The sequence below is a fragment of the Caulobacter endophyticus genome (assembly GCF_029543245.1).
GTDB lineage: Bacteria > Pseudomonadota > Alphaproteobacteria > Caulobacterales > Caulobacteraceae > Caulobacter > Caulobacter endophyticus_A.
This window is the reverse complement of the sequence record NZ_JARQWV010000005.1, coordinates 112903-165803: the sequence shown is the minus strand read 5'-3', so window position 1 is coordinate 165803 and position 52901 is coordinate 112903. Positions and strand designations below refer to the sequence as shown.

At 69.4% G+C, this 52901-nt stretch carries 62 protein-coding genes and 1 pseudogene (2 of these 63 only partly in view); 33 read left to right on the top strand and 30 right to left on the bottom strand.

Going from position 1 to position 52901, the window contains the following annotated elements:
- The 7 genes from P7A99_RS06725 to P7A99_RS06695 form a co-directional block, all read right to left on the bottom strand.
- Window positions 1-394, bottom strand: partial view of a flavin reductase family protein gene (locus P7A99_RS06725; protein ID WP_277793139.1) — the 5' portion only. The gene continues 101 nt to the left of window position 1, outside the view; the window shows 394 of its 495 coding nt (coding positions 1-394); the start codon lies at window positions 392-394; its stop codon lies beyond the left edge, outside the window.
- Window positions 394-1779: a peptidase M20 gene (locus P7A99_RS06720; protein WP_277793138.1), complete on the bottom strand. Its 1386-nt coding sequence runs from the start codon at window positions 1777-1779 to the stop codon at window positions 394-396. Before P7A99_RS06720 ends, P7A99_RS06725 begins: the two co-directional genes overlap by 1 nt.
- On the bottom strand, window positions 1779-2411 hold the full coding sequence (locus P7A99_RS06715) for a cysteine hydrolase family protein (protein WP_277793137.1): 633 nt from the start codon (window positions 2409-2411) through the stop codon (window positions 1779-1781). Before P7A99_RS06715 ends, P7A99_RS06720 begins: the two co-directional genes overlap by 1 nt.
- Window positions 2408-3472 (bottom strand): LLM class flavin-dependent oxidoreductase, encoded by a 1065-nt coding sequence (locus P7A99_RS06710; protein ID WP_277793136.1) that lies wholly within the window; start codon window positions 3470-3472, stop codon window positions 2408-2410. Before P7A99_RS06710 ends, P7A99_RS06715 begins: the two co-directional genes overlap by 4 nt.
- A gap of 15 nt (window positions 3473-3487) precedes the next feature.
- The gene (locus P7A99_RS06705) at window positions 3488-4882 is read right to left on the bottom strand and encodes an MFS transporter (RefSeq protein ID WP_347276685.1); all 1395 of its coding nucleotides are present in this window, start codon (window positions 4880-4882) and stop codon (window positions 3488-3490) included.
- Complete coding sequence (locus P7A99_RS06700; protein WP_277793134.1) at window positions 4852-7260, bottom strand: TonB-dependent siderophore receptor; 2409 nt, start codon at window positions 7258-7260, stop codon at window positions 4852-4854. Before P7A99_RS06700 ends, P7A99_RS06705 begins: the two co-directional genes overlap by 31 nt.
- 219 nt (window positions 7261-7479) lie before the next feature.
- Window positions 7480-7875, bottom strand: a complete 396-nt coding sequence (locus P7A99_RS06695) for a hypothetical protein (protein ID WP_277793133.1) — start codon at window positions 7873-7875, stop codon at window positions 7480-7482.
- A gap of 123 nt (window positions 7876-7998) precedes the next feature.
- On the opposite strand from P7A99_RS06695, the gene P7A99_RS06690 reads away from it, so the two are divergent.
- The 5 genes from P7A99_RS06690 to P7A99_RS06670 all read left to right on the top strand — a co-directional run bounded on the left by P7A99_RS06690 (window position 7999) and on the right by P7A99_RS06670 (window position 12486).
- Window positions 7999-8784, top strand: a complete 786-nt coding sequence (locus P7A99_RS06690) for a helix-turn-helix transcriptional regulator (RefSeq protein WP_277793132.1) — start codon at window positions 7999-8001, stop codon at window positions 8782-8784.
- Between the two features lie 103 nt (window positions 8785-8887).
- Complete coding sequence (locus tag P7A99_RS06685; protein WP_277793131.1) at window positions 8888-9373, top strand: hypothetical protein; 486 nt, start codon at window positions 8888-8890, stop codon at window positions 9371-9373.
- Between the two features lie 11 nt (window positions 9374-9384).
- The gene (locus P7A99_RS06680) at window positions 9385-9963 is read left to right on the top strand and encodes a PspA/IM30 family protein (RefSeq protein ID WP_277793130.1); all 579 of its coding nucleotides are present in this window, start codon (window positions 9385-9387) and stop codon (window positions 9961-9963) included.
- 4 nt (window positions 9964-9967) lie between these two features.
- The gene (locus tag P7A99_RS06675) at window positions 9968-10567 is read left to right on the top strand and encodes a YqiJ family protein (protein WP_277793129.1); all 600 of its coding nucleotides are present in this window, start codon (window positions 9968-9970) and stop codon (window positions 10565-10567) included.
- A 65-nt stretch (window positions 10568-10632) separates the two neighbouring features.
- Window positions 10633-12486 (top strand): flotillin family protein, encoded by a 1854-nt coding sequence (locus tag P7A99_RS06670; RefSeq protein ID WP_277793128.1) that lies wholly within the window; start codon window positions 10633-10635, stop codon window positions 12484-12486.
- 243 nt (window positions 12487-12729) lie between these two features.
- Here the strand turns inward: P7A99_RS06670 and P7A99_RS06665 are convergent, their stop codons facing one another.
- Window positions 12730-12930 (bottom strand): KTSC domain-containing protein, encoded by a 201-nt coding sequence (locus tag P7A99_RS06665; RefSeq protein WP_058347756.1) that lies wholly within the window; start codon window positions 12928-12930, stop codon window positions 12730-12732.
- A gap of 183 nt (window positions 12931-13113) precedes the next feature.
- Here P7A99_RS06665 and P7A99_RS06660 point away from each other — a divergent pair, with 183 nt between their 5' ends.
- A complete protein-coding gene (locus tag P7A99_RS06660; protein ID WP_277793127.1) occupies window positions 13114-13518 on the top strand; it encodes an MAPEG family protein in 405 nt (134 codons plus the stop codon).
- 60 nt (window positions 13519-13578) lie between these two features.
- On the opposite strand, the gene P7A99_RS25190 is transcribed toward P7A99_RS06660, so the two are convergent.
- Window positions 13579-13737, bottom strand: coding sequence for a hypothetical protein (locus tag P7A99_RS25190; RefSeq protein WP_431307648.1), 159 nt, complete (start codon window positions 13735-13737; stop codon window positions 13579-13581).
- A 17-nt stretch (window positions 13738-13754) separates the two neighbouring features.
- Here P7A99_RS25190 and P7A99_RS06655 point away from each other — a divergent pair, with 17 nt between their 5' ends.
- On the top strand, window positions 13755-14396 hold the full coding sequence (locus tag P7A99_RS06655) for a LysE family translocator (RefSeq protein ID WP_277793126.1): 642 nt from the start codon (window positions 13755-13757) through the stop codon (window positions 14394-14396).
- 129 nt (window positions 14397-14525) lie between these two features.
- Window positions 14526-15122 (top strand): CC0125/CC1285 family lipoprotein, encoded by a 597-nt coding sequence (locus P7A99_RS06650; protein WP_165260612.1) that lies wholly within the window; start codon window positions 14526-14528, stop codon window positions 15120-15122.
- 185 nt (window positions 15123-15307) lie between these two features.
- Here P7A99_RS06650 and P7A99_RS06645 read toward each other — a convergent pair whose 3' ends face one another.
- From P7A99_RS06645 to P7A99_RS06635, 3 genes are all read right to left on the bottom strand, one after another.
- Entirely contained in the window at window positions 15308-16414 is a 1107-nt protein-coding gene (locus P7A99_RS06645) for a CobW family GTP-binding protein (protein WP_277793125.1), read from the bottom strand.
- A gap of 87 nt (window positions 16415-16501) precedes the next feature.
- Window positions 16502-16762 (bottom strand): hypothetical protein, encoded by a 261-nt coding sequence (locus tag P7A99_RS06640; RefSeq protein ID WP_277793124.1) that lies wholly within the window; start codon window positions 16760-16762, stop codon window positions 16502-16504.
- A gap of 5 nt (window positions 16763-16767) precedes the next feature.
- Window positions 16768-17397: a hypothetical protein gene (locus P7A99_RS06635; protein ID WP_277793123.1), complete on the bottom strand. Its 630-nt coding sequence runs from the start codon at window positions 17395-17397 to the stop codon at window positions 16768-16770.
- A 215-nt stretch (window positions 17398-17612) separates the two neighbouring features.
- Here P7A99_RS06635 and rplU point away from each other — a divergent pair, with 215 nt between their 5' ends.
- From rplU to P7A99_RS06615, 4 genes are all read left to right on the top strand, one after another.
- Window positions 17613-18122, top strand: a complete 510-nt coding sequence (rplU, locus tag P7A99_RS06630) for a 50S ribosomal protein L21 (protein ID WP_101712765.1) — start codon at window positions 17613-17615, stop codon at window positions 18120-18122.
- 78 nt (window positions 18123-18200) lie between these two features.
- Window positions 18201-18470, top strand: a complete 270-nt coding sequence (gene rpmA, locus P7A99_RS06625; protein ID WP_165260602.1) for a 50S ribosomal protein L27 — start codon at window positions 18201-18203, stop codon at window positions 18468-18470.
- A 224-nt stretch (window positions 18471-18694) separates the two neighbouring features.
- Window positions 18695-19228: a GNAT family N-acetyltransferase gene (locus tag P7A99_RS06620; RefSeq protein WP_277793122.1), complete on the top strand. Its 534-nt coding sequence runs from the start codon at window positions 18695-18697 to the stop codon at window positions 19226-19228.
- Between the two features lie 246 nt (window positions 19229-19474).
- A complete protein-coding gene (locus tag P7A99_RS06615; protein ID WP_277793121.1) occupies window positions 19475-20488 on the top strand; it encodes a glycoside hydrolase family 43 in 1014 nt (337 codons plus the stop codon).
- A 194-nt stretch (window positions 20489-20682) separates the two neighbouring features.
- Here the strand turns inward: P7A99_RS06615 and P7A99_RS06610 are convergent, their stop codons facing one another.
- The gene (locus P7A99_RS06610) at window positions 20683-21642 is read right to left on the bottom strand and encodes a hypothetical protein (protein ID WP_277793120.1); all 960 of its coding nucleotides are present in this window, start codon (window positions 21640-21642) and stop codon (window positions 20683-20685) included.
- A 215-nt stretch (window positions 21643-21857) separates the two neighbouring features.
- On the opposite strand from P7A99_RS06610, the gene obgE reads away from it, so the two are divergent.
- Both obgE and proB read left to right on the top strand, forming a co-directional pair.
- Window positions 21858-22922: a GTPase ObgE gene (obgE, locus tag P7A99_RS06605; RefSeq protein ID WP_277793119.1), complete on the top strand. Its 1065-nt coding sequence runs from the start codon at window positions 21858-21860 to the stop codon at window positions 22920-22922.
- A complete protein-coding gene (gene proB / locus P7A99_RS06600; protein WP_277793118.1) occupies window positions 22919-24052 on the top strand; it encodes a glutamate 5-kinase in 1134 nt (377 codons plus the stop codon). Before obgE ends, proB begins: the two co-directional genes overlap by 4 nt.
- A gap of 52 nt (window positions 24053-24104) precedes the next feature.
- Here the strand turns inward: proB and P7A99_RS06595 are convergent, their stop codons facing one another.
- From P7A99_RS06595 to P7A99_RS06585, 3 genes are read right to left on the bottom strand one after another with little or no spacing between them, the layout of a single operon-like run.
- Window positions 24105-25016: an alpha/beta fold hydrolase gene (locus tag P7A99_RS06595; protein ID WP_277793117.1), complete on the bottom strand. Its 912-nt coding sequence runs from the start codon at window positions 25014-25016 to the stop codon at window positions 24105-24107.
- 34 nt (window positions 25017-25050) lie between these two features.
- On the bottom strand, window positions 25051-25251 hold the full coding sequence (locus P7A99_RS06590) for a helix-turn-helix transcriptional regulator (RefSeq protein WP_058347741.1): 201 nt from the start codon (window positions 25249-25251) through the stop codon (window positions 25051-25053).
- Window positions 25248-25652 (bottom strand): hypothetical protein, encoded by a 405-nt coding sequence (locus P7A99_RS06585; protein WP_277793116.1) that lies wholly within the window; start codon window positions 25650-25652, stop codon window positions 25248-25250. Before P7A99_RS06585 ends, P7A99_RS06590 begins: the two co-directional genes overlap by 4 nt.
- Before the next feature lie 189 nt (window positions 25653-25841).
- Here P7A99_RS06585 and P7A99_RS06580 point away from each other — a divergent pair, with 189 nt between their 5' ends.
- Window positions 25842-27116, top strand: coding sequence for a glutamate-5-semialdehyde dehydrogenase (locus P7A99_RS06580; RefSeq protein ID WP_277793115.1), 1275 nt, complete (start codon window positions 25842-25844; stop codon window positions 27114-27116).
- On the top strand, window positions 27082-27735 hold the full coding sequence (locus P7A99_RS06575; protein WP_277793114.1) for a nicotinate-nucleotide adenylyltransferase: 654 nt from the start codon (window positions 27082-27084) through the stop codon (window positions 27733-27735). The genes P7A99_RS06580 and P7A99_RS06575 overlap by 35 nt, the downstream gene beginning before the upstream one ends.
- Here P7A99_RS06575 and P7A99_RS06570 read toward each other — a convergent pair.
- Window positions 27732-28436, bottom strand: coding sequence for a hypothetical protein (locus tag P7A99_RS06570; RefSeq protein ID WP_277793113.1), 705 nt, complete (start codon window positions 28434-28436; stop codon window positions 27732-27734). The two genes, P7A99_RS06575 and P7A99_RS06570, sit on opposite strands and share 4 nt — an antisense overlap.
- Before the next feature lie 155 nt (window positions 28437-28591).
- On the opposite strand from P7A99_RS06570, the gene rsfS reads away from it, so the two are divergent.
- The 5 genes and pseudogenes from rsfS to P7A99_RS06545 all read left to right on the top strand — a co-directional run bounded on the left by rsfS (window position 28592) and on the right by P7A99_RS06545 (window position 32406).
- Window positions 28592-29032, top strand: coding sequence for a ribosome silencing factor (gene rsfS / locus P7A99_RS06565; RefSeq protein ID WP_277793214.1), 441 nt, complete (start codon window positions 28592-28594; stop codon window positions 29030-29032).
- A 115-nt stretch (window positions 29033-29147) separates the two neighbouring features.
- Window positions 29148-29612: a 23S rRNA (pseudouridine(1915)-N(3))-methyltransferase RlmH gene (rlmH, locus tag P7A99_RS06560; protein ID WP_277793112.1), complete on the top strand. Its 465-nt coding sequence runs from the start codon at window positions 29148-29150 to the stop codon at window positions 29610-29612.
- A pseudogene (locus tag P7A99_RS06555) lies at window positions 29599-29769 on the top strand (hypothetical protein); the annotation flags it as partial. The gene rlmH and the pseudogene P7A99_RS06555, both read left to right, overlap by 14 nt.
- Window positions 29770-29823: 54 nt before the next feature.
- Entirely contained in the window at window positions 29824-30870 is a 1047-nt protein-coding gene (locus tag P7A99_RS06550) for a murein hydrolase activator EnvC family protein (protein WP_277793213.1), read from the top strand.
- Between the two features lie 141 nt (window positions 30871-31011).
- Complete coding sequence (locus tag P7A99_RS06545) at window positions 31012-32406, top strand: S41 family peptidase (RefSeq protein ID WP_277793111.1); 1395 nt, start codon at window positions 31012-31014, stop codon at window positions 32404-32406.
- Window positions 32407-32511: 105 nt separating this feature from the next.
- On the opposite strand, the gene P7A99_RS06540 is transcribed toward P7A99_RS06545, so the two are convergent.
- Window positions 32512-32655, bottom strand: coding sequence for a hypothetical protein (locus tag P7A99_RS06540; RefSeq protein WP_277793110.1), 144 nt, complete (start codon window positions 32653-32655; stop codon window positions 32512-32514).
- A 199-nt stretch (window positions 32656-32854) separates the two neighbouring features.
- On the opposite strand from P7A99_RS06540, the gene P7A99_RS06535 reads away from it, so the two are divergent.
- The 4 genes from P7A99_RS06535 to P7A99_RS06520 are packed head-to-tail and all read left to right on the top strand — an operon-like array spanning window position 32855 to window position 36764.
- Entirely contained in the window at window positions 32855-34033 is a 1179-nt protein-coding gene (locus P7A99_RS06535) for a divergent polysaccharide deacetylase family protein (protein WP_277793109.1), read from the top strand.
- Window positions 34030-34521: an RNA pyrophosphohydrolase gene (locus tag P7A99_RS06530; RefSeq protein WP_277793108.1), complete on the top strand. Its 492-nt coding sequence runs from the start codon at window positions 34030-34032 to the stop codon at window positions 34519-34521. The genes P7A99_RS06535 and P7A99_RS06530 overlap by 4 nt, the downstream gene beginning before the upstream one ends.
- Before the next feature lie 50 nt (window positions 34522-34571).
- The gene (locus P7A99_RS06525; RefSeq protein WP_277793107.1) at window positions 34572-35957 is read left to right on the top strand and encodes an alpha/beta hydrolase; all 1386 of its coding nucleotides are present in this window, start codon (window positions 34572-34574) and stop codon (window positions 35955-35957) included.
- A gap of 57 nt (window positions 35958-36014) precedes the next feature.
- Complete coding sequence (locus P7A99_RS06520; RefSeq protein WP_277793106.1) at window positions 36015-36764, top strand: alpha/beta fold hydrolase; 750 nt, start codon at window positions 36015-36017, stop codon at window positions 36762-36764.
- A gap of 214 nt (window positions 36765-36978) precedes the next feature.
- On the opposite strand, the gene P7A99_RS06515 is transcribed toward P7A99_RS06520, so the two are convergent.
- The 10 genes from P7A99_RS06515 to P7A99_RS06470 form a co-directional block, all read right to left on the bottom strand.
- On the bottom strand, window positions 36979-37665 hold the full coding sequence (locus tag P7A99_RS06515; protein ID WP_277793105.1) for a hypothetical protein: 687 nt from the start codon (window positions 37663-37665) through the stop codon (window positions 36979-36981).
- Window positions 37666-37981: 316 nt separating this feature from the next.
- Window positions 37982-38245 (bottom strand): ATP synthase F1 subunit epsilon, encoded by a 264-nt coding sequence (locus tag P7A99_RS06510; protein WP_101712786.1) that lies wholly within the window; start codon window positions 38243-38245, stop codon window positions 37982-37984.
- Window positions 38245-38496: a hypothetical protein gene (locus P7A99_RS06505; RefSeq protein ID WP_277793104.1), complete on the bottom strand. Its 252-nt coding sequence runs from the start codon at window positions 38494-38496 to the stop codon at window positions 38245-38247. Before P7A99_RS06505 ends, P7A99_RS06510 begins: the two co-directional genes overlap by 1 nt.
- Window positions 38496-40118 (bottom strand): F0F1 ATP synthase subunit beta, encoded by a 1623-nt coding sequence (gene atpD / locus P7A99_RS06500; protein ID WP_277793103.1) that lies wholly within the window; start codon window positions 40116-40118, stop codon window positions 38496-38498. Before atpD ends, P7A99_RS06505 begins: the two co-directional genes overlap by 1 nt.
- A gap of 52 nt (window positions 40119-40170) precedes the next feature.
- A complete protein-coding gene (locus tag P7A99_RS06495) occupies window positions 40171-41049 on the bottom strand; it encodes a F0F1 ATP synthase subunit gamma (protein WP_277793102.1) in 879 nt (292 codons plus the stop codon).
- 35 nt (window positions 41050-41084) lie between these two features.
- Window positions 41085-42617: a F0F1 ATP synthase subunit alpha gene (atpA, locus tag P7A99_RS06490; RefSeq protein ID WP_277793101.1), complete on the bottom strand. Its 1533-nt coding sequence runs from the start codon at window positions 42615-42617 to the stop codon at window positions 41085-41087.
- Window positions 42618-42678: 61 nt separating this feature from the next.
- Window positions 42679-43233: a F0F1 ATP synthase subunit delta gene (locus P7A99_RS06485; protein WP_277793100.1), complete on the bottom strand. Its 555-nt coding sequence runs from the start codon at window positions 43231-43233 to the stop codon at window positions 42679-42681.
- A gap of 218 nt (window positions 43234-43451) precedes the next feature.
- On the bottom strand, window positions 43452-43691 hold the full coding sequence (locus P7A99_RS06480; RefSeq protein ID WP_277793099.1) for a hypothetical protein: 240 nt from the start codon (window positions 43689-43691) through the stop codon (window positions 43452-43454).
- Window positions 43692-43842: 151 nt separating this feature from the next.
- Window positions 43843-44163 (bottom strand): CC_3452 family protein, encoded by a 321-nt coding sequence (locus tag P7A99_RS06475; RefSeq protein ID WP_101717012.1) that lies wholly within the window; start codon window positions 44161-44163, stop codon window positions 43843-43845.
- A 228-nt stretch (window positions 44164-44391) separates the two neighbouring features.
- On the bottom strand, window positions 44392-44817 hold the full coding sequence (locus P7A99_RS06470) for a hypothetical protein (RefSeq protein ID WP_277793098.1): 426 nt from the start codon (window positions 44815-44817) through the stop codon (window positions 44392-44394).
- Between the two features lie 144 nt (window positions 44818-44961).
- Here P7A99_RS06470 and P7A99_RS06465 point away from each other — a divergent pair, with 144 nt between their 5' ends.
- The 4 genes from P7A99_RS06465 (at window position 44962) to P7A99_RS06450 (ending at window position 48528) form a co-directional block, all read left to right on the top strand.
- Window positions 44962-45609, top strand: coding sequence for a LemA family protein (locus tag P7A99_RS06465; RefSeq protein ID WP_277793097.1), 648 nt, complete (start codon window positions 44962-44964; stop codon window positions 45607-45609).
- 247 nt (window positions 45610-45856) lie between these two features.
- Window positions 45857-46543, top strand: a complete 687-nt coding sequence (locus P7A99_RS06460; RefSeq protein ID WP_347276684.1) for a TPM domain-containing protein — start codon at window positions 45857-45859, stop codon at window positions 46541-46543.
- On the top strand, window positions 46543-47244 hold the full coding sequence (locus tag P7A99_RS06455) for a TPM domain-containing protein (protein ID WP_277793096.1): 702 nt from the start codon (window positions 46543-46545) through the stop codon (window positions 47242-47244). Before P7A99_RS06460 ends, P7A99_RS06455 begins: the two co-directional genes overlap by 1 nt.
- Window positions 47245-47340: 96 nt before the next feature.
- Window positions 47341-48528, top strand: coding sequence for an acetyl-CoA C-acyltransferase (locus P7A99_RS06450; protein WP_277793095.1), 1188 nt, complete (start codon window positions 47341-47343; stop codon window positions 48526-48528).
- 113 nt (window positions 48529-48641) lie between these two features.
- On the opposite strand, the gene P7A99_RS06445 is transcribed toward P7A99_RS06450, so the two are convergent.
- Together P7A99_RS06445 and P7A99_RS06440 are read right to left on the bottom strand one after the other, a co-directional pair.
- Window positions 48642-49049 (bottom strand): hypothetical protein, encoded by a 408-nt coding sequence (locus tag P7A99_RS06445; protein ID WP_277793094.1) that lies wholly within the window; start codon window positions 49047-49049, stop codon window positions 48642-48644.
- 66 nt (window positions 49050-49115) lie between these two features.
- Entirely contained in the window at window positions 49116-49751 is a 636-nt protein-coding gene (locus P7A99_RS06440) for a hypothetical protein (RefSeq protein WP_277793093.1), read from the bottom strand.
- A gap of 116 nt (window positions 49752-49867) precedes the next feature.
- Here P7A99_RS06440 and tsaE point away from each other — a divergent pair, with 116 nt between their 5' ends.
- The 4 genes in view from tsaE to addB are tightly spaced (each overlapping or abutting the next) and all read left to right on the top strand, a layout consistent with a single transcriptional unit that may run on beyond the window.
- The gene (gene tsaE / locus P7A99_RS06435; protein ID WP_277793092.1) at window positions 49868-50362 is read left to right on the top strand and encodes a tRNA (adenosine(37)-N6)-threonylcarbamoyltransferase complex ATPase subunit type 1 TsaE; all 495 of its coding nucleotides are present in this window, start codon (window positions 49868-49870) and stop codon (window positions 50360-50362) included.
- Window positions 50352-51437 (top strand): N-acetylmuramate/N-acetylglucosamine kinase AmgK, encoded by a 1086-nt coding sequence (gene amgK, locus P7A99_RS06430; RefSeq protein WP_277793091.1) that lies wholly within the window; start codon window positions 50352-50354, stop codon window positions 51435-51437. The genes tsaE and amgK overlap by 11 nt, the downstream gene beginning before the upstream one ends.
- Window positions 51434-52147, top strand: a complete 714-nt coding sequence (gene murU / locus P7A99_RS06425; RefSeq protein WP_277793090.1) for an N-acetylmuramate alpha-1-phosphate uridylyltransferase MurU — start codon at window positions 51434-51436, stop codon at window positions 52145-52147. The genes amgK and murU overlap by 4 nt, the downstream gene beginning before the upstream one ends.
- Window positions 52144-52901: the 5' portion of a double-strand break repair protein AddB gene (addB, locus tag P7A99_RS06420; RefSeq protein ID WP_277793089.1), read on the top strand. It continues 2197 nt past the right edge of the window; only the first 758 of its 2955 coding nucleotides appear in the window; its start codon is at window positions 52144-52146; its stop codon lies off the right edge, out of view. Before murU ends, addB begins: the two co-directional genes overlap by 4 nt.

The following is a 52901-nucleotide window of genomic DNA, read 5'->3' as shown; positions in this document are numbered from 1 at the left end:
CGTCGTGGGCGGCGTGAAGCTCGCACTCGACCACCGCCACGCAGCCGGCCAGCACTGGGGCGGCGGTCGCGCCGGGCTCCAGCGCCGCCAGGGCGAAGCGCTCGTCGCAGCCCGACTTGGCGAAGGCGTAGGCCAGCTCGCCCTGGTCGGCGGCCAGGATGTTGACGCAGAAGACGCCCGCCTCGCTGACGGCGGCCAGGGTGCGGCTGCCGCGCTTGAGGCAGGCCAACACCAGCGGCGGGTCCATCGACAGCGACGAGAAGGCGCTGACCGTCGTGCCCGACAGGCGTCCGTCCAGCGCCGTGGTCACCACCGTAACGCCGGCCGCGAAGCCGCCCATGGCCTTGCGGAACAAGGCGACGTCGGGAAGCTCCAAGGCCTGGGCCGCGCCCATCACTCACCCCCGAACGGGTTGTCGCCATAGACCGGCGGGGCGCGGTTGGTCGTATCCCCGGTCTCGGCCCGGCCGCAGACCGCCAGGGCCGTCAGGGCGTAGACCAGGGCGCTGTCCACGAGGTCCTTCGGCGTCGGCCGCCAGCGGGAAAAGCCCGTGGTGATGGCCGGGATGCGGTGCATGTTGAAGACGTTGTGGTCGCGCCACATGCTGGAATAGACGCTGGCCGCGCGGGCCACCGGATGGCCCAGCGACAGCTGGGTGGCGACGTCCACCGCCCCGACCAACGGCGCCACCTCGGCGGCGTCGGCCTCGAAGCCGTGGCGCACGACTACCGGTTCGATCTCGATCCCCGTCATGCCGGTCTCGCGGACCATGGCTTCGAGCGAATGCTGGATGTCGGCCACGCGCTGGCGGGGGTTGAGGCCCACCTCCAGATAGAGGTTCACCCGCTCGGTGCCGGCCCCGAAGGCGTACGGGATACCGCCGCGCACCGAGGACAGCTGCGACTTGGGCTGGGCCACGCCGCCGGGGCTCTCGTAGAGGCTGGCCTTCTCCCACCGGCCACTCCAGGCGTGGATGGCCTCGGTCAGCTTGCCCAGCTTGTAGATCGGGTTGGGGTGCGCCTCGGCGCTGGCCGGGTGAGACAGCAGCGGGGTGAACACCCCCTCGCCCCAGACGGTGATCCGGAACACCGCATAGCCGCAGCCCACCCAGGTCAGGCCGAAGTCGCAACCCTCGGCGGCGATGGCGTAGTCGGGGGCGACCCCGCCGTGGTGGAACAGGTAATGGGCGCCGATGTCCTTGCCCATGTAGGCGACGCCGCGGTGCTCCTCGATCGGCTCGGGGCCGATCTCGCCGGGGCAGGCGGTCAGGTACATCTTGCCGGCCAGCTCGTAACCGGCCGCCTTCAGCGCCTTGGCGGCGATCAGGAAACAGGCCATCGGCCCGCGGTCGTTGGCGATCGGATAGCCATAGAGCTTGCCGTCCTCCAGCCAGCACTTCTCCCACTCGGGATTGGCCAGGGTGGCGGGGCTGTACTTGTAGGCGTCCAGATCCGGGTTCCAGGTCGGCGCCTCGGTGTCGAGGTGGGCGGTAAAGAGGAGGTTCTTGCCCACACCCTTGCCGCCGTGCGTGCCGATGACATTGGGACGCTCGGGCGTGGCTCCGACCTTGCGCGGCGAGAAACCCTCGCGCGCCATCCAGTCATAGACGTAGTTTGCGGCCTCCAGCTCCTTGCCAGACGGCGCGGGGATGTTGCCCAGGGTCAGGGCCAGCTCGACGATCTCGCTCTCGCTGATCGCGGCGGCGATGGCGGCGCGGTCGGCTTCGGTGACGACATAGGGGGCGGCGACGCCCGCGAGGTTGGCGAACCCGTCGGCCATCACGCGGCCTCCTTCCAGGCTTTGGCGACCTCGACGCTGTCGGTGAGGATCGCGGTGTTGAGCCCCATCGTCTTCAGAGCGACCTCGTGCAGGTCGGGCTCGTAGGCCGCGCAGGCGTCGGCGGCGACGAAGACGTGGTAGTCGAGGTCGAAGGCGTCGGCGGCGGTGGCGGCCACGCAGCACTCGGTGGTCAGGCCGCAGACGACCAGCGTGTCGACGCCCATGGCCTTCAGGCGGGCGTCGAAGTCCGTGCCGACAAAGGCGCTGTAGCGGGTCTTGGCCACCACCAGCTCGCCGTCTGCCGGCTGGGGTCCATAGAAGGCGCTACCCGGCTGGCCGGCGCGGCACAGGGCCGCCTCGCTGTCGGGATCCCCGCCCCGTCGCCGCATGCGCTCGTTCCACGACGGGCTGTCGGTCTCCGGCGCCGTGAACAGGCCGACGAACACGACGGGGACGCCCGCCGCACGCGCCGCCTCGACCAGGCGGCCGGCCGCGTCCACGGCGGGTGCGGCCATGCCCATGTCGACGCCGTACTGGCCCAGCAGGCCGTCGGGCGAGGCGAAGTCGACCTGGATGTCGATCACCGCCAGCGCCGTGCGGCCCGGCGCGATCCAGGCCGGCAGCGCGCTCACGAGAACACCGAGCGCAGGCCCGGCAGGATCTCCGAGCCGAACATGGAGAGGCCTTCCACGTAGTCGGGGAAGATCAGCATCAGCCCGTCCAGCTCGCAGTCGGTGACGAAGGCCTGCACCTGCTCGGCGCAGGTGGCGGGCGAGCCGACCACGGTGTGGGTCATGAAGGCGCCCTGCTGGGCGGCGACGGTCGACAGCTTCTCGGCCGGCACGCCCCAGCTTTCCAGCATGGCCAGGATGGCGCCCATGTCGGCCCCGCCCTTGTAGCGTTCGACCAGCGCCTCGGCTCCGGCGTCGCTCTCGGCGTGGACGACGGTGCACATGGCGTAGGTCTTGATGGTCTTGCCCATGCCCTCGGCGGCGATCTTGGCCCGGCGGCTGGCGTCGCGGCGCTCTTCGGGCGTGCGGCCGCCGATGAAGCAGACATCGGCCTCGCGCACCGAAAACTGGAAGCCGCGATCGCTCATGCCCGCGCAGATCAGTTCCGGACGCGGCTTGCTGAGCGGCTTGGGCTTGGACTGGCAGTCCTTCATCGTGAAGAACTTGCCGTCGAAATCGACGCTGTCCTCGCTCCACAGGCGCTTGACGATCTTCGTCCACTCCTCGGTCAGGACGTAGCGGTCGTCGTGGGTCAGGGCGTCGTCCCAGGCCCCCATCTGGGCGAACTCGCCGCGATAGGCGCCGGCCACGATGTTGAGGCCGGCGCGGCCGCCGCTGATGTGGTCGAGCGTGGCGATCATCTTGGCCGCCACGGCCGGGTTCTGCAGCAGCGGGTGGATGGTGGCCCAGATGCGGACGTTCTTGGTGGCCTCGGCGATGCCGGCCATCATGGTGACGGACTCCAGGGCCGTGCCCCAATGGTCGGTCTCGCCGCCGAAGCCGCGGAACTTGCCCATCGACATGACGAAGTCCATGCCGACCTCGTCGGCCTTCACGGCCGCGGCCTTGTTGGTCGCATAGAGGCCGTCGAGGACGGGGGTGGTCTTGGAGATGATCCAGCCGCCGTTGGCCACCGGCAGGAACACCCCGAAGTCCTTGTGCTTGGAAGGGCTGTGATACATGGCGGGCATCCTCGGCTAGGCGGCGTCTTGCAGCAGGTTGGGAACGGGCTCGCCGACAGGCTCGGCCTCGGTGGCCTTGCGCGGCGGGCGCATGAAGAGGGCCGCGACGAAGATCAGGCCGATCACCGCGGCGAAGAGCTGGAAGGTGGGGGCGAAGCCGCCCAGCTGGTCGCGCATCAGCCCGCCGATCACCGGCCCCAGGGCCGAGACGGCGCCGACCAGGCAGACCATCGAGAAGAGCTCGAGGTTGTTCTTCCGGCCATAGTAATTGAGCAGCAGGATGCTGACGGCCAGCACGGTCATGCCAAAGCCGATCCCCACCCCGACGGCGAACACCATCATCACCGGCCAGGTCGTGGCGTGGGTCAGGGCCAGGAGGCCGACGGCCATCACCCCCTGCGCGCCCGCCAGCAGCCAGCGCGGATCGATGCGGTCGCCGACGAGGCCCCCGCCGGCGCGGGCGGCCACCTGCATCAGCGCCTCGAGGCTGATCGCCGAGATGGCGATGGTGGCCGGCACGCCCAGCTCACCGAAGTGGCTCGGCGCCAGGCTGACGGCGGTGACCCCGCCCAGCAGGTGGGCGAAATAAGCCGCCAGGATCACCCAGAACTGCGGGGTGCGGACGGCCTCTTTCACCGTCCAGTCGACAGCGGTGCGGTAGACCTTGCTGGTCGCCGGCGCGTTCTCGATCTCTTCCGCCACGGCCTTGTCGGTCTCGGCGGCGGCGGCGGCCAGCCAGGCCTTGCCGCCCACCAGGGCGGTGCACAGCAGGCCCACGACCAGCGAGGCGGCCGCCTGCATCCACCAGTAGGGCCGCCAGGCGCCGCCGGCGATCTCCATGCCCGACAGCGCCATCCACGGTCCGACGACCCCGCCCAGCGAACCGATGGTGAAATAGATCCCGAACGGCAGGGCGCGCTTCTTGAACAGCATGGAGAGCACGTGGGTGCCGGGGATCAGGGCCATCATCTGGTAGCCGACGCCCAGCAGGGCCGTGCCGACCAGGTAGACGGTCAGCCCCGGCGTCGCGGCCAGGCAGGAAAAGCCCGCCACCATCACCGCCGAGCCGGCGATTATGGTCGGCCGCACCCCGAGCTTGCGGATCAGCAGGGCCGGCAGCCACGACGAGCCGCCGCAGAAGGCGCCCAGCAGGGTGAAGCCCAGGAAGGCCGGACCAAAGCCCCAGCCCTGCTCCTTGATCATCGCCGGCAACACCACGCCCAGCGACGAGAAGGTCGAGGCGGTGATCAGGAACAGCAGCAGGGCGAAGACCGACAGGATCAGCCAGGGACGCCAGGGGGAGGTCGACATGGCAGGACTCCTTGGAGAACAGGACAAGGAGCGGCGCGCCCGTTGCAGCGAGCGCGCCGCAGGGGGAACTAGAACTTCCGGGACAGGGTCACGCGCCACTCGCGGCCCTTGGACGGCAGGGCCGCCAGGTTGGCGTAGGTGTCGCCGACCGGCGTGAAGTAGAGCTTGTCCAGCAGGTTATCGACGTTGAGCGTGGCGGTGTACGGCCCGTACTCGTAGGCGACCGAGCCGCTGGCCACGGCGTAGTCCGGATAGACCACCGCGCCCGGCACGGTGCCCGAGGTCTTGGTCACCCGGGTCACGCCGAGCGTCGCGGCGACCTTGCCCCAGTCGTAGGCGTCGGAGGTGTAGGCCCCGTAGAGGCTGAGCACCGACTTGGGGATCAGGGTGTAGTCGTAGTCGCCCGGCCGGACGCTGTCGAAGCTCCACACCACGTACGAGCCGCCGAAGCCGTTGGCGCCCGTGACGCCGACGGTGTGCACCGGCACGTACTGGAACGAGGTGTCTGGGCCCTTCACCGTGGTGTGCTGGGTGTTGCCCGAGAAGGTGAAGCTGAAGTGCTCGCTGGCCAGCCAGCGGACCTCCAGCTCGACGCCCTTGGCGCGGGTGCCGGTCGGGGTCTGGGTGATGCCGGTCAGCTGGGTGCGGTTCTGGCGATAGCCGGCCAGCGAACCCACAAGCGTGCCCTGCAGCCACTGGAACTTCACGCCCGCCTCGGCCAGGTCGCCGTCCGACAGCCAGGCGTCGCCGGCGTCGGCCACCAGGCCGGGCGCGATGTCGCCGGCCTGGCTCATCTCCAGGGCGCTGGCCTTGGCGTAGGTGATGTAGGGCATCAGGCCCAGCGGCGCCTTGTAGGTGGCGCTGGCGGTGTAGGTCCCCTTGCCCTTCGAGGCCTTCTGCTCACCGGCCACGGTGTACGAAAGGAAGCCCGTGTCGTGCGAGGTGACGTCGTAGTCGTCGTAGCGGCCGCCCAGCATCAGGTTCAGCTTCTCGCCGACCATGATGTCGGTGGTGAAGAAGAGGCCCGCTTGGCTCCATTCCGAGCGGTTGTCGTTCTCCCACTGCACGCCGTCGCCCGGATTGAAGGGGCTGCCGATGAGGTCGGTGGGGGTAGCGCCGAAGGCGATGTCGCGGCGGTCCAGTGCGATCAGCCCGCTGTTGTAGCTCTCGCGCCGGCGGCCGTCGAAGCTGCGGTAGGAGGCGCCGACGAACGACTTGGCCTTCACCAGGCCATCGAAGGCCTCGTTGGCGAAGTTCCAGGTCAGGCGGGCTTCCCAGACGTCGCTGTCGAACCAGGCCGGATAGCCGTAGGAGACGAAGCGCTTGTTCTCCAGGGCGTCGTAGAACAGTTGCAGCTTGATCGAGCTGTCGGGCGACAGCTCCTTGGCGACGTCGAAATAGAGGGTGTTAGTCTGCGTCTTCGAGAAGTCGGCGCCCGAGATGTAGACCGTGCGCGGCGACAGCTTGGTCGTGCCGACGCCGGTGTCCAGCGTGTGCTTGGCGTCGGTGGTCGGGAAGCCGTAATAGGCCAGGTACATGGCGCTGGCGTACGGATAGAAGCCGATCTCGCTGGGGGTCAGGCGGCCATTGCCGTCGGCGTCGACCAGGCTGGTGTCGCGGCCGGTGATGTAGGTCCCGTTGTCGATCAGGTCCTGGGTCAGACGGTTCCAGCCCGGCGTCTGCACGTCGCCCTTCGAGCGATAGACCATGCCGCCCAGCGCCGTGCTCCAGCCGTTGCCGAGGTCGAAGTCGGACGAGGCCTGCAGGGTCTGCCGGCGGGGATAGATCCCCTTGTAATAGCTGTGGCTGTCCTCGACCTCGCCATAGACGTGGACGCCGCCGACCACCTCGCCGAGGTTCACCGGCAGGCCGATCTGGGCGGTGGCGTTCTTGCGGTTGTAGCTGCCGTAGGTGGCCGTGACCTCGCCCACGGGCTCGGACAGGTAGCCGCCCTCGCCCTTCCCCGACTTGGGGATGAAGTTGAGCATGCCGCCGACCTTGCCCGAGCCGTAGATCGGGGTCGGCGGGCCGCGCACGATCTGGATCTGGTCGGCCGCGCCGATCGGGGTGGCGTAGGTGCCGCGGTTCTCGATGCGCTTGAAGCCGCGGAAATAGTTCTCGGCAAGGGTGCCGCGAATGTTGAGCGCGCCGGGCACGCCGTAGAAGCTGGCGGTGTAGGTTCCGGGCGAGACGGCGGTCAGGCCGTCGATGCTCTCGATGCCGTAGCGTTGCAGCGTCAGGCCCGACACGAAACTGGCCGAGCGCGGCGTCTCGATCAGCGGCTTGTCGAGGCCGAAGACGGTGTTGTTGGGTTCCTTCTCGATCAGGCCGGCCTTGTCGCGGGCCCGGACCACGATCTCGTCGACGGCGTCCGGCGCGGTGGCGACGGGGTCCGGCTCGGCCGCGTGGGCGCCGCCGGCCAGGGCGAGCAGAACGGCGGCCGAGCAGCCCGCGAGCAGCATTCCTTGGTTCGACATGACGGTCCTCGTTCAAGGCCGTCGCACTCCCGCCCTCGGCGGTTATCCCCAGAGCGACGCCTCTTGCAGAAACCATCGCCTCGCCCCGTTCCCGGCGTCCGGGGCGGCATCTGTAATTTCACTCAAAATGTTCGAGACGCCCAGGATTTGTCCCGCCATGCGCGGCTTTCGCCCACGGCGGGACCAAGGAACTTGATCCAGAGCGAACGAGACCGCGACTCAAGCGCCGTGCGCCTGCCGACGTCCCCGGTTCAGGCCGGCGTGCTCCAGCGCCGCCAGCACCGCGACGGCGCCGGCCTGGGCCAGGACGAAGGCCGCGCCCAGGACGGTCGGCTTGCAGGTCGCCACCACCGCCAGGCTGCCGACCACCCAACCGGCGTTGCCCGCCACCGCCAGCCACACGAGACCGGGATTCAGCAGGCGGGTGCGGCTCATCCAGGCGAACAGCGCCGCCACCGGAAACAGCGACAGGCCGGCCAGAAACAGCAGCGGCTGCGGCAGGCCCAACGGCCCGGCCAGCGGCGCGGCGGCCAGGGCCATCAGCGCTCCGGCGGCGGCGCAGGTGACGGCGTCGGCGGCGAGAACGCGGCGGACGAAGGAAAGATCGGCGGTCATGGGCTAGGCCCTCCGTTGAAGACGGGGGGAAAGTCGCCGCCGCCGCGCGGCCCGTCGATTACGCGGGAGGTAATGGGCAAGCTGCGCGGCGGCGTTCTAGGGTGCCGGCGAACGAGGAAGCCCATGCCCGAAACCTTCGGAGACCACCTGCGCGCCTGGCGTCAGCGGCGGCGAATGAGCCAGATGGACCTGGCCCTCGAGGCGGAGATCTCGACCCGCCACCTGTCGTTCCTCGAGACGGGTCGCGCCCAACCCAGCCGCGAGATGGTGCTGAACCTGTCCGAACGGCTGGAGACGCCGCTGCGCGAGCGCAACCGCCTGCTGGTCGCCGCCGGCTTCGCCCCCGTCTATCCCGAGCGCGACCTGGGAGACGTCCAGTTGGCGGCCGCCCGCAGGGCGGTGGAACTGATCCTGGCCGCTCACATGCCCTATCCAGCCCTGGCCGCCGACCGGGCCTGGAACTTGGTCGCCGCCAATCCCGCCGCGCTGGCCCTGATGGAGGGCGTTCCTCCCAGCCTGCTCGGCCCGCCGCCCAACGTCATGCGCGTGGGCCTGCATCCGGACGGCCTGATGCGCAGGACGGTCAATCCGGCCGAGTGGCGGCGTCACTTGATCGAACGCCTGCGCCGACAGGTCGCCCACAGCGCCGATCCGGTGCTTGCCGACCTGCTGGACGAGGTCTCGGCCTATCCCACGCCCCCGGCCGGCGACCGGCGCGGCGACGACCTGGGCGGCCTGGCGGTTCCTTTGCGCCTGGTCGACGGCGATCGGGTGTTGTCGTTCATCAGCACGACCACCGTGTTCGGCGACGCTGTCGACGTCACCCTGGCGGAACTGACCCTGGAGACCTTCTTTCCCGCCGATCCGGAGACGGCAACGGCGCTGGCGAACGCAGCGGCGAGCACATGACGAAGATGTAATCTCAGGCTGAAAGGCTCAGCTGTTTACAAACGTATTACAACGCCCCACATTGCCACTCATGGTCGCGCTGAACACGCCTTTGAGTGTCAGGTTGTCCGAAGAGGACGCCCTTTTTCTCGCCGGTCTCGAACTGGAGGGCGCCATCACGGCCAGCGACAAGGTGCGCGGCCTGATCCGCCTCGCCCGCCGCCGGGCCGAGACGCCGGCCGGCTGGGACGCGGCCCTGGCCGCCGCCCACGACATCGCCGCCCCTGCCCTGAAGGCCCTGCGCGCGGCCGAGCTGGCGACCGACCGCCACTCCACCGTCGCCCTGGCCCTGACCTCCGCCGTCGAGGAGATGCTGGCCGTGCTGCTGGCCGCCCCGGCCGAGCTGGCGGGCGCGGATCCACAGGCCCTGGCCCGGCACGAGGCCCGCCTCGTCGACTGCGCAGCGCGCCTGACCGAACAGATGCTGCGCTGGGGCGTGACCCCCAGCGCCCCCGCCTACGATCCGACGATCGTCTCCCGCCGTGTCGCCGCCCTGGGCGAGCTGACCCGCCTGATCACCGCCGCGGGCGACCGCCCGTCGGCCGCCTGACGAGGTTCCTGATGGCAGACACCCTGCGCGCCCGAGTGGGACGCATCGTCAGCGGCGGCGCCCACGCCCTGATCGACGCCCTGGAAGAGGTGATGCCCGACGCGCTGGGCCAACAGGCCCTGCGCGAGGTCGACCAGGCCATCGACGAGGTGCGCGCCGAACTCGGCCGCGCCATCGCCGCCCGCCACCTGGCCGCCAAGCGGCTGACCGAGCAGTCCAGCCGCCACGACGACCTGTCGGCCCAGATCGAGCTGGCCCTCTCCCAGGACCGCGAGGACCTGATCCGCGCCGCGCTGGAGCACCAGCTGGACATCGAGGCCCAGATCCCGGTGCTGGAGACCGCCGTCGCCGACGCCGCCCAGCGCCAGGCCGAGCTGGAAGGCTATCTGGCCGCCCTGCAGGCCACCCGCCGCGAAATGGCCGAGGACCTGACCGACCTGACGGCCGCCCGCGCCAAGGCCCCGCAGCCGCCCACCGACGCCGAGCTGGCGCGCGGCGCCAAGCTGTCGGAACTGGAGCGCCTGGCCCGCGGCCACCGGGTGGACGAGCGCCTCGCCGCGCTCCGCGCCGCCCGCCGCTCGGGAGGTTGAGCCGATGTGGGGGTTCCTGTCGGCCGACGGCAACACGATCTTCCTGGCCGCCCTGCTGCTGATGCTGCTGATCGGCGCGGTCGAGGCCGCCGGCCTGGGCGCGGGCCTGGGCCACGACGGCCTGGACGGAAACGACGCCTCGCTGCTGAACTGGCTGAACGTCGGCCGCCTGCCGCTACTGATGGTGATCGTGGTCTTCCTGTTCGCCTTCGGGGTGACGGGCCTCGTGCTGCAACAGCTGATCGCCGGCGTCTTCCGCCACCCGGCCCCGGCCTGGCTGGCCGGACCGCTGGCGGCCGCGGTCGCCCTGCCCTTCACCCGGGTGCTGAGCCGCGTGCTGGCCCGCATCCTGCCGGGCGACGAGACCACCGCCGTCTCGCGCGAGACCCTGGTCGGCCGCGTCGCCGTGATCGTCACCGGCGAGGCCAGGGTCGGCTCGCCCGCCCAGGCCCGGGTGCGCGACGCCCACGGCCAGACCCACTACGTGATGGTCGAGCCCGACGAGGACGGCGAGACCTTCGCGCAAGGCGCCAGCGTCATCATCGTGCGCAACGCCGGCGCCCGGTTCCTGGCCATCCGCAACGAGAGCGAGGCGCTGCTGTGACGCCCGCCTTCGCCTTCCTGCTGTTCTTCCTTTTCCGCTTTCCCAAACTTCGGGGGTAAATCCGCATGCCTGCCCTGATCGAGATCGCCGTCATCGCCGGGGGGAGCCTCGTCGGCCTCCTCATCCTCGGCCTGATCCTGGCCCGCCTCTACAAGCGCGCTTCCAAGGAGACGTCCTTCGTCCGCACGGGCTTTGGCGGTGAGAAGGTCGTCATGAACGGCGGCGCGCTGATCCTGCCGGTGTTCCACGAGACCATTCCGGTCAACATGAACACCCTGCGCCTGGCCGTCGCCCGCAACAACGAGCAGGCCCTGATCACCAAGGACCGCATGCGCGTCGACGTGCTGGCCGAGTTCTACGTGCGCGTTCAGCCGAGCTCCGAGGCCATCGCCAGCGCCGCCCAGACGCTTGGCCAGCGCACCATGCACCCCGAGCAGTTGAAGGAACTGGTCGAGGGCAAGTTCGTCGACGCCCTGCGCTCGGTGGCCGCCGAGCTGACCATGACCGAGCTGCACGAGCAGCGCACCCACTTCGTCCAGAAGGTGCAGCAGGTCTCGTCCGAGGACCTGCTGAAGAACGGCCTGGAGCTGGAGACCGTGTCGCTGACCGGCCTCGACCAGACCGCCATGGAGTACTTCAACCCCTCGAACGCCTTCGACGCCGAAGGCCTGACGCGGCTGACCGAAGAGATCGAGCTGCGCAAGAAGCTGCGCAACGACATCGAGCAGGACACCCAGGTGCAGATCCGCACCAAGAACCTGGAAGCCCAGCGCCAGACCCTGCAGATCACCCGCGACGAAGAATACGCCAAGCTCGAGCAGGAGCGCGAACTGGCCACCCGTCGCGCCGAGCAATCGGCCGAGGTCGCCCGCCAGCAGGCCGAAAAGACCCAGGAAGCCGAACAGGCCAAGATCGCCAGCGAGCAGCAGATCGAGCAGGCCAAGATCACCGCCGATCGCGCCGTGGCCCAGCAGCGCATCGCCATGGAGCAGGAACTGGGCGAGCGCGAGATCGCCAAGGAACGCGCCGTTGAGACCCAGACGATCGAGAAGGCCAAGGCCATCGAGCTGTCGGAACAGGACCGCGCCATCGCCGTGGCCGAAAAGTCGCGCGCCCAGTCCGAGGCCCAGGCCGACGCCGACAAGGCGCTTGCCCTCGCCGTCGCCGCCGAGGAACAGGTCAAGACCGTCCGCGAACGCGAGGCCGCCGACCGCCAGAAGATCATCGAGCTGATCGAGGCGACCAAGGAGGCCGAGCGCGAGGCCATCGCCGTCAAGGTGGCCGCCGAGGCCGAGAAGACCGCCGCCTCCGACCGGGCCGAGGCCCTGCGCGAGGAAGCCAAGGGCGCGGCCGACAAGACCCGCATCGAGGCCGAAGCCTCGGCGGAGTCCGTCCGCCTGGCCGCCGAGGCCGCCCGCGTGCGCTACGACGTCGACGCCTCGGGTCAGGAAGCCCTCAACAAGGCCGCCAACCTGCTGTCGGCCGACCAGGTGGCCATGGCCATCCGGATCAAGCTGATCGAGAACCTCGACCGGATCATCGCCGAGTCCGTCAAGCCGCTGGAAGCGATCGACTCGATCCGCATCGTCCAGGTCGACGGCCTGAACGGCGCGACCGGCGCTGCTGCGGCCAACGACGCCGGCGGCAGTTCGAACGGCGGCGGCAACCTGGCCGACCAGGTGGTCAGCGGCGCCCTGCGCTACCGGGCTCAGGCCCCGCTGCTCGACCAGCTGATGGCCGAGGTGGGCCTGAACGGCGCGACCCTGCCGGGCCTCACCGCCCCGCTGGCCGAGGTCGCTCCGACCCCCGCCGCCATCGACGGCGTCCCGGCCCCGCGCCGCGTCAAGAAGGCCAAACCCGCCGCGATCGCCGCGCCGGTGGCGGTCGAGGAAGAAGAGGAAGCCGACGAGGAGGCGTAGGCCTTCTCCTCACTGCGGACCATCGGAAGCCGTCGCCCCAAAGGGCGGCGGCTTTCTTCTTGCCAGCGCCGCTCGTCATCCCGGCCGAAGCGTAGCGAAGAGCCGGGACCCAGGGGCCGCCGCACCGCATGGTCAGCTGCGGAATGGGTCGATCAAGCGCCGCGCCCAGTCTCCTGGGTCCCGGGTCTGCGGTCCGCTTCGCGGCCCTCCGCCCGGGATGACGACCGAAGGGGACGTGGGCGCTCAGATCCGGTTGTACGGATACCGATCCCGGATCATCCGCTGGAAGAAGCGTCCCTTCGAGCGCGATCGCGTGAAGGCCGCCGTCACCCGCTCGGGCACGCCGACATAGACGTACTCGTCGCCGTCGATGAAGGTGACGATGAGCTTGCCGTGTTCGGGTTCGTAGTCGATCGCGCGGATCGCGGTGGAGTCGACGAGCATGTGCGAGACCTTTCTTCGGAAAGGGTTCGGACGAGGGCCTACAAGGCTGAAAGCGCGTGGGCCGGGCCGGCGGTTCCGCCCCTTGCCGTCACGGCTTTGAGCATCGGGCGTGAATAAGCTTAAGCTCCCCGCGCGCGGCCGTCCTTGCGCCGCATCAAAGGTTCGGGGAGGACCGCCAAGCTCATGCAAACCCATGCCCTCGTGGCCATCGTCACCCTGGCGGCGCTGATCTGCTACATCTGGATGATCCTGCGCGTGGGCGCCGCCCGCGCCCGCACCAAGATCGACGCCCCGGCCATGACCGGCCACCCCGACCTGGAACGCGCCGTGCGGGTGCAGGCCAACACCCTGGAATGGCTGGTGATCTTCCTGCCGTCGCTGTGGCTGTTCGCGATCTACTGGAACGACCTCTTCGCCGCCGCCGCCGGCGCGGTGTGGATCCTCGGCCGGATCGTCTACGCCCTGTCCTACGCCGCCGACCCGAAGAAGCGGGGCCTGGGCTTCGCCATCCAGGCCTTCACCACCTTCGCCCTGCTGCTGGGCGCGCTGGGCCGGGCGATCTGGGTGGCGGTGACCGTGGGGATGTAGAAAGACCGTCACGACGGCCGTCGAGGAAAAAGGCTCGTCATCCCGGAAAGCCCGCAGGGCTTATCCGGGACCCAGGGGACTAGGCTCAGCGTCCAGGCTCGCCCCCATTGGCGGTGGCCGATACGATGCGGCGGCCCCTGGGTCCCGGCTCTCCGCTCCGCTGCGGCCGGGATGACGGGCTTTGTGTTGGCGCGAAGGAAATTGAGGGAAAGCTCTCAAAAGCCTATAGCCCCGCCATGGTCCTGCCCGTCGATCCCGCCCGCTACAGCGCCTTCCTGGCGGCCATGTTCGTGATGGCCATCACGCCGGGACCCGCCAACCTGTTCGCCATCGCCACCGGCATGGAGAAGGGCAAGGGCGCCGCACTGCTGGGCGTGGTGGGCATGAACACCGCCAGCCTGGTGTGGTTCGTGTTCGCGGCGCTGGGCCTGGGCGCCCTGATCGCCGCCTTCCCGGCCGCCTTCCACGTCCTGGCCCTGGCCGGCGCCGCCTACCTGGTCTGGCTGGGGATCAAGTCGATCCGCGGCGCGCTGAAGCCGGCCAACGCCGAGGGACAGGCCCTGGCCGGCGTGCGCATGTCGTCCAGCCGCTCGGCCTTCCGCGACGGCTTCACCGTGCAGATCGCCAACCCCAAGATCCTGCTGTTCTTCGGCGCGGTGCTGCCGCCGTTCATCGACGTGCAGCGGCCGCTGGTCCCGCAGCTCGTCATGTTCGCCGCCGCCACCATCGGCATGGACCTGATCAGTATGAGCGCCTACGGCCTGGGCGGCGCGGCCCTGGCCTCGCGGATGAACGAGCCGGCCTTCCGCAAGGGCTTCGGCATCCTGGTGGGGGTCCTGCTGATCACCGCCGCCGGCCTGATCGTGGCCCGGGGCTGAAGGCCGGCTTTCTAGAGTCGGCCGGCAATCTCTTTTTACATCGCGGCAACGTGTTCGCCTTGGCGAAACCGCAAAGCTCAGCCATGCATTGTGGTACGGGAGTATAGTGTCGTCCCAGAGGAACGCGTCATGCCCATCAAGAAGGCCAAATGGCTCGCGCTCGCGGCGGTCGCCGCCGCGCTGAGCGCCTGCGCCACCGCCACCCCCTATCAGCCGGCCATTCCGGGCCAGAAGGCCTCGGGCGGCTTCACCGAAATGCGCCTCGAGGGCGACCGCTACCGGGTCGGCTTCGCGGGCAACAGCCTGACCAGCCGCGAGACCGTCGAGCGCTACCTGCTGTACCGGGCCGCCGAGGTGACCGTCGAGCAGGGCTACGACTGGTTCGAGACCGCCGACCGCCGCACCGACCGCACGGCCCGCACGGTGATCGACGAGGATCCGTTCATGCGGCCGGGCTTCGGCTACGGCTATCCGTATGGCTACTGGCGCCCGTCCTGGCGCTATTACGGCCCCCGCTACGGCGGCTGGCGCGCCTGGGACCCCTTCTGGGGCGACCCCTTCTTCGCCAACCGCGCCGAGGTCCGCACGATCGAGAAGTTCGAGGCCAGCACCGAGATCGTCCTGCACAAGGGCGCCAAGCCCTCGGGCGACCCGCGCGCCTACGACGCCCGCGAGATCATCAAGAACCTCGAACCGACCATCCAGCGGCCGGCTCCGGGGCAGTAAGTCGAAACGCGCCCTTCTCCCCTTGCGGGAGAAGGTGTCGGCGAAAGCCGACGGATGAGGGGTCGCACCCACGAAAAACGCCGCGGCAGCTTGTCGGCTGCCGCGGCGTCTTGCGTTTGAGAGACCCCTCACCCGACCTCCCTCCGGGAGGCCACCCTCTCCCACAAGGGGAGAGGGATCAGGCTTTAAGCCACGCAGGCCTCGAAGCCCTTCTTCAGCTCGGCCTCGTCGAGGTCGCGGCCGATGAAGACCATGCGGCTGTAGCGGTTGTCCTTGTCGGTCCAGGGGCGCTGGAAGTCGCCTTCCAGGATCATGTGCACGGCCTGGAACACCAGCCGGCGCTCCTCGCCCTTCACGTCGATGATGCCCTTGGCGCGCAGGATGTCGACGCCCTTGGCGGCCAGCAGCTCGTTCAGCCAGACGGTGACCTTCTGGCCGTCCACCGGCTTGTCGAGGGTCAGGGAAATGCCCTTCACCCCGTCGTCGTGGATGTCGCTCTTGTGGTCGTGGCCATGGTGGTGGTGGTCATGACCGCAGTGCTCGTCGTGCACGTGGTCATGGTCGTGGTGATGGTGCCCGTGGTCGTGGCCGCAGTGCTCGTCATGAACGTGGCCCGGCTCGCCGTGGGCGGGATTGAGGAAATCCGGCTCCAGTTCGGTGATCCGCTCCAGGTCGAAGCTGTGCTTGCCGATGATGGCGGTCAGCGGGACGTTCGAGCGCTCGGCGCGGTGGATCGGCGCCAGCGGGTTGATCTTGCGGATCCGCGCCTCGACGTGGCGCAGGTCGTCCTCGGCCACCAGGTCGGTCTTGTTGAGCACGATCTGGTCGGCGAAGGCGATCTGCTCGACGGCTTCCTTGCTGTCGCTCAGACGCAGCATGATGTGCTTGGCGTCGACCAGGGCGGTGACCGAGTCCAGATAGGTGCGGGCCTTGACGTCCTCGTCGACGAAGAAGGTCTGGGCCACCGGGCCGGGATCGGCCAGGCCCGTGGTCTCGACGACGATGGCGTCGAAGCCGCCCTTGCGCTTCATCAGGCCCGACAGCACCCGGATCAGGTCGCCGCGCACCGTGCAGCAGACGCAGCCGTTGTTCATCTCGAACACTTCTTCATCGGCGCCGACCACCAGGTCGTTGTCGATGCCGACCTCGCCGAACTCGTTGACGATCACGGCGTAGCGCTTGCCGTGCTCCTCGGTGAGGATGCGGTTGAGCAGCGTGGTCTTGCCGGCGCCGAGATAGCCGGTCAGCACGGTGACGGGGATCTTGCCGGGAGCGGGAGCGGTCTGGGTCATGGCGGGTATTTAGGGCGGCGAGCGACGAAGCGAAAGCGGGTGATGGCGCCCTTGCCCCGTCTCACCCGTGGTTTCTGCTCGCCGGGATCAGTCGGCCGGATGCGCCTGCACGCAGATCCGCTTCACGCCGCGCGCGACCGCCCACCGCTCGGCCGCCGCGATCGCGCGGTCCTGGTCATGGTCGTCTTCGGCGAGCGAGACATAGAAGATCGTCTTGCCGTCTTCCGTCTCGCCACGACCCGTTCCGAAGAAACGGCCGTCGTCGCTGGCCTCGATGACGAGCCAGGGCTCTTCGTCGGAAAAATCGGGCGCCTGTTCGCCGGGCTTCAAGCGGATCAGTTCGACCACGCCACTCACGTCTTCAGAAACGCCACCGCCAGGCCGACCAGCACCAGGGCCGCGCCCAGGATCGTCTCCTCGTAGCGCTCCAGCCAGTCGAGGTTCAGGCGGCGCACGCCGGCCAGGGAAAGGCCCGTGAACAGCAGCATCCCCGCCGCCGTCGCCGCCAGCAGCACCACGCTGAGCAGCAGGAACGCGCCCCAGCCGTGCTTCATCCCGGCCAGATAGTAGGGCAGGAAGGCCTCGCACGGCGACAGCGTCAGCAGCACCACCAGGGCGGTGATGGCCGCGCGGTCCGACGCGTAGGTCCGCCGGCCGGCCTCGGGCAGGGCGTGGCTGTGCCTGCCGCGCGCTATATAGAAGAGACCCACCGCCACCATCAGCCCGCCGACGATCCAGTGGAAGAGGTGGCCAAGGCGCGGCTCAAGGGCCAGGCCCGCGATCACCAGAACCAAGCCCAGCAGGATGGTCAGGGCCACGTGGCCCAGGCCGGCCAGCAGAGTCACGCCAAGCGTGCGCCCCGCCGACCATTTCTGCGCGCGGCCGACCAGCACGAACGGCAGCCAATGGGTTGGCAGGGCCGCGTGCAGGAAGGCCACCATGAAGCCGGTGGCCGCGATCGAGGCGAAGAAGGCGGACGTCACGCCCGCGCTATAGCCTGTTACAAAATAACGAGCCAGAGGAGTCATGCGGGCCGCGCGACACAGGCTCCGGCTTGAATCCAGTCAAGGGCTTTAGACGCGTCCTTGGCCGTTGACTCACAGCCTTTCGACGCTATAAGTGCGCCCCTCTCGCCCGCCGGGTTTCCTAGCGGGCGTTCCGTATTTTGCGAACAGCACGTTATTTAAGGCGCTAACCTATGTACGCGGTCATCAAAACCGGCGGCAAGCAGTACCGGGTCCAAGCCGGCGACCTGCTGGTCGTCGAGAAGCTCGACGGTCAACCTGGCGCGGAAGTCGCGTTTGGCGAAGTTCTGCTGCTGGGCGAAGGCGAGGCCGTGACGGTCGGCGCCCCCACCGTTGACGGCGCCGTCGTCAACGCCACCCTGATCGAAACCCGCAAGGGCGAGAAGGTGAAGATCTTCAAGAAGATCCGCCGTCAGGGCTACCGCCGCACCCGCGGTCACCGCCAGACCGAAACGGTCCTGCGCGTGACGTCGGTCGCCGGCGCCGGCAAGGAAAGCAAGTGGGACGGCACGATCGACCTGACCCCGAAGGTCATCCTCGACGCCCGCGCCCGCGGTCTCGGCGACGCCGCCGTGCCCTTCACCATCCCGGAAGCTCCGGCCGCCAAGGCTGAAGCCGCCGCTCCGAAGAAGAAGGCCGCGCCGAAGAAGGCCGCCGCCCCCGCTCCGGAAGCTGAAGCTTAAGATCCGCCAGGATCTTTTTGGATTGATCTGACTCAAGGTCCGCGCGTCGGAAACCGGGTCAAAGATTAGGAGAGCATCATGGCTCACAAGAAATCTGGCGGCTCGTCCAGTAACGGTCGCGACTCAGAATCGAAGCGCCTTGGCGTAAAGAAGTTCGGCGGCGAGAAGGTTCTCGCCGGCAACATCCTCGTTCGTCAGCGCGGCACCAAGTTCTACCCGGGCGCCAACGTCGGCATGGGTAAGGATCACACCCTCTTCGCCCTCGTCGAAGGCGCCGTGGGCTTTGTGACCAAGAAGCAGAACCGTACCTACGTGACCGTGGCCCCGGTGGCCCAGGCCGCCGAATAGTACGATCTGAAGTCTCTCTTCGGATCGTGCTTCCTAAACGAAGACGATCCGGACGCGACGAATACGAAGCGGGGAGTCCGGACGCCGGACTCCCCGCTTTTGTTTGTCCATGCTCCAGAAAAAGCCTCATCCAGGCAATTGGAGCGTCACGGTCCCGCACTATCTGAGGCGCGTCGCAGTATCGGCGCCTCGCGTGAAGAAGGGCCGGGAAAGGGAGACGCGCCATGTGCGTGATCGAAAGAAGTCCCGTCATAGAGACGCGGCGGCTCGCCCTGCGGGCGCCGGACATGTCCGACGCGCCGCGCATCGCCAGCCTGGGCGCCGACTACGCCATCCCCAAGATGACCACCCGCATGCCCTGGCCCTACGGCCAGGCTGACGCCGAAGAGTTCGTGGCCCGCGTCCAGGCCCAGGACTGGAGCCGCAACGCCACCTTCGTCATCGACCTGGAGGACGCCGGGGTCGTCGGCGTGCTGGGCTTCTTCCCCAACGAGGACGGCCGGCTCGAGGTCGGCTACTGGATCGGCCGGCCGTTCTGGGGCCGCGGCCTGGCGACCGAGGCCCTGCAAGGCGCCCTCTCCTGGGCCGCCCACGACTGGCGGCGCAAGCTGGTCGTCGCCGGCCACTTCGCCGACAATCCCGCCTCGGGCCAGGTGCTGGTCAAGGCCGGCTTCCTCTACACCGGCGTCGTCACGGAAAAAGACTCGGTGTCCCGCGGGGCCAGCGTGCCGACGCGGATGATGGTCTGGCTGGCCTAGAGGCCCCCTCTCTCTTTGAGAGAGGGAGGGGCCCATGGCGAAGCCATGGGAGGGTGAGAGGCAACAAACTCACCGGATGAAGCGCGGCGGGTCGGCGGAACATCCGCCCACGCTGAAACCCCTCACCCTCCCACCGCTTCGCGGCGGCCCCCTCCCTCTCCCTATGGAAGAGGGATCAGAAGGCAGCCCTCAGTGGGCAAACCTGCAACATCATGTAAGATGCATCCCCATAATATGGGAGGCATCATGCATCGTCGCGTTCTGGCCGGTCTGGCGCTTGTTCTGACCCTCACGGCGCCCGCCGCCGCGCTCGCGCAGGCGAAAAAGCCGCTCTACCGCGACCCGGTGTTCGACGGCGCGGCCGACGTGGCCATCGCCTGGGACAAATCGGGCAAGCTGTGGCGGATGTTCTACACCAACCGCCGCGCGACGCTGAAACTGGAGGACCCCAAGGACGTCGCCTGGCTGCACGCCACCGCCATCGGCGTGGCCACCTCCAAGGACGGCTTGGCCTGGACCTACGCCGGCACGGCCAACATCCCCTCAGCCTGCACCGGCGAAACCCTGTGGGCGCCCGAGATCTTCACCGAGAACGGCGTCCACCACATGTTCCTGACCGTGGTGCCGGGCATCTTCCACCGCTGGAACCTGCCGGAAGCCGGCGCGAAGATCGTCCACCTGACCTCCACCGATCTTGCGGCCTGGACCTGCGCCGACACCCTCGACCTGGGCTCTGACCGGGTGATCGACGCCGGCGTCATCAAGGCCCCGCAGGGCGGCTACCGGATGTGGTTCAAGGACGAGCGCAAGGACAGCCGCATCTTCTTCGCCGACAGCCCGGACCTGAAGACCTGGACCCGCCAGCCTGGCTTCGTCGCCGACTTCGCCGGCGAGGGCCCCAAGGTGTTCTTCTTCGAAGGCTCCTGGTGGATGATCGCCGACGCCTGGAAGGGCCTGGCGGTGCTGCGCTCCAAGGACGCCGTGACCTGGGAGCGCCAGCCGGGCTTCATCCTCGACAAGCCGGGCGCTGCGCCCACCGATCGGGACCTGGGCCATCACCCCGACGTGGTCGTCAACGACGGCCGGGCGCTGCTCTACTACTTCGTCGGCCAGGGCAAGGAGGACGAAGCCAAGACCGATCCGGTGTGGAACCAGCGCACGGTGATCCAGCTGGGCGAACTGAAGGTCGGCAAGGACGGCTGGCTTACGATCAACCGCGAGGCCGTCGTGAAGAAGGGCCTGAAGGCGGCGCGCAATTGAACACCTCTCCCGTGGGGAGAGGGAGGGGCCCGCGCCGAAGGCGTGGGAGGGTGAGGGCGTACGCCGTCGGCGGTCCCGTCACCCGTTCAACGTGCGAAATCGGAAAGTGTGAAACCCCTCACCCTCCCAGGCTATCGCCTGGGCCCCTCCCTCTCCCTATGGGAGAGGTGGACTTGATCAGGGGGAGTATCTGATCAAGCCGCCCGATGCGTGTGGATCACCTTCTGCGGGCCTTCGCGGAACCGCTTCTCGGCCGTCACGATGCGCTCGCACAGGGCGTCGAGGTCGCTGAGCAGCGAATATGTGGCGTAGATGGGGATCTCCATCATCGCCACCTGCGCGCGCGGCATGAACTCGCAGTATTTCTTCCACGAGATGTGGTTGTCGCGGGCGGTCAGGGCGCGCTGGCCCAGCGGGTTCCACAGGTTCAGGTCGACCAGCTCGTCGCGGCATTCCTTCATCACCGGCAGGGCGATGTAGAGGAACAGGAAGGTCGGGGTGGCCGCGCGGCTGAACTGGGGCTGCACCTGCATGTGCCAGATGCGGAAGGCCTCGAAGAAATTGGCCTTGCGAGCCGGATCCGGCGGCAGCCAGCTAGCCTCGGTGTTGATCACCTCGGCGGCGCTGGCCGCGCGCTTGACCAGCTCGTCGGCGCTGCGGCCGCCGGCCATGGTCTTCGACAGGGCCGCGACCGGAATGTTCAGCTTGCGCGCGACGTCGGTGAAGCTGACCTGCTGGCCGCCCATCGGCGTGAACTGGCCGAAATTGGGCGCGTTGGGCGCCTTGGCCCGGCGAATGGCGGCGGCTTCGTGCTCGAGCTTCTGGGACTCGCGCTTCTTTTCGGCCTGGATGCGATCGAACTCGGCCTCGTGCGCGGCCTGCTCGTCGGGCGTCATCCAGCGGGCCCGCCCGGGGCCGTAGGTGCGCTCGAGCCGATTGATCAGCACCAGGACGTGGTTTTCGGACGGCTTGCGGCCGATGTCGCCCAGGAACGCGCGGAAGTCGCGCCACGTCCCGGTCACGCCGGTGCCACGGCTCATCAGGATGTTACGGTGGATCGACGCCTCGCCCGCATATTTGCGGCATAGCGTCTGCAGCGTCAGGTCCTTGAGGTCCTGATCGAGTTCATCCCTGACGTTCGCTTCCGTCGACAACGGACGCCTCCCCCCTCCACGAGAAATAGAGAATTTTCGCCCCGAGACTGTTTGTCGCACCGCGTGTTTAACATTTCGTCACAACGCCGAACAGCGTTCAAGGCAGCGCTTGTTTGTCGCAATATCGACACGGGCGGCGCTTGGTCGCGCGTTCCACAGGTTGCGCCAGGTCCATTTTGCTCGACGCGAAACCCGTGTTGGGACAAAAGACGCCCATGAAATTCCTGGATCAATGCAAGATCTTCATCCGCTCCGGAAACGGCGGCGGCGGGTCGGTGTCTTTCCGACGCGAGAAGTACATCGAATACGGCGGCCCCGACGGCGGGGACGGCGGTCGCGGCGGCGACATCTGGATCGAGGCCGTCGAGGGCCTCAACACCCTGATCGACTATCGCTACCAGCAGCACTTCAAGGCCGGCACCGGCGTGCACGGCATGGGCCGCCAACGCCACGGCGCGGCCGGCGACGACATCGTCCTGAAGGTCCCGGTCGGCACCGAGGTGCTGGAAGAGGACAAGGAGACCCTGATCGTCGACCTCGACCAGGCGGGCATGCGCGTGCTGCTGGCCAAGGGCGGCAACGGCGGCTGGGGCAACCTGCACTTCAAGGGTCCGGTGAACCAGGCCCCGATGTGGGCCAATCCCGGCCAGGAGGGCGAGGAGCGCTGGCTGTGGCTGCGCCTCAAGCTGATCGCCGACGTCGGCCTGGTGGGCCTGCCCAACGCCGGCAAGTCGACCTTCCTGGCGGCCGCCAGCGCCGCCAAGCCGAAGATCGCCGACTATCCCTTCACCACCCTGACCCCGAACCTGGGCGTCGTGGACCTGTCGACCAGCGAGCGCTTCGTGCTGGCCGACATCCCCGGCCTGATCGAGGGCGCGTCGGAAGGCGCAGGTCTGGGCACCCGGTTCCTGGGCCACGTCGAGCGCTCGGCCACCTTGATCCATCTGGTGGACGCCACCCAGGACGACATCGTCGGCGCCTGGACCACGATCCGCGGCGAGCTCGAAGCCTATGGCGACGAGCTGGGCGACAAGTCCGAGATCCTGGCGCTGAACAAGATCGACGCCCTGGACGACGAGACCCGCGCGGCCAAGCAGGCCGAGCTCGAGGCCGTGGCCGGCGTCAAGCCGCTGCTGATCTCCGGCGTGTCGGGCGAAGGGGTCACCGAGCTCCTGCGCGCGGCCTATCGCCAGGTGCGCGTGCGCCGCGGCGACGCCGTGGCCGAGATCGAGGAAGACGAGGACCACATCGAGGAGACGCCGGGGGGCTGGCAGCCGTGAACCTGGGGGTCGGGGGACCTCTGGGCCAGGCCCGGAGGATCGTGTTCAAGGTCGGCTCGGCCCTGCTGGTCGACGCCGCCACCGGCGCGGCCAACAAGGGCTGGCTGGAGGCGTTCTGCGCCGACGCCGCGGCCCTGCGCGCGGCCGGCAAGCAGGTGGTCGTGGTCTCGTCCGGCGCGGGGGCGCTGGGGCGCCGGCGCCTTGGCCTGTCGGGCCGCAAGATCACCCTGCCGGAGAAGCAGGCCGCGGCCGCCGCCGGCCAGAGCCTCCTGATGCGGGCCTGGGAAGAGGCGTTCGAGCCGCACGGCGTCGGCGTCGCCCAGATCCTGATGACCCGCGACGACACCGAGACCCGCCGCCGCTGGCTGAACGCCCGCGCCACGGTCGAGACCCTGCTGTCGCTGGGCGTGGTTCCCGTCGTCAACGAGAACGACACGGTGGCGACCGAAGAGATCCGCTATGGCGACAACGACCGCCTGGCCGCCCGCGTCGGCCAGCTGGCGGGCGCCGACCTGCTGGTGCTGCTGTCGGACATCGACGGCCTCTACACCGCCGACCCGCGCCGCGACCCGGCCGCCACCCACATTCCGCGCGTCTCGGAGATCACCCCGGCGATCGCCGCCATGGCCGAGGGCGCAAACGCCGCCGCCGGCGTGGGCACCGGCGGCATGGCCACCAAGATCGCCGCCGCCCGCATCGCCCGGGCCGCCGGCTGCGCCACCCTGATCACCCTGGGCTCGCGCCCGCGTCCGCTGGCCGCCATCGAGGAGGGTGCGCCCGCCACCCTGATCGAGGCCGCCGCCTCGCCCGCCGCCGCCTACAAGGCCTGGATCGCCGGTTCGCTGGCCCCGCAGGGCTGGGTGACGGTCGACGCCGGCGCCGCAGCCGCCCTGAAGACCGGCAAGAGCCTGCTGTCCGCCGGCGTGCGCGCCGTCGAGGGCCCGTTCGAAAAGGGCGACGCCGTCCGCGTCCGCGACGAGACCGGCCGCGAGGTCGCCCGCGGCCTGGTGCGCTACGACAGCGCCGACGCCCATAAGATCGCCGGCCTGCGCAGCGACGCCATCGAGGCCGAACTGGGCTTCACCGAAGGCCCGATGATCCACGCCGACGACCTGGCGGTGGGGGGGTAAGGCCCCCTCAGTCGCCGAGCCAAAGATCCTCCCCCTTCAGGGGGAGGATCTTCTACTTCAAAAACCCATCCACGGCCTTGGCGAACGCCTCGGGCTGGTCGGCCATGATGAAGTGGCGGCTGCTGTCGACACGGACCAGCTTCACGCCGGGCAGGGCGTCGTACTCGCGCATCCACAGCGCCCCGACCACGGCCGGCGGCAGGGCGCCCTCGGCGTCGACGGCGTAGAGGGCGGTGACCGGAACCTTCATCGCCGCCAGGCCCGGACGGGCGTCCAGCGTCATCACCTCCGAGATCGCCTTGGCCATAGCCTTGCGGTCGGAGGCCAGCGACCAGGCGACGATGGTCTCCTGCATGGCCGGGGTCTTCGACAGGCCCTTGGCGGCGGCGGCCTGCTGGGCGGCGAAGGCCTCGGGGCTGGCCGACAGGACGCCGGCGGCCATGCGGTCGGCGAACGGCTTGGCGGTGGCGCTCGTCGCGGTCGGTCCGAACATGGCGCTGTAGAATGGCAGGCTGTCGACGGTCATCACCCGGCCCACGAGCCCGGGATGACGCTGGGCCAGCAGCAGGGCCGACAGCCCGCCCATCGAATGGCCGATCACCGCCGGCTGCTTGAGGCCGGCCGAGCGGATGTAGGCCGCCAGGGCCTCGACCGCCGGGTCGACGAACGGCCCGTCGCCGCCGGTCCAGGGCTGGCCGGCGAAGCCCGACAGCTGCACCAGATGCACGCGGTGCGTGGCCTTCAGCCGGTCGGCCAGCGGCCGGAACGCCTCGCGCGAGGAGGCAAGGCCCGGCACCAGGATCACGTCGCCCCCCTGCCCCACGACCTCGACCGTCAGGCGCTCGGAGGTGAAGGCCGGCTGCGCCCGGACGACCGAGACCGTGATCCCCAGAACCAGCAGGGCGGCGAAGAAGACGATGCAGGCGCGCGCGATCGCACGACCGCCGAAGAAGGCGAACGACATGGGTGTTGCTCCTGAACTCGGGTTGGGAACGTCCTCAGCGGACGTGCGGGTTCTCGAAGATCTCTTCGATCGGCCGCTCGAAGACGGCGGCGATGCGGTAGGCGAGATCGAGGGACGGGTCGTGCTTCTCGGTCTCCAGGGCGTTGACCGCCTGGCGCGAGACGTTCAGCTGCTGACCGAGCTGTTCCTGGGTCCAGCCCCGCTCGACGCGCAGCAGCTTCAGGCGGTTCTTCATCGCGTGCTCCGGATGAAGGGCGAGACCACCCCGAACACGGCCCAGAACAGCGGATAGATCAGCCAGCCCGGCAGGTGCGGCGCGTGGGCGTAGCTCTCGCCGAAACCCCAGACCGAGAACAGGGCCATGGCCACGCCCGAGGCGACGATGAACTGCCGGGCGACCAGGGCGCGGACGAACTCGTCGGACTCGGCCATCAGGGCCAGGGTCGCCCAGATCTGCCCGATCACCGGGGCCGAAACCACCAGCGCCAGCGCCCAGGCCGCCACCGGCGTCCTGATGTCGTCGAAAGCGCCGAAGATCGCGCCGGTGTTGACCAGCACGTAGGGGATCATGAACGCCAGGGTGCGGATCACGTAGCGCCTGTGCGCCGAGGTCTGGAACTTTCCGATCGCCAGCATGGCTCGCCTCCCGTTGATGTAAGGCAAACCTGACACGATCAAAATGTCATGTCAACCTGACATGATGTCGGGATCTCCTGACACGCCATTCAGGCTTTCTCGGCCACTCGCCAGCAATTGGCCATTTCCCCGGGGGAGCAAAAAGCCTAGGTAAGCCTCAATCTGAGCATATCCGGGGACGGACGAGCCATGGACGACGCGGCCGGGGGCCTGCAGGCGACGATGAGAGCGATGGGCCAGGCGGCCCGCGAAGGCGCGCGCGCGCTTCGCCTCGCCACGCCAGCCCAGCGCACCGCCGCCCTCGTCGCCATCGCCGCCGCCATCCGCGCCGAGGCCCCGGCCATCCTGGCCGCCAACGCCCGCGACCTGGAGAAGGCCGGCGCCAACGGCCTGACGCCGCCGATGATCGAACGGCTGATGCTGAACGAAGCCCGCCTTGAAGGCGTGGCCGCCGGCGTCGAGGCCGTGGCCGCCATTCCCGATCCCCTGGGCATCGAGACCTCCCGCTGGACCCGGCCCAACGGCCTGGACATCGCCCGCGTGCGCACGCCGATCGGCGTCATCGCCATGATCTACGAGAGCCGGCCCAACGTGACGGCCGACGCCGCGGCCCTGACCCTGCGGTCTGGCAACGCGGTGATCCTGCGCGGCGGCTCGGAGTGCATCGAGTCCAACCTCGCCATCCACGCCGCCGTGCTGAAGGGCCTGGCGGCCGCCGGCCTGCCTGCGAACGTGGTGCAGATGGTTCGCACCACCGACCGCGCCGCCGTCGGCGCCATCCTGTCGGGCCTGGACCGGTCGATCGACCTGATCATCCCGCGTGGCGGCAAGAGCCTAGTCGCCCGCGTGCAGGCCGAGGCCCGCGCTCCGGTGCTGGGCCATCTGGAAGGCCTCAACCACGTCTTCGTGCACGCGGCCGCCGACCTGAAGAAGGCCGCCGACATCGTGCTGAACGCCAAGATGCGCCGCGTGTCGGTGTGCGGCTCGGCCGAGACCCTGCTGATCGACGCCGCCGCGGCCGGCAAGCTGCTGCCGCCGATCGCCGACGCACTGATCAAGGCCGGCTGCGAGATCCGCGGCGACGCGGCCGCCCGCGCCATCGAGCCCGAGCTCAAGGCCGCCACGGTCGAGGACTGGACCACCGAGTACCTGGCCCCGATCATCGCCGTGGCCGTGGTCGACGGCGTCGAGGGCGCGGCGGCTCACATCGCCACCTATGGCTCTGGCCACACCGACGCCATCGTCACCGAGGACGCGGCGACCGCCGAGGCGTTCATCGCCAAGGTCGACAGCGCCATCGTGCTGGTCAACGCCTCCACCCAGTTCGCCGACGGCGGCGAGTTCGGCTTCGGGGCCGAGATCGGCATCGCCACCGACAAGCTTCATGCCCGCGGCCCGGTCGGGGCCGAGCAACTGACGACGTTCAAGTATGTGGTTCGCGGGACCGGCCAGACTCGTCCCTGAAGCCGGCCGCCCCAGCGCCCATCGCCTCGGTTTCCACCTGGAGCCGGGCATGCGCGTCGGGCTGTTCGGCGGCAGCTTCAACCCGGCGCACGAGGGCCACGCCCACGTGGCCGAGACCGCCTTGCATCGCCTGAACCTCGACAAGGTGATCTGGCTGGTCTCGCCGCAGAACCCGCTGAAGTCCTCGCGCGAGACGCGGCCCCTGGCCGAGCGCATGGACGAGGCCCGCCGCTGGGCGCGGGGCTCGAGCATGATCGTCTCCGACGCCGAGACGCGGTTGGGCTCGCAATACACCATCGACACCCTACGGGTGCTGAAGGCCCGCTTCCCGGGCGTGAAATTCGTCTGGGTGATGGGCGCCGACAGCCTGGCCACCTTCCACCGCTGGCGCGGCTGGACCCAGATCATGCGCGAGGTCCCCGTCGCGGTGATCTCGCGGCCGTGGGCGGCGCTGAAGGCCCGCACCTCGCCGGCGGCCCGCCGCTTCGCCTTCGCCCGCCGCCCGGCCAGCGCCGCGGCGACCATCGCCGACGCCGACGTCCCGGCCTGGGTCTACCTCACCGGCCCGCTGAACTTCGCCTCGTCCACGGCCCTGCGGGCGCGCCAGACCAAGGGCTAGTTAGGCGCGATCGGCCCGGTCCACAGGGTGGCGACGTCGTCCTGCGCCGAAATCATGATCATCCAGCCGGTCCGCCCGGCCATCTCGCCGTTGAGGGTCAGTTCGCCGCCGCGCTCGCCCCAAATGCTGCGCAGGTCCTGGATCCGTATCTTCGAAAGGTCGCAGCCGGGCTGAACGCAGCTGAACCGCCAGCGCTCGGGCGCGGCCAGCAACGCCTCCAGTCGGCGGACGCCGTCGCGAGCCACGATGTCGGACGAGGCCTTGAACGGCGGCCAGGCGGCGCCGGCGCAATCCGAACGCCCCGGCGCGACCAGCCGATAGTGCTCGACGACCGTCAGCCGGTCGACGACGGACGGCGGATCGATGACGCGAGCCGTCGTCGTGGCCGACAGGGGCGAGAACCGGAAGGTCAGGACCTGCTGACGGCACACGCGGTCGGCGACCGGGCGCAGCGCCAGAGGGGTCTCGACCGTGCTCAGCGCATAGCTGTCGGGCAGGGTGTCGATGATCGTGGCCCGCGGCTCCGTCTCGAGGGACGAGGCGAAGGCGCGGGCGATGACCTGCTCAGGCGGCAGGGCGCGCAGTTCCTTCAGGGTCAGGGGCGGCTCGGCCGCCAGGGTCGGCGGCGCGGCCAGGACAAGAAGGAACGCGGTGAGAACTGACTGACGCAGGTGCGCGAGCAGACTGGCTTCGTACTTCATCAACGCTCCCTCGAACCCGGCCTCAAGCTCTAGCGCGCCGCGAGCCCCGAGGCCAGGAATCCCCGCCCGACGGCCCTGCGACCACGACCCCCCTCACCTTTCGAGTCTTTCCGTGCTATGAGGGGCTTTGCGCGAAGCCAATAAGGAGCATTCCGCTGCGTAGCGACCCCGCGCCGACGGCGCACGAGGGAACGGCCAATGCCGAATCCTCGACTGAAAATCCGACGCTCAGTACGGACCTGAACATCAAGGCGCTGGAGCGCCTGATCCTGGACCGCCTCGACGACGACAAGGCCCAGGACATCGTCCACATCGACCTGACGGACAAGAGCTCCGTGGCCGACAGCCTGATCGTGGCTTCGGGCCGCTCGCATCGTCACGTCGGCGCTCTCGCCGACCACGTGCTGCGCGCGCTGAAGGACCATGGCCTGGGCAAGGCCCGGGTCGAAGGCCTGCCGCACTGCGACTGGGTGCTGATCGACGCCGGCGACGTCGTCGTTCACCTGTTCCGCCCCGAAGTGCGCAGCTTCTACAACATCGAGAAGATCTGGGCCGTCGACGCCCCGCACCGGATGCCGGCCGCGTCGTCGAACTGACGGCGCCAAGCGACCTCGCCCTTCGACAAGCTCAGGGTGAGGTCTAAGGCCATGCTCTTGAAACCCTCATCCTGAGCCCGTCGAAGGACGAGGGTTTCAACGCACCTTTCCCAGAATGAAGATCACCATCCTCACCGTCGGGAAGCTCGGCCGCATGGTCGAGGCGCAGTTGGCGCTGGACTACGCGTCCCGCGCCACCGCGTCCGGCCGCGCCCTGGCGCTGGGTCCCGTCGAGATCCTCGAGGTCGAGGCCCGCAAGCCCGGCAAGGCCGCCGAGGCCGAGGTGCTGCGCCCGCACCTGGAGGGCGCCTACGTGATCGCCTGCGACGAACACGGCAAGGTCCACACCTCGCGCGCCTTCGCCGGACGGCTGGAGCGGCTGCGCGACGACGGCCAGCGCAGGATCGTGTTCCTGATCGGCGGCGCCGACGGGCTGGATCCGTCGATCCTGGCGCAGGCCAACGAACTGCTGGCCTTCGGCCCCCAGACCTGGCCCCATGCCCTGGCCCGCGCCATGCTGGCCGAACAGATCTACCGCGCCGCCACCATCCTGGGCGGCTCGCCCTATCACCGGGATTGAACGGGCGGGAACGAGGACGCGCTCCCTCTCCCATAGGGAGAGGGCCGGGGTGAGGGGTTACGGCGCCCGACGGAGAGCCGGCACGTCGTCAAACCTCGTAACCCCTCACCCTCCCACCGCTGCGCGGCGGGCCCCTCCCTCTCCCTCTGGGAGAGGGGCTTGCTTGTTGCGCCCTTTGAAACCGCCGCATGCTCAGGCAGATAGGGATTCGATGCTCCGCCGCCCCGCGATCCTCGCCGTCAGCGCCTGCGCCCTGCTTCTGGTTGGAGCCGGGGCCGTCGTCGCGCAGCAGGTCGGCGACCAGCGCACCCGCGACCTGCAACAGGCCGCCGACACCCGCCGCGAGATCGAGGACCTGCGGGCCGAGCTTTCCCGGCTGAACCAGCAGCAGGTCTCGGCCGGGGCCGATGTCGACGTCAAGCGCGCCCGGCTGGAGACCCTGCATCGGCGGGAGTCGGCGCTGGTCGGCGAACTGGGCCGCGACCGGGGCCAGCTGGCCCGGCTGCTCAGCGCCCTGCAGCTTTTCCGCCGCAACCCGCCGCCGGCCCTGCTGGTCAATCCCGGCGACGCGCGCGACGCGGTGCGGGCGGCGATCCTGATCCGGGCCATGACCCCCGACCTGCAGGCCCGCGCCGACGCCTACGCCCGCCAGGCCCGCGCCGTCGGGGCCCTGCGCCGCGAGGCCGCCGCGGCTTCCGAGCAGTTGTTCACCGCCGAGAGCGCCATGGCCGACCGCCGCGGCGAGCTGGAGCGGATGATCGTCGAGAAGACCCAGCTGGAGCGCGCCTACGCCCAGGACGCCATCGCCGCCGACCAGGAACGCCAGACCCTGGGCGCCCTGACCGACGGCCTGGCGACCGGCGGCGCCACCGGCCCGCTGGCGCTGCGGGTTCCGGCGCCCGGCGAGGTGGTCCGCCGCTGGGGCGACGCCCTGCCCGTCGGCGGCAAGGCAGAGGGCCTGTCGATCCGCACCATCAAGGGTCAGAGCGTCGGCAGCCCCGCGGCCGGCGTGGTCGAGTACGCCGGTCCGCTGAACGGCTGGGACATGGTGGTGATCGTCCGCGCCCAGGGCGCCTACCACCTGGTCATGGCCGGCATGGCCGACGTTTCGGTGGCGCCCGGACAATCAGTCGCAGCCGGCGCCAGCCTCGGACGCATGACGGACCGTGGACCTTTGGAGCCGGAGCTCTATCTTGAAGTGCGTGAGAACGGCGTTCCGGCCGATCCGGGGCGCTGGCTGAAGCAGGAGTCGCGGTAGACGACTTTTTCAGCAATGATGGGCGTTCATCATGACGCGGCCCGCGTCGGGGATGGACGGGGCCGGAGTATAGGCGGCGGCGTTCGCGCCGCTTGAGTATCGAACGCGGCGTCCGCGCCGCCAGGGAGCCATTCTGGCCTTATGCGCAAGTACCTGCTCATCGGTGTTTCGGCCTTTGTCCTCGGCGCGGGGACCATGGCCTATGTCAGCCCCATCGCCCAAGCGACCATCCCCTCGCAGAAGGCCAAGACCTACAAGCTGCTCGAACTGTTCGGCGACGTGCTCGCCACGGTGGAAGACCAGTATGTCACCGAGGTCGACGACAAGAAGCTGATCGAGGCCGCCCTCGACGGCATGCTGACCAGCCTCGACCCGCACTCGGGCTATCTGTCGCCCGACAGCTTCGAGGACATGCAGGACACCACCCGCGGCGAATACGGCGGCCTCGGTATCGAGGTCACCAGCGAGGAAGGCGTGGTCAAGGTCATCTCGCCGATGGACGGCACGCCCGCCGCCCGGGCCGGCGTCCAGGCCGGCGACTACATCACCGCCGTCAACGGCCAGTCGGTGCTGGGCCTGACGGTCAACGAGGCCGTCAAGCAGATGCGCGGCCCGGCCGGCGAGACGGTGGCCATCACCATCGCCCGCGAGAAGTCCGACCCGATCGAACTGAAGCTGGTGCGCGAGGTCATCAAGCCCAAGGCCGCCATCGCCCGCATGGAAGGCGACTACGGCTATGTGCGCCTGCCCGGCTTCAACGAGAAGTCCACTGACGCCCTGGCCGCGTCCATCAAGGACCTGCAGGCCAAGAATCCGCAGATGAAGGGCCTGGTCTTCGACCTGCGCAACAATCCGGGCGGCCTGCTCGACCAGGCGCGCGGGGTCGCCGACCTGTTCCTGGAAGGCGGCGAGGTCGTCAGCCAGCGCGGCCGCAATCCGCGCGACATCCAGCGCCTGAACGCCACCCCGGGCGATATCCTGAACGGCCTGCCGATGGTGGTGCTGATCAACCAGGGCTCGGCCTCGGCGGCCGAAATCGTCGCCGGCGCCTTGCAGGACCGTCACCGGGCGGAACTGGTGGGCATCACCAGCTTCGGCAAGGGCTCGGTGCAGACCGTGATCCCGCTGCGCGGCGGCGCCGACGGCGCGCTGAAGCTGACCACGGCCCGCTACTTCACCCCGTCGGGCCGCTCGATCCAGAAGACCGGCATCGAGCCCGACCTGGAAGTGGCCCAGACCAAGGACCAGGCCCAGGACATCGCCAACCGCGTGTGGTTCAGCGAGGCCAGCTTCAAGAACGCGCTCAACGCCGACGAGGGCAAGACCCGCAAGGGCGCCCACGTCCCAGCCGAGGCGCCGCCGGCCGGCTTCGACGAGAAGAAGGACGACTTCCAGCTGTCGCGGGCCCTGGCCGTGCTGAAGGCCGGTTCGGTCGAGGCCGTGCCGAAGCTGCCCAAGCCGCAGCCCAAGATCGCCGAGGTCACCGCCAAGGCCGCGGCCGTCGGCGGTGGAAAGCCCCCGGTCGAGAAGAAGTAGGGCTTTCGAGCTCAGAGGAACGAGCCGCCCGTCGAAAGATGGGCGGCTTTTTCTTTGGGACCTCTCCCGCTTCCCTCAAACCTCTCCCAGCGGGAGAGGGTAGCTTCAGCCCATCCCCAGCGCCGCGATCACCACCACGGCCAGGCCGATGGCGAGCCCCACGCCCGCCCGCAGCACGGCGGCGAGACACACGGCGCGTTCCTGCGCGTCGGCGGGATCGGCGAAACGGGCGAACTCGGTCAGGCTCATGGCGAGGTCTCCTCACGAGAAGTTTGCGCCCGAGGATCGGCCGGCGGGAAGGCCTCGCCACCGCTTTTGCGCGCAACCCCGCCTGTCGGTCATTTCCGCGCCGCGCTTCGCTGAGAAAAGCAGCGGATCGCCATTTCGCCGCAGCCTTCGGCGAACCCTGTTAACCATATCTTGGAAGCTTGCCCGCTAAGCCCATCCCATGGCCGCCGTGTTTTCCCGCAAGCCCGCCTATGCCGCCGCCGCGCCCGAACCCGCCGATGGCGGCGACCTGCGCGCGCGCCTGCTGGCGGCCGCGGCTAATCCCTATATCGGCGCCAGCGCCGCGGCCTTCCTGTTCCTGCTGAGCCTGGCGGTCCTGGTGCTGGTCACGGGCGACCCCAAGGCCGGCGCCCCGACCATCCGCCTGTCGCTGTCGGAGATCGGCGCCACCAAGGGCGCGCCCGACGGCTGGCGCGAAGCCCTGGGCGCCGAAGGCGCCGACGAAGCCCCGCTGCTGCCCGGCCAGATGGACCTGTCCACCCAGCCCTTCGCCCGCCAGGCGTCGACCGAAGAGACCGCCGAAGCCTTCACCGACCTAGCCGCCGCGCCCGTTCCCTCGGGCGGCGCCCTGCCCCAGGCCCCGCTGGCCGGCCTGTCGGCGCCCGGCCCCGGCGGCGGACCGCTGCCGGTGATCGCGCCCGACGGCCGCACGGTCGCCGAGGCCTATGCCCGCCCGTTCACGCCCGACGGCCGCCCGCGCGTGGCCCTGGTGATCGGGGGCCTGGGCCTCAACGCCCAGACTACCCGCGCCGCCATCGAGACCCTGCCGCCCGAGATCACCCTGTCGTTCGCCCCCTATGCCGAAGGGCTGCAGGGCTGGATCGATCTCGCCCGCTCGCACGGCCACGAAGTGCTGCTCGAAACGCCGATGGAGCCCAACGACTATCCGGCCAACGATCCGGGCCCCTACACCCTGATCGCCGCCAACCGCCCCGACGAGACGGTGCGCAAGCTGGAATGGCTGATGTCGCGGGCCACGGGCTATTTCGGCCTGACCAACTATCTGGGCTCGAAGTTCCTCGATTCCGACCCGGCCATGGCCACCTTCACCACGGCCCTGAAAGCCCGGGGCCTGGCCTTCATCGACGACGGCGCGGCCGCCCGCCGTGGCGGCCCGATCCCCCGCGCCTCGGCCGAGCGCGGCATCGACGACGACCTGTCGGCCGAGGCCATCGAAGGCCAGTTGCGGGCCCTGGAATCCGGCGCCAGCGCGCGCGGCCAGTCGCTGGGCGTCGGCTTCGCCTATCCGGTGACCATCAGCCAGGTGCGCAACTGGGCCGGCGGCCTAAATGCGCGGGGCGTGCAACTGGCGCCGGCTTCGGCTATCGCCAAGCGATGACCGCCGAAAACGACCTCTCGCTCTACCGCCCGAACGTGGGCGTCGCCCTCTTCCACCCCACCGACGGCCGCGTCTGGCTGGGCATGCGCCACAAGCAGGAGCCGCCCTACAACTGGCAGCTGCCGCAGGGCGGTGTCGACGAGGGCGAGGACCTGGAAACCGCCGCCCGCCGCGAGCTCTACGAAGAGACCGGCGTGAAGTCGGCAGAGCTTCTGGGCCGCACCGAAGGCTGGCTGACCTACGACTATCCGGCCGACTTCATGGGCTCCAAGCGCGCGCGAGGCTATCTGGGCCAGAAGCAGGTCTGGTTCGCCTTCCGCTTCACCGGCGAGGAAAGCGAGATCGATCTGGCAGCCCACGGCGACATCGAGTTCGACGCCTGGCGCTGGGGCGCTCTCGACGAAACGCCCGAACTGATCGTACCCTTCAAGCGCGGCGTCTACGAACAGATGGTCGCCGCTTTCTCGGGGTTCGCGCGCACCGCCTGACACCGAAGGCTCGGCGCGCCATGCCTCAACGGGGTTTGGGAGGCGCGGGCTTGAGCAGAACCATCCTGATGATCCATGGCTACGGCATGACCGGCGACAGCTGGGAGCCCGTGGCCGAGACCTTCCGCAAGGCGGGCTATGCGGTCGAGACGCCGACCATCCGGCCCGCCCTGCGCACGGCCGGGCCGCCCTCGCCGGACCTGGCGGGCCTGTCGCTGGCCGACTACGTCGCCGAGCTCAGCGCCGCGGCGGCCGTCACGGCGGCCCGCGACGGGGTCAAGCCGATCGTCTTCGGCCATTCCATGGGCGGGCTGATCGCCCAGAAGCTGGCCGAGAGCGGGCTGACCTCGGGCGTCGTGCTGTTCGCGCCGGCCTCGCCGGCCGACGCACGCGGCAAGCCCAAGCTGTCGCCGATCATCACCTTCCTCAACGCCGTGCTCACCCAGGGCGGCGCGCCCAAGGCGGTGAAGATGTGGAAGACCGGCTTCAAGTTCGGCGTCGTCAACGCCGTGCCGGCCGCCCGCCACGACGCGCTCTACGCCAAGGCGGTCTACGACTCCGGCCGGGTGCTTCAGGACCTGGCCTATCCGGACCGCGATCCGTCGCGCACCGTCCACGTCGACGCCGCCAAGGTAAGCGTGCCGGTTCTGGTGCTGGCCGGGGCGAAAGACCGCACCACGCCGGTCGAGGACATGCGCCTGGTCGGCCGCAAGTACGCCGGCGCCGACTATCGCGAGTATCCCGACCACGCCCACTGGCTGATCGACGAGCCGGGCAGCGATGCGTTGCTGGCGACCGTGCAGTCGTGGCTGTCGGAAAAGGGCCTGGGCCCGGCCTCGTCGGCGCCGCCCTCCAAGGCCAAGGCCGAACCCGCACCGGTCGCGCCTCCTGCCGAGCCGCAGGCGCCCGCCGCCGAGCCGAGCGCCGTCGCCACCCCGACGGCGTCCAAGCCCCGCGCCCCGGCCAAGGCCAAGACGCCTAGCCGCGCCAAGGCCGTGGTCGCCGAACCCAGCGTCGAGGCTCCGGCCAAGCCCAAGGCCCCGCCGAAGGCCAAGGCCGCGCCCGCCGCGAAAACGCCCAAGGCGGCCGCGAAGGCGGCTCCGGCCAAGACCGCGCCCAAGCCGAAGGCCCCCTCCAAGGCCCCCTCCAAGGCCAAGGCGGCTCCCGTGACCGTTCCGGCCAAGCCCGCCAAGGCTCCGGCCAAGCCGAAGGCCGCCACAGCGGCCAAACCCGAAGCCGCGAAAGCTGCGCCAAAGGTCAAGGCCGCCCCCCCCAAGCCGGCGGCTGCCAAGATGCGCAACAACGTCAATCCGGAGCTCATGAAGGCGGCCGAGGCCCCTGGCGGCAAGCCTGCCAAGGCCAAGGCGACCGCCAAATCCAAGCCTGCGACAACGGCGCCCGCCAAAACTTCGCCACGCGGCAAGAAGAGCGTGTAGGCTCCATTGAAACGCCCGTATCAGTCACGCGGGCGAAAGTTGACCTAAGAGGCGGGCGTGAAGGCTCCGGTGATTATGGTCCACGGCGCCTTCTGCGGCGGCTGGACGTTCGACAGTTTCCGAGAGCCGTTCGAGGCCGCCGGCCACAAGGTGCTCACCCCTGACCTGCCGGGACGCGGTCCCGGCGGTTCGGTCGTCGGCCTGTCGATGAGCGACTACGCGCGCGAGATCGCCCGCCTGATCCGGTCGTGCGAGCGGCCGCCGATCCTGATCGGCCACTCCATGGGCGGCCTGGTCGCTCAGCTGGCCGCCGGCCGGGCCCCGGTCGAGCGCCTGATCCTGCTGGCCCCTTCGCCGCCCTGGGGCGTGCATGGCGCCAGCCTGGAGGAGGCGGTCTCGGCCGTCAGCCTCTATGCGCTGGGCCCCTACTGGCTGCAGGCCATCGCGCCCGACTACGGCGTGGTGCGCCGCTACAGCCTCGACCGCCTGCCGCGCGACAAGCGCCGCGCCCTCTACGCCCGCATGACCTCGGAAAGCGGCCGGGCGCTGTGGGAGACGCTGAACTGGTGGCTGGACCCGTTCATGACCACCAGCCCCGGCGCGGTGAAGGCGCCCGTGCTGGCCATCGCCGGCGGCCAGGACGTCGTCCACCCGCCCGCCACCGTCCGCCAGACCGCCGCGCGCCTGGGCGGGGTGTTCCACGAGTTCCCCGAGATGAGCCACTGGCTGCCGGGCGAGCCGGGCTGGGAGGCCGTGGCGGCGCTTTGCCTGGACTTCATCGCGGCGGAGGATCGGGCGGCGGCGTAAGGCCCAGACCCTGCCCCTGAAGGGGGAGGTGTCGGCGAAGCCGACGGAGGGGGATGTAACCTGTGAGCCAGCACCGCCTCGACGTCAGCAGAGACTTCCCCCTCCGGCCCTTCGGGCCACCTCCCCCTTCAGGGGGAGGGTCGCGAGACAACGAAAAAGGCGCGGAGGTCACCCTCCGCGCCTTTCGCATTTCAGCTCAGAGAACCTCTGACCATCACTGGGTGGTGTAGAGGATCTGGGCCTGTTCGAAGTTCTTGCCGATCGAGCTGTCGTCCAGCTTCTTGATGCGGACGTAGACGAGGCCGGCCTTGCCGCCGGCGGCGTTGTTGTCCCAGGTCACGGTCAGGCGCTTGACGTCGGTGACCAGCTGGTCGTTGCGGATCAGCTTCAGTTGCGGGCTGTTCTCCCAGGTCGCCCAGTCGTGCAGGGCGGTGGCCAGGTGCTGGGCCTGGTCCGGGCCCTGGGCGTGCTGGACGTTCAGGGTGCAGACGTTCTTGTTCGAACCCGGGTTGTCGAGGACGATCTGGTAGGGCTTGCCCAGATCCAGGGTCCACAGGTCGCGCTTCTTCTTGAAGCCCGCGGCCTTGGCCAGGGCGGGGAAGTCGCCGCCGACGACGGACGGCTTGCAGACGGTGTCGAGGACGCTGAGGATCTTCACCGAGACCGGGTCGGTCGGCGGCGGCGGACGCACCGCTTCCGGAGCGGCCGCGGCGGCGGCGGCTTCCGGGGTGCCGGCGGCGGGCGCCGGGACGACGGGCGTGGCTTGATCGGCAGGCGCGGCCTGATCAACGGGCGCGGCGGCCGGGGCGGGAGCCGGGGCGGCGGCGGGAGCGGGTTGCTCCTGGGCGACGGCGGTCGAAACGACGCCGAGGGCGATCAGGCTGGCGAGCGCAAGGCGCATAGGTCGGATATCCCCTAGAGACTTGGAGGTCGGCATTAAAACCGACGAGCGTTCCCTCGCAACCCTTATGGTGGCCGATTACGGCGGGGATGGGGTCACAAACGTAATTTTTTATCGCTCTCCCTGAAGGGGGAGCTGTCGCGAAGCGACTGAGGGGGAAGCTGAGGACGAAATCGGCAGCCTCGCCGGCAGCTGAAAACGCCCCCCTCCGGCCCTTCGGGCCACCTCCCCCAGAGGGGGAGGATCTTCGGAAACGAAAAACGCCCCCGCTGTTTCCAGCGAGGGCGCTTTCGAAGTCTTCCGGAAGAAGCGGCTCTTACGAGGCCACTTCCACCGCGTGCTCGGCCAGGATCGTGAAGCCATCCGGACCCACGTCGGCGAAACCGCCCTGGATGTCGAACAGCTTGACGGTCGAGCCATCGCGCACCGTCACCCGACCCTCGCGCAGCGTGGTCATGAACGGGGCGTGGTTCGGCAGCACGCCGAAATCGCCTTCCGTGCCCGGCGCGTCGACCTGGTCGACATCGGCCGAGAACAGTTCGCGCTCGGGCGCGACGAGGGAGAAGTGCAGCTTGGCCATCAGTCGTAGGTCTCCACGGCGCCCAGGGCCGCTTCGATGTCTTCGTCGGTCTGGATCTCGGTGCCGCAGAACGGACAGAAGCGGATGGTGGTCAGGACAGCGCCCGTCTCACCATCGACTTCCCGTTGACCCAGGTTCAACAGGATCAGGCCGCTGTCGTGCTCGATGAGGGAGGCCTCGGCGTCCGAAGACACCGCGTCCTCCAGCTCGTCGCAGCAGAAGTGGGCCAGATCGCCGTCTTCTTCGCTCATCAGGCTTCCGCCGCCATCTTTTCGGCCTTGGCCACGGCTTCCTCGATCGGGCCGACCATGTAGAAGGCGCCTTCCGGCAGGTGGTCGTATTCACCGTCCACGATGCCCTTGAACGAGCGGATCGTGTCCTTCAGCTGGACGAAGGCGCCCGGCGTGTTGGTGAACTGCTCGGCCACGTGGAACGGCTGCGACAGGAAGCGGCTGATCTTACGGGCGCGGGCGACCGTCAGCTTGTCCTCTTCCGACAGTTCGTCCATGCCCAGGATGGCGATGATGTCCTTCAGGGCCTTGTACTGCTGGAGCACTTCCTGGACGCGGCGAGCGACCGTGTAGTGCTCTTCGCCGATGACCAGCGGGTCCATGATCCGCGAGGTCGAGTCCAGCGGGTCGACGGCCGGGAAGATGGCCTGGGCGGCGATGTCGCGCGACAGAACGGTGGTGGCGTCCAGGTGGGCGAACGAAGCGGCCGGGGCCGGGTCGGTCAGGTCGTCGGCGGGAACGTAGATGGCCTGGACCGAGGTGATCGAACCCTTGTTGGTCGAGGTGATGCGCTCCTGCAGGTTGCCCATCTCGGTGGCCAGGGTGGGCTGGTAGCCCACGGCCGAGGGGATGCGGCCCAGCAGAGCCGACACTTCGGCGCCGGCTTGGGTGAAGCGGAAGATGTTGTCGACGAACAGCAGCACGTCCTTGCCTTCTTCGTCGCGGAAGTATTCCGCGATCGACAGGCCGGTCAGGGCGACGCGGGCGCGGGCGCCCGGGGGTTCGTTCATCTGGCCGTAGACGAGGGCGCAGCGCGAGCCTTCGGTCGAGCCGTTGTTGGCCTTCGGGTCGACGTTGACGTTCGACTCGATCATCTCGTGATAGAGGTCGTTGCCTTCGCGGGTGCGTTCGCCCACGCCGGCCAGAACCGAGTAACCGCCGTAAGCCTTGGCGATGTTGTTGATCAGTTCCTGCATCGTCACGGTCTTGCCGACGCCGGCGCCGCCGAACAGGCCGATCTTGCCGCCCTTGGTGTAGGGGCACATCAGGTCGATGACCTTGATGCCGGTGACCAGCACTTCAGCGGTGTTGGTCTGCTCGGCGAAGGTCGGGGCGTCGCGGTGGATCGGGCGCGACAGGTCCGACTGGATCGGGCCCTGTTCGTCGATCGGCTCGCCGATGACGTTCATGATGCGGCCCAGGGTGCCCGGACCGACCGGAACGCGGATGGCTTCGCCGGTGTCGCGCACGGCTTGGCCGCGGACCAGACCTTCGGTGGCGTCCATGGCGATGGCGCGGACGGTGTTCTGGCCCAGGTGCTGGGCGACTTCGAACACCAGGCGCTGGCCGGTGGCGATGTTGGTGGTCTCGACGGCGTTCAGGATCGCCGGCAGGGCGCCGGTGAACTCGATGTCGACGACGGCGCCGATGATCTGCACCAGCTTGCCGGTGGCTTCACCGGCGACCGGAGCGGCGGCCTTGGGAGCGGCGGCGGCCTTCGGGGCGGCCGGCTTCTTGGCGGCCGGAGCCTTGGGAGCAGCAGCAGCGGCCGGAGCGGCGGCGGCCTTCGTGGCGGCGGGCTTCTTGGCGGCGGCCGGCTTTTCGGCGGCGGCTTCGGGAGCCTTAGCAGGGGTCTTGGCCATGGCGTGCGGGTCTTTCGTGCGTCTCTGCGTGCGTTTTTGGCGTTAGGCTAGATCAGACGGCTTCGGCGCCGGAGATGATCTCGATCAGCTCCTTGGTGATCTGGGCCTGGCGGGAACGGTTGTACTCGAGGGTGTAGCGCTTGATCATGTCGCCCGCGTTCCGCGTGGCGTTGTCCATCGCCGTCATCTGGCTGGCGTAGAAGCCGGCCATGTTGTCGAGCAGGGCCGACAGGATCTGGACCGTCAGGTTGCGCGGCAGCAGGGTCTCGAGGATGGCCTCTTCCGAGGGCTCGTACTCGTAGACCGCGGCCGGACCCGACGCGACTTCGGCGCCGCCCTCGACAACCGCCGGGATCAGCTGCAGCGCGGTCGGAACCTGCTGCACCACCGACTTGAAGCGGCTGTAGAACAGGGTGACCACGTCGATGTCGCCGGCTTCGTAAAGCTTGGTGACGACGTCGGCGATCGGCTGGGCGACCGACAGGGTGATCTGGCGGTAGGCCGACAGGTCGAAGTTATCCACCACCTTGTCGCCGTAGGGGCGCTTCAGCTGGGCGGTCACCTTCTTGCCGACGCAGACGATCTTCACGTCCTTGCCCTGGGCGATCAGCCCGTCGATGTGGGCGCGGGCCGCGCGCACGATCGACGAGGTGAAGCCGCCGGCGAGACCACGGTCGGCCGCGGCCACCACCACCAGGTGACGGTCGTCGCGGCCGGTGCCGGCCAGCAGCGCCGGAGCGCCGTCGCCCGACACGCCGGTCGCGAGGTTGGCGATGACGCTGGCCAGACGCCGAGCGTACGGACGGGCGGCTTCCGCCGCGTCCTGGCTCCGGCGCAGCTTGGCAGCCGCCACCATCTGCATCGCTTTCGTGATCTTTTGCGTCGCTTTGACGCTCGAGATCCGATTGCGCATTTCCTTCAAGCTGGCCATTCGGCGCTACTCTCTCCGAGCGGTTCCGAGGGGGCTTAGGCGAAGGTCGACGAGAAGCTGTCGAGCGCGCTCTTCAGCGACGCTTCCAGGTCCTTGTCGAGGGCCTTCTTGGTGGCGATGCCGGTCAGCAGGTCCTGATGGGCGCTGTGCAGGCGGGCCAGGAACTCGGTCTCGAAGCGACGCACCGACGAGGTCGGGATCTTGTCGAGATAGCCGCGGGTGCCGGCGTAGATCACGCAGACCTGCTCTTCGACCGACAGCGGCGCGTATTGCGGCTGCTTCAGCAGCTCGGTCAGGCGCTCGCCGCGAGCCAGCATCTTCTGGGTCGAGGCGTCGAGGTCCGAACCGAACTTCGCGAAGGCGGCCATTTCACGATACTGGGCCAGCTCGCCCTTAATCGGACCGGCGACCTGCTTCATGGCCTTGATCTGGGCCGACGAACCGACGCGCGACACCGAGATGCCGACGTTCACGGCCGGACGGATGCCTTGGTAGAACAGGTCGGTTTCCAGGAAGATCTGGCCGTCGGTGATCGAGATCACGTTGGTCGGGATGTAGGCCGACACGTCGTTGGCCTGGGTTTCGATGATCGGCAGAGCCGTCAGCGAGCCCGAACCGTTGTCTTCGTTCAGCTTCGCGGCGCGTTCCAGCAGGCGCGAGTGCAGGTAGAACACGTCGCCCGGATAGGCTTCGCGGCCCGGCGGGCGGCGCAGCAGCAGCGACATCTGACGGTAGGCGACGGCCTGCTTGGACAGGTCGTCATAGATGATCAGGCCGTGCAGGCCGTTGTCGCGGAACCACTCGCCCATGGCGCAGCCGGCGAACGGGGCCAGGTATTGCAGCGGGGCCGGCTCCGAGGCCGAGGCCACGACGACGGTCGTGTATTCCAGGGCGCCTTGCTCTTCCAGGGTCTTGACGATCTGGGCGACGGTCGAGCGCTTCTGGCCGATGGCGACGTAGACGCAGTAGAGCTTGGCGCTCTCGTCCTTGCCGGCGTTGGCGGCCTTCTGGTTCAGGATGGTGTCGATGGCGACGGCGGTCTTGCCGGTCTGACGGTCACCGATGATCAGCTCGCGCTGGCCGCGGCCGACCGGGATCAGGGTGTCGATCGACTTCAGGCCGGTCTGCACGGGCTCGTGCACCGACTTGCGCGGGATGATGCCCGGGGCCTTCACGTCGACGCGGCGACGCTCGGTGTACTGGATCGGGCCCTTGCCGTCGATCGGCTCGCCCAGCGGGTTGACGACGCGGCCCAGCAGGCCCTTGCCGACCGGCACGTCGACGATCTCGCCGAGGCGGCGGACTTCGTCGCCTTCCTTGATCTCGGCGTCGGCGCCGAAGATCACGGCGCCGACATTGTCGCGCTCGAGGTTCAGGGCCATGCCCTTCACGCCGGCCTTCGGGAATTCGACCATTTCACCGGCTTGGACGTTGTCCAGGCCGTAGATGCGGGCGATACCGTCGCCGACCGACAGGACCTGACCGACGTCCGAAACGGCGGCTTCCTCGCCGAAGTTGGCGATCTGCGACTTGAGGATGGCCGAGATTTCGGCGGCGCGGATATCCATGGCTGGGTCGGGCTCTTTCTTGAGGCTCTCTGCGTACGTACGTTTTTGCGCGGTTATACGCTTAGGCGCGCTTGAGGGCGAATTTCAGGGAATCGAGCTTCGAGCGAACCGAAGCGTCGAACAGTCGGGAACCGACGCGCACCTTGACGCCGCCCAGGATGGACGGGTCGACGCGGGTCGAGATTTCGGGGGTCTGGCCGAGCGCGCTCGACACGGCGGCCGTGACGGCCTTCAGCTGGGCGGCGCTCAGCGGAGCGGCCGAGGTGACCTCGGCGGCGACCACGCCGCGGTGCTTGGCCGACAGGGCCACGAAGGCGTTGATCGCGCCGACCAGCTCGGCCGCACGGCCGTTGGTGGCGATCAGGCCCAGGAACTTGGCGGTCAGGATGTCGAAACCGGCCTTCACGGCGACGGCGGTCAGGCCCTTGGCCTTGTCCTCGGCCGAGAACGCGGGCGAGTCGATCAGACGGCGCAGGTCGGCGCTTTCGGCGACCAGACCCTTGAGGGTCTTCAGGTCGCTCTCGACCTTCGCCAGGTTGCCGCCTTCGATCGTCAGTTCGAACAGGGACTGCGCGTAACGCTGACCCGCATCCGTCGCCTTGGTTTCTTCCGCCACTTGTTCCGCCCGGTGTGCGTTGCAATCGCCGCGGAAAAGAAGCTGCCCCCTCTTCCCGGCTTAAAGACTTGATCGCGCTTGAGAAAAGCGCACGGGCGGCCCGCGCATTCACGCTGCCCTTCCCGAAGCCCGGCGCCTGATAACACGGGGTGTTCGCAGTCGCAACCAAGCCGAGGTGATCGTGTTCGGCCAAGTTCGCGAAAAAATGTGTTTATCCGTCAGACGTTGACGCGGCGGAACACGCCCGAGGCCGCGCCGGCCAGGATCCCGTCGGCGGTGCGCGCCTCGGCCTGGGCGAACACCAGGCTGCGCGTGGCCCGTTCGATCCAGCCGCGGGCGGAAAGATCCGCCTCAGCGTCGGCCCCGGCGTAATCGATGGTCAGCGACACCGGCGCCGTGTCGGCGCCCGCGGCCTGGCGCAAGGCGTCTTCGAGCTGGAGGGTCAGCGGCTGGGTCATGGCGTCGATCTAATCCTTGCGCGGACGAAGACGTAAAGGCGGAACCAAGAAAAAGGGCGGCGGAAGCGCTCCGCCGCCCTGTCAGGCGAATGGTCGAGGAAACAGCCAGAGAAGAGAAAGCCTCTGGGTACGCCTTACTAGGAATGAGAGATCAGGCGGCCTTGGCCGAGGCGTTGCAGCGCTCCAGCTCTTCGGCGGCCAGGGCCTTGGCGTCGCCGCCGAAGGCCGAGACCCGGCCGGCCTCTTTCGCCAGCGCCTTGCACGAGGCGACGCTGAGGGCCCGCGACGGGGCGGAGGTGGCGACGCAGGCCGCATCCTCGCAGACGAAGACCGCGCCGCCGGCGACGATCTTGGTCTTGGCGGAGACGGGCTTTTCCAAAGTGACCGCCAGGCGGCCATCGGCCAGGGCGGGGGCCGCGACGAACGCGGAAACGGACAGGGCGGCGACAGCCGCCAGGGCGCGGAGCTTCATGGACAAAGCCCTCCAGCTTCGGGGATGATGGAAAGATCGATGATCGCGGCGTAAGCTGTACTGGCCGCCCGGTCCCGTGGGATGTGGACGCCAGTTATCCCCACCGGCGCCGCGAAACCGAACTAAGCACTGCTTAGATATCAGCGTTCAGAAATCGCGCAAGCCGGTTTTTGTTCGCGTGCGCATATTTTATCGAAACTGAGATTTTCGGGCGGGGGCCTACGCCCTCTACAGCCCCAGGATGGAGTCGATCCGGCTTTCGGCCTTGGCGTGGATGGCGCGGTCCTGGACCATGCCTTCCATGCGGGCGTAGCGGCCGTCCTTGCCGGCCTGGCGGCGGATCCCGTCGGCGGTGACCAGCACCGGCGGCTTGCGCGCATCGGCCAGGCCGCCCAGCAGGGCGGCGAACACCGCGCCGACGGCGGCGGCCAGCACCGGCCCGGCCAGGTCGATGGCGCTTTCGCCGAAGATGGCGTGCAGCTGGCCCAGCAGGTGCTCGCGATTGACCTGTTGCGACAGGAAATGCAGCGACCAGGCCGCGATGCCCTGCACGACGCCGGCCGCGACCACGGCGACGATCACCCCCACGAGGCGGGGGCGCCAGAAGAGCCCGAGCAGGGCTCCCGTCAGGGCGAAGGCGACCATCAGGATCATGCGGCGGATCCTGAACCCCTCTGGTCAAGACGGAGTTAAGCCCCGCATGGACGCGAGTTAATCCGATGCGCGGATGACGCGAGCCGGAGACGGGGCCATATAAATGCGATCGGCGGCCGTGGGCCGCCCCACGAGGGAGCCTTCATGTCGCAGCTGCGTTCGCCGGCCCGCCTGGCCCTTGCCGCCGCCGCCCTGGCCGTGACCCTGGCCGGCTGCGGGATCAACACCATCCCCACCCAGGACGAGAAGACCAAGGCCGCCTGGGCCGAGGTGCAGAACCAGTACCAGCGCCGGTCGGACCTGATCCCCAACCTGGTGGCCACCGTGAAGGGCTACGCGGCCCAGGAGAAGGACGTCCTGACCTCGGTGACCCAGGCCCGCGCCAGCGCCACCCAGGTCAAGGTCGACGCCTCGACCATCACCGATCCGGCCGCCTTCCAGAAGTACGCCGCCGCCCAGGACCAGCTGACCGGGGTGCTCGGCCGGCTGATGGTGATCCAGGAGCAGTACCCCGACCTGAAGTCGAACCAGAACTTCCTGGCCCTGCAGAGCCAGCTGGAAGGCACCGAGAACCGCATCACCATCGCGCGGCGCGACTACAACGAGACCGCGCGGGTCTACAACACGTCCTTGCGCACCTTCCCGACCATCCTCTGGGCCAAGACCGTCTATGGCGGCCAGAAGCCGGCCCAGCTGTTCGAGGCCTCGGCCGCGGCCCAGACCGCCCCGACCGTCAGCTTCGACGCCCCCGCCGCGCCCGCCGCCCCGTCCCAGCCGGCCCCGGCGCACTAGGGTGACGGCGACGGCCCAACTCCTCCCCCGCCTGCGGGGGAGGGGGACCACGAAGTGGTGGAGGGGGCGAGACTGGGCGCCGCGCCCCGTCACTCGCCCCCTCCGTCACGCTGCGTATCCGCAGCGCGCCACCTCCCCCGCTTCGCGAGGGAGGAACTGGCTGGCCGCCCTCGCCTTCGGGTTCATCGCTCTTCTTGTCTGCACCGCCGCCTTCGCCGCCCCGACCTTCCCGCCGCTGAGCGGCCGGGTGGTCGACCAGGCCGGCATACTGTCGCCCGCCGCCGAGCAGCGGCTGACCGACGAGCTGGCGACGCTGGAGAAACAGACCGGCCGCCAGCTGGTGGTCGCCACCCTGTCCAGCCTGCAAGGCTACGAGATCGAGGACTACGGCTACCAGCTGGGCCGGGCCTGGGGGATCGGCGAGAAGGACAGGAACACCGGCGCCCTGCTGATCGTGGCGCCCAATGAGCGCAAGGTCCGCATCGAGGTCGGCTACGGCCTGGAGCCGGTTCTGACCGACGCCCTGTCCAGCGTCATCATCCAGAGCGCCATCCTGCCGCGCTTCAAGGCCGGCGACATGGAGGGCGGCATCGTCGCCGGGACCGACGCCATCGTAAAGCAGCTGTCGTTGCCCGACGGCGAGGCCAGGGCCCAGGTCGCCCAGGCGGCGGACGCCGAACGCCAGGACGACGGCGGCGGCGTGCCGGTCGTGGCGATCTTCATCGTCTTCATCGTCGTCGTCATGATCCTGCGCGGCATGTTCGGCCGCCGCCGGCGGCGCAGCGGCCTTGGCGCGGCGGTCGGCGAGGCCCTGCCCTGGATCCTGATCAACGCCCTGACCAGCGGCGGCGGCGGTCGCGGCGGCGGAGGCGGCGGCGGGTTCTCCGGCGGCGGCGGCTCGTTCGGCGGCGGCGGATCCTCGGGGAGCTGGTGATGAGCGACATTCTTTCCCGCCCCGACCAGCTGCGCATCGCGCAGGCCGTGCGCGCCGCCGAGGCCGGCACGATCGGCGAGATCCGCTGCGTGCTGGCCCCGCGCATCGAACCCGACCGTCCCGCGCCCATCCTGGCCTGGGCGGCGGGCGCGGCCCTGCTGCTGCCGGCCTTCGGCCTGCTGGCCGGCCTGCGCCCCGAGTGGCTGACCCGCCTGTTCGGCGGCTGGAGCGTCGGTCACGCCGCCGCCCAGGACGGCGCGATCCTGTCGGCCCTGCTGGTCTATCTGACCCTGCAGGCGGCCGTGTTCGCCCTGGCCACCGCCGTGCTGTCGATCCCGCCGCTGCGGGCGCGGCTGCCCACCGGCGAGAGCGACGCCGAACGCGTGCGGCGCGCGGCCCTGGACTACTTCCTGTCCAGCGACCTGAGGGCCACGCAAGGCCGCACCGGCGTGCTGATCTTCGCCGCCCTGGCCGAGCACCGCGTCGAGGTGCTGGCCGACGAGGGCATTCACGGCCTGGCGCCCAAGGACGCCTGGTCCGGCGTCGTCGCCGACCTCGTCGCGGGCCTCAAGGCCGGCCGGACCGCCGACGGCTTCATCGCCGCGGTCGGCCGCGCCGGCGCCATCCTGGCCGAGCACGCGCCGCGCGCCGGCGGCGAGGATCGCAACGAACTGTCCGACACCCCGACCATCCTGCGCTGAGCCTCACGCCTTACGCTTACGTGATCTTTCCCCCGGCGAATTTCCGGCCTACGGTGACGAAAATTCAAACTAACGTTTAAACAGGGAAGAAGCGCCATGCGCGAAGCGGTCATCGTCTCCTACGCCCGGACGGGCCTGGCCAAGTCCAATCGCGGCGGCTTCAACAACACCCACGGCGCGGCCATGGCCGGCCACGCCATCCAGCACGCCGTGTCGCGCGCCGGCCTCGACGGCCCGGAAGTGGAGGACGTGGTGCTGGGCTGCGGCGGCCCCGAAGGCGCCACCGGCATGAACGTGGCCCGCAACGCCGCCATCTGGGCCGGCCTGCCGGTGACCACCTCGGGCCAGACCGTCAACCGCTTCTGCTCGTCGGGCCTGCAAGCCATCGCGACCGCGGCCAACTACGTCCGCAACGACGGCGCGCCGGTGGCGATCGGCGGCGGCGTGGAGTCGATCTCGCTGGTGCAGGGCGGCGGCCACATGAACCGCTTCCACATCACCGAAGACAAGCTGATGAAGGAAAAGCCGGCCCTGTGGATGGCGATGATCGACACCGCCGACATCGTCGCCAAGCGCTACAACGTCAGCCGCGAATACCAGGACGAATACGCGCTGCGTAGCCAGCAGCGCATCGCCGCCGCCCAGGCCGCCGGCCTGTTCGCCGACGAGATCGTGCCGATGGCCACCAAGATGAAGGTGGTCAACAAGGAGACCAAGGAAGAGAGCCTGGTCGACTACGCCGTCACCAAGGACGAGTGCAATCGTCCCGAGACCACCCTCGAAGGCCTGGCCAAGCTTGAACCCGTCAAGGGTCCGGGCAACTTCATCACCGCCGGCAACGCCAGCCAGCTGTCGGACGGCGCGGCCGCCGTGGTGGTGATGGAGGCCAAGGAGGCCGCCCGCCGCAATCTCGAGCCGCTGGGCCTGTTCAAGGGCTTCGCCATCGCCGGCTGCGAGCCCGACGAAATGGGCATCGGCCCCGTGTTCGCCGTGCCGCGTCTGCTGGAACGCCACGGCCTGAAGGTCGACGACATCGATCTGTGGGAGCTGAACGAGGCTTTCGCCAGCCAGTGCCTCTACAGCCGCGACCGCCTGGGCATCGATCCGGAGAAGTACAACGTCAACGGCGGCTCGATCGCCATCGGCCACCCCTTCGGCATGACCGGCGCCCGCTGCGCCGGCCACCTGCTGCTGGAAGGCAAGCGCCGCAAGGCCAAGCTGGGCGTGGTGACCATGTGCATCGGCGGCGGGATGGGCGCCGCCGGCCTGTTCGAGATCTTCTGATCCCTCGCGCTTGGTCCTCGCCCTTCGACGCGCTCAGGGTGAGGACCAATGCCGGCGCCGAGCCGCAGTCGAAACCCTCATCCTGAGCCTGTCGAAGGACGAGGGTTTCGCCCCTAGCGACGCTCGAAGGTCGCCGCGAACTTGGGATTGAAGATCTGGAACTCGCCCTCCGGCGTGATCACCAGGCCGGTGATGCTGCGCTTCAGGGCTTCCTGCCGCTCCCAGCCCCAGACCTCGAGGGTGACGGTCAGCCCGCCCTCTTCCTGGGTCACTTCCTTGCTGTCGTAGTCCACCACCCGGCCCTGCCAGACGATCTCGCCGCCGGACACGATCAGCTCGACGGACGGATCGCCGGCCTCGCGCCAACGGCCCTGCATCGGCTTGGGAAAGGGCGCGCGCCGGTCGGTCTTGCCCAGTTCGCCGAGGGCGGGATCAGCTGGGGCCGCGAAGGCCGGCGCCGCATGGGCGCTGGTCCCAGCCAGGGCCAGGACCAGGGAAATCGCCAGGGACAGCCGACGCATACGCTCTACTCCGTTTCACTCGCCCGCCACGAGACGGAAACGGCGGGCTCAATTCAAGCCCGAAATCTACAGACCCAGATCCTTCCGCACGAAACGATAGGTCTCGCGCCGCTCGCAGGCGCAGGCCTTCATCTGGCCGTCGGGCGTCCACCAGACCAGCAGCGGATAGGCGAAGTTGACGCCGTTCTTCTTGAGCAGCGGAACCAGGTCCTCGACCGACTTGCGGCCAGCCTCGATGACGGCGGTGCGGGCGATGTCGCCGTCGGCGGGCTTGAGGCCCGGGGCCGTCCAGGCGTCGACGGGGGTGGCGTCCCACTTTTCCGACAGTTCCCACGAGCGGTTGAGCCACAGCTCGGCCACCGTCGCGCGCTCGACCGGCGTCGACTTCGGCACGCCGTTGCGGTCGGCGCGGGCGATCTCGATCAGGCGGGTGTCGACCCCGGCCTTGTGCAGGCCCGGGTACTCTTCCTTCTTGAAGCGGACGCAGTCGGGGCAGGTGCGGAAGCTGATCATGTAGAGCTTGGGGCCCTTCAGGCCCGGCGACACCCAGCCCGAGCCTTCGAGGATCCTGGCGATCTCGGCCTGGTTCTTGGTGATGGTCTTGGGCCGCCAGCGCAGCTCGAAGTTCCACCACGCCCACCAGCCGGCGCCGATCACCACGACCACGGCGGCGAGGCCGGCCCACAGCTTCCAGTTCTTCATCTCGACCGATCCTCTCGGGATTGTTCCCCTGGTGATAGGACGCCCCGCGCGCCCCGGCGACGGCAAAATTCCTGAAAGCCGCTTGAGGCCCGCGCGGGGGACTCTAGATTGGCGCGATGTCTACGCCACAGGCGCCCGGGGGCGCCGCCTCCCTCGAAATCGACCTGGCCGACGAGGCCGCGACCAAGGCGCTGGGCGCGAGCCTGGCCGCCGTGCTGTTCCCCGGCGCGGCCCTGTGCCTGTACGGCCCGCTCGGCGCGGGCAAGTCGACCCTGGCCCGGGCCCTGGTACGCGCCCTGACCTCGCCCGAGGAAGAGGTGCCCAGCCCGACCTTCACCCTGGTGCAGTTCTACGAGGCGGCCGAGTTCCCCCTGGCCCATTTCGACCTCTATCGCCTGGAGGACCCGGACGAGGCCTACGAGATCGGCCTGCTCGAGGCGCTGGAGGACGGCGCGGCCCTGATCGAGTGGCCCCAGCGCCTGGAGGGCCGCCTGCCCCCGCACCGACTCGATGTAGAGATTTCGCCTGTTCTGGACGATACGGCTGGCGAAGCGCGCCGCGTCCGCATCACCCCCTTCGGCGCCTTCAAGGAACGCAAGCTTGAGCTCTGACCGCGAGACCCTGAAGGCCGACTTCCTGGCCCGTAACGGCTATGGCGACGTACGCCGCCAGCCGCTGGGCGGCGACGCCTCGACCCGTTCGTACGAGCGCCTGTATCGCGGCGAGGCGACCTTCATCTTCATGGACCAGCCGCCGGCCCTGGAGACCGCCCCCTGCCCGCCCGGCGCCACGCCCGACGAGCGCCGCGCGCTGGGCTTCAACGCCGCCTATCGCCTGGCCGCCGGCCGGGTGGACGCCTTCGTGGCCGTGGCCGGCTGGCTGCGGGCCCAAGGCCTTTCCGCCCCCGAGGTGCTGGCCGCCGAGCCGGCCCTGGGCCTGGCCGTGCTGGAAGACCTGGGCGACGACCTCTACGCCACCGTGATCGCCAACGGCGGCGACGAGCCCCTGATGTACGACGCCGCCGTCGACGCCCTGGTCGCCCTGCACGCGGCCAGGCCCCCAGCGGTGCTGGAGGCCGGCGGCTCGACCTGGCCGCTGCTGACCTATGACGACCTGGCGCTGCAGATGGCCCAGGACCTGTTCGTCGAGTGGCTGCCCAAGCTGAAGCCGGTTACCTTCGACGCCGCGGCCCTCGCCGACTGGCAGGCGCTGTGGACGCCGATCCGCGCCCGCGCCGAGGCCGGCGCCAGCGTCTTCTGCCACCGCGACTATCACGCCGAGAACCTGCTGTGGCTGCCGGCTCGCGAGGGCCCGGCCCGCGTCGGCCTGATCGACTTCCAGGACGCCGTGGTCGCCCACCCGGCCTGGGACTTCTCTATGCTGCTGCACGACGCCCGCCGCGACGTGTCGCCGCAGATCGAGCAGCGCGGCCTCGACCGCTACCTGGCCGCCCGGCCGGACCTGGATCGCACGCAGTTCCTGGCCGACTATCACGCGTTGGGGGCGCTCAACATCGCCCGCATCCTCGGCATCTTCGCGCGCCTGGTCACCCGCGACGGCAAGCCCAAGTACGAGAGCTTCATGCCGCGCCTGTGGCGCTATCTCGACAGCTGCCTGGCCGATCCGGCGCTGGCGGGGCTGAAGTCCTGGTTCGACGCCCACGTCCCGGCGGAGGCCCGCGCATGACCTCTCCGAAGAAAGCGATGGTCCTGGCCGCCGGCCTGGGCACCCGGATGCGCCCGCTGACCAACGACCGGCCCAAGGCGCTGGTCGAGGTCGCCGGCCGCACCCTGATCGACCACATGCTCGACCGTCTGGCCGAAGCGGGCGTCGAGACGGCCGTGGTCAACGTCCACGCCTTCGCCGACCGCCTGGAAGCCCACCTGAAGACCCGCACGGGCGCGCCTGCGATCGTCATCTCCGACGAGCGCGGCGAACTGCTCGAAACCGGCGGCGGCCTGCGCAAGGCTCGGCCGCTGCTGGGCGAGGATCCGGTGTTCGTCGCCAATATCGACTCAGTGTGGACCGAGGATGGCGCCCCCGCGATCGAGACCCTGGCCAAGGCCTGGGATCCGGAAAAGATGGACGTCTGCCTGCTGCTGGCGCGGCTGGACCGCACCCTGGGCTTCGACGGGGCCGGCGACTTCTTCATGGCGGGCGACGGCGCCCTGACCTTCCGGGGCGAGGCCGCCAGCGCGCCTTTCGCCTATATGGGCGTGCACATCTGCAAGCCGGGCCTGGTCGACGACGGCCCCGACGGCGCGTTCTCGCTGGCGACCATCTGGCGCAGGCTGGCGCCGCTGGGCCGCGTGCACGGCGTGGTGATGGACGGCTTCTGGATGCATGTCGGCGATCCCGGCGCGCGCGACGAGGCCGAGGCGAAGCTGGCGCAATGAGCGGCCCGGCCGGCTCCGGCTGGTTCTCGATCCCAGCCCACCGGCCGTTCGTCGACGACGTGGCCGCCGGCCTCGTGGAGCGCCTTTCGCACCTGGGCCCCGACGCCCTGTCGCACGCCACCCTGCTGACCCCCACCCGGCGCGGCGCACGAGCTCTGGCCGACGCCTTCCTGGCGGTGAACGGCGGGCGGGCCGTGCTGCTGCCGCAGATCCGCCCGCTGGGCGACCTTGACGAGGGCGAGCCGCCGTTCGAGCCGGGCGACCTGGCGCTGGACCTGCCCCCGGCCGTCTCGGGTCGCCGCCGCCGGTTCGAGCTGGCGCGGCTGGTGCACGACAACGCCTCGCTGCTCGACAGCCCGCCCAGCGCCGGCCAGGCCCTGGAGATGGCCAAGGCCGTGTCCGACCTGCTCGACAGCTGCCAGATCGAGGAGGTGCCGATCATCGAGCGCCTCGATGGTCTGGCCGACGGGGACCTGGCCGCCCACTGGCAGGTCTCGGCCCGCTTCATCCGGGCCATGGTCGAGGGCTGGTCCTCCCGTCTGCAAGACCTCCAGATGATGGACGTCAGCGCCCGTCGCGTCGCCCTGCTGCGGGAACTGGCCAAGCAGTGGATGGCCAATCCGCCGCCGGGCGTGCTGGTCGCCGCCGGCTCGACCGGCACCGCGCCGGCCACCGCCGACCTGCTGATCGCCGTCGCCAATGCGCCGCAGGGCTGCGTTGTGCTGCCGGGCCTGGACGAAGACCTGGCCGGCGA

Excerpts from the sequence above, each read along its gene's own strand:
- P7A99_RS06545 (WP_277793111.1), top strand. The coding sequence starts at position 31,012 with ATGCGCAAGTACCTGCTCATCGGTGTTTCGGCCTTTGTCCTCGGCGCG.
- P7A99_RS06665 (WP_058347756.1), bottom strand. The coding sequence starts at position 12,930 with ATGCTCGTCGACTCCACCGCGATCCGCGCGATCGACTACGAACCCGAA.
- P7A99_RS06580 (WP_277793115.1), top strand. The coding sequence starts at position 25,842 with ATGGACGACGCGGCCGGGGGCCTGCAGGCGACGATGAGAGCGATGGGC.
- P7A99_RS06570 (WP_277793113.1), bottom strand. The coding sequence starts at position 28,436 with ATGAAGTACGAAGCCAGTCTGCTCGCGCACCTGCGTCAGTCAGTTCTC.
- P7A99_RS06495 (WP_277793102.1), bottom strand. The coding sequence starts at position 41,049 with ATGGCCAGCTTGAAGGAAATGCGCAATCGGATCTCGAGCGTCAAAGCG.
- P7A99_RS06505 (WP_277793104.1), bottom strand. The coding sequence starts at position 38,496 with ATGAGCGAAGAAGACGGCGATCTGGCCCACTTCTGCTGCGACGAGCTG.
- atpD (WP_277793103.1), bottom strand. The coding sequence starts at position 40,118 with ATGGCCAAGACCCCTGCTAAGGCTCCCGAAGCCGCCGCCGAAAAGCCG.
- P7A99_RS06655 (WP_277793126.1), top strand. The coding sequence starts at position 13,755 with ATGGTCCTGCCCGTCGATCCCGCCCGCTACAGCGCCTTCCTGGCGGCC.
- P7A99_RS06710 (WP_277793136.1), bottom strand. The coding sequence starts at position 3,472 with ATGTATCACAGCCCTTCCAAGCACAAGGACTTCGGGGTGTTCCTGCCG.
- P7A99_RS06645 (WP_277793125.1), bottom strand. The coding sequence starts at position 16,414 with ATGACCCAGACCGCTCCCGCTCCCGGCAAGATCCCCGTCACCGTGCTG.
- P7A99_RS06515 (WP_277793105.1), bottom strand. The coding sequence starts at position 37,665 with ATGCGCCTTGCGCTCGCCAGCCTGATCGCCCTCGGCGTCGTTTCGACC.
- P7A99_RS06540 (WP_277793110.1), bottom strand. The coding sequence starts at position 32,655 with ATGAGCCTGACCGAGTTCGCCCGTTTCGCCGATCCCGCCGACGCGCAG.
- P7A99_RS06700 (WP_277793134.1), bottom strand. The coding sequence starts at position 7,260 with ATGTCGAACCAAGGAATGCTGCTCGCGGGCTGCTCGGCCGCCGTTCTG.
- P7A99_RS06550 (WP_277793213.1), top strand. The coding sequence starts at position 29,824 with ATGCTCCGCCGCCCCGCGATCCTCGCCGTCAGCGCCTGCGCCCTGCTT.
- P7A99_RS06680 (WP_277793130.1), top strand. The coding sequence starts at position 9,385 with ATGGCAGACACCCTGCGCGCCCGAGTGGGACGCATCGTCAGCGGCGGC.
- P7A99_RS06535 (WP_277793109.1), top strand. The coding sequence starts at position 32,855 with ATGGCCGCCGTGTTTTCCCGCAAGCCCGCCTATGCCGCCGCCGCGCCC.
- P7A99_RS06595 (WP_277793117.1), bottom strand. The coding sequence starts at position 25,016 with ATGTCGTTCGCCTTCTTCGGCGGTCGTGCGATCGCGCGCGCCTGCATC.
- P7A99_RS06650 (WP_165260612.1), top strand. The coding sequence starts at position 14,526 with ATGCCCATCAAGAAGGCCAAATGGCTCGCGCTCGCGGCGGTCGCCGCC.
- rlmH (WP_277793112.1), top strand. The coding sequence starts at position 29,148 with ATGAAGATCACCATCCTCACCGTCGGGAAGCTCGGCCGCATGGTCGAG.
- P7A99_RS06470 (WP_277793098.1), bottom strand. The coding sequence starts at position 44,817 with ATGATCCTGATGGTCGCCTTCGCCCTGACGGGAGCCCTGCTCGGGCTC.
- P7A99_RS06585 (WP_277793116.1), bottom strand. The coding sequence starts at position 25,652 with ATGCTGGCGATCGGAAAGTTCCAGACCTCGGCGCACAGGCGCTACGTG.
- P7A99_RS06590 (WP_058347741.1), bottom strand. The coding sequence starts at position 25,251 with ATGAAGAACCGCCTGAAGCTGCTGCGCGTCGAGCGGGGCTGGACCCAG.
- P7A99_RS06660 (WP_277793127.1), top strand. The coding sequence starts at position 13,114 with ATGCAAACCCATGCCCTCGTGGCCATCGTCACCCTGGCGGCGCTGATC.
- P7A99_RS06690 (WP_277793132.1), top strand. The coding sequence starts at position 7,999 with ATGCCCGAAACCTTCGGAGACCACCTGCGCGCCTGGCGTCAGCGGCGG.
- tsaE (WP_277793092.1), top strand. The coding sequence starts at position 49,868 with ATGTCTACGCCACAGGCGCCCGGGGGCGCCGCCTCCCTCGAAATCGAC.
- P7A99_RS06575 (WP_277793114.1), top strand. The coding sequence starts at position 27,082 with ATGTGGTTCGCGGGACCGGCCAGACTCGTCCCTGAAGCCGGCCGCCCC.
- P7A99_RS06620 (WP_277793122.1), top strand. The coding sequence starts at position 18,695 with ATGTGCGTGATCGAAAGAAGTCCCGTCATAGAGACGCGGCGGCTCGCC.
- P7A99_RS06465 (WP_277793097.1), top strand. The coding sequence starts at position 44,962 with ATGTCGCAGCTGCGTTCGCCGGCCCGCCTGGCCCTTGCCGCCGCCGCC.
- murU (WP_277793090.1), top strand. The coding sequence starts at position 51,434 with ATGACCTCTCCGAAGAAAGCGATGGTCCTGGCCGCCGGCCTGGGCACC.
- P7A99_RS06475 (WP_101717012.1), bottom strand. The coding sequence starts at position 44,163 with ATGAAGCTCCGCGCCCTGGCGGCTGTCGCCGCCCTGTCCGTTTCCGCG.
- P7A99_RS06675 (WP_277793129.1), top strand. The coding sequence starts at position 9,968 with ATGTGGGGGTTCCTGTCGGCCGACGGCAACACGATCTTCCTGGCCGCC.
- P7A99_RS06695 (WP_277793133.1), bottom strand. The coding sequence starts at position 7,875 with ATGACCGCCGATCTTTCCTTCGTCCGCCGCGTTCTCGCCGCCGACGCC.
- P7A99_RS06720 (WP_277793138.1), bottom strand. The coding sequence starts at position 1,779 with ATGGCCGACGGGTTCGCCAACCTCGCGGGCGTCGCCGCCCCCTATGTC.
- P7A99_RS06440 (WP_277793093.1), bottom strand. The coding sequence starts at position 49,751 with ATGAAGAACTGGAAGCTGTGGGCCGGCCTCGCCGCCGTGGTCGTGGTG.
- P7A99_RS06455 (WP_277793096.1), top strand. The coding sequence starts at position 46,543 with ATGAGCGACATTCTTTCCCGCCCCGACCAGCTGCGCATCGCGCAGGCC.
- atpA (WP_277793101.1), bottom strand. The coding sequence starts at position 42,617 with ATGGATATCCGCGCCGCCGAAATCTCGGCCATCCTCAAGTCGCAGATC.
- rpmA (WP_165260602.1), top strand. The coding sequence starts at position 18,201 with ATGGCTCACAAGAAATCTGGCGGCTCGTCCAGTAACGGTCGCGACTCA.
- rplU (WP_101712765.1), top strand. The coding sequence starts at position 17,613 with ATGTACGCGGTCATCAAAACCGGCGGCAAGCAGTACCGGGTCCAAGCC.
- P7A99_RS06450 (WP_277793095.1), top strand. The coding sequence starts at position 47,341 with ATGCGCGAAGCGGTCATCGTCTCCTACGCCCGGACGGGCCTGGCCAAG.
- P7A99_RS06480 (WP_277793099.1), bottom strand. The coding sequence starts at position 43,691 with ATGACCCAGCCGCTGACCCTCCAGCTCGAAGACGCCTTGCGCCAGGCC.
- P7A99_RS06670 (WP_277793128.1), top strand. The coding sequence starts at position 10,633 with ATGCCTGCCCTGATCGAGATCGCCGTCATCGCCGGGGGGAGCCTCGTC.
- P7A99_RS06615 (WP_277793121.1), top strand. The coding sequence starts at position 19,475 with ATGCATCGTCGCGTTCTGGCCGGTCTGGCGCTTGTTCTGACCCTCACG.
- P7A99_RS06530 (WP_277793108.1), top strand. The coding sequence starts at position 34,030 with ATGACCGCCGAAAACGACCTCTCGCTCTACCGCCCGAACGTGGGCGTC.
- P7A99_RS06510 (WP_101712786.1), bottom strand. The coding sequence starts at position 38,245 with ATGGCCAAGCTGCACTTCTCCCTCGTCGCGCCCGAGCGCGAACTGTTC.
- P7A99_RS06445 (WP_277793094.1), bottom strand. The coding sequence starts at position 49,049 with ATGCGTCGGCTGTCCCTGGCGATTTCCCTGGTCCTGGCCCTGGCTGGG.
- obgE (WP_277793119.1), top strand. The coding sequence starts at position 21,858 with ATGAAATTCCTGGATCAATGCAAGATCTTCATCCGCTCCGGAAACGGC.